This is a genomic window from Ferrovibrio sp. GW821-FHT12D07 (genome assembly GCF_058807275.1).
On the sequence record NZ_JBXAQN010000002.1, the window covers coordinates 1177475 to 1232514 of the forward strand.

The window sequence follows — 55040 nt, forward strand, 5'->3', positions numbered from 1 at the left end:
ACCGGCATCGTGCTGACCCGCGTCGACGGCGATGGCCGCGGCGGTGCGGCGCTGTCGATGCGTGCCGTCACCGGCAAGCCGATCAAGCTGATCGGCGTCGGCGAAAAGGTCGATGCCATCGAGCCTTTCCATCCGCAGCGCATCGCGCAGCGCATCCTCGGCATGGGCGACATCGTGTCGCTGGTCGAGAAGGCCGCCGAGACGATCGAGAAGGAAGAGGCCGAGCGCCTGGCTGCCCGCGTGCAGAAAGGCCAGTTCGACCTGAACGACATGGCCTCGCAGCTCAAGCAGCTGCGCAAGATGGGCGGCATGTCGGGCGTGATGAACCTGCTGCCCGGCGTGGGCAAGATCAAGCAGCAGATGGCCAATGCCAATGTTGATGAAAGCGTGCTGAAGCGTCAGGAAGCCATCATCGGCTCGATGACCAAGGACGAGCGCGCCAACCCGAAGGTGATCCACGCCTCACGCAAGAAGCGCATCGCGACGGGTTCGGGCACCTCGGTGCAGGATGTGAACAAGCTGCTGAAGCAGCATCTCCAGATGGCCGACATGATGAAGCGCATGTCGAAGCTGGGGCAGAAGGGTTTCATGCGCAGCATGGGCGGGATGATGGGCGGAATGCCTGGCATGCCAAAGTTGTAAGCCTGAGCTGTGATGAGGGTTTTGAGTTTTACGAGTTTCAACGTTTAGTCTGAAAGGAAAACCATGTCCGTCAAGATCCGTATGACCCGTGGCGGCGCCAAGAAGCGCCCCTACTACCGTATCGTTGTCGCCGACTCGCGCAGCCCGCGCGATGGCCGCTTCATCGAGAAGATCGGTTCCTATGATCCGATGCTGCCGAAGGACCGCGAGCGCGTGACGCTCGACGTCGAGCGTTGCAAGTACTGGCTGAGCCAGGGTGCGACCCCGTCCGACCGCGTGGCCCGCTTCTTCGACAAGGCTGGCCTGGTCAAGTGGACCCACGGCAACAACCCCGACAAGGGCAAGCCGAAGGCGAAGGCCCAGGAGCGCATCAAGGCTGCTGAGGAAGCCGCCAAGGCCGCTGCCGAGAAGGCCGCTGCGCCTGCCGCGCCGGCCGGCGAAGAAGCCGCCGCTTCCTAAGGCATGAACGGCACGCTTCTGCTGGGCGTCGTGATCGGCGCGCAGGGCATCCGGGGCGAGGTGAAGGTGAAGACCTTCACCGCAGACCCGGAATCGCTGGGGGACTATGGCCCTCTGCAGGATGCCGGCGCGACGAAGGTGTATCCGCTGAAGGTGCTGCGCCTGTCGAAAGGTGACGTGGTGATTGCGCGTATCAAGGGCGTCGAGGACCGCACAGCGGCCGAGGCGATGAAGGGGACGGAGCTCTACATTCAGCGCTCCGCCCTGCCAAAGGCTGGTGAAGGCGAGTTCTACTTCGCCGACCTGGTGGGCCTGACGGCGATGATGTCGGGCCGGGTTCTGGGCCGCGTGAGCGCGGTTCACAACTACGGCGCCGGCGACATGCTGGAGGTGAAAACCGACAGCGGCCGTTCGGCAATGGTGCCCTTTACCGACGACGCGGTGCCCGATGTGGACCTCGCCGGCGGTACGGTGACGGTGGAACCGGCCTTCTGGCTGGGTGCGCCGGAAACCGAAGAGGACCGCAAGGCAGAAGCAGCCGAGCGGGCGGCCGAACAGGCCGGAGAGTGATGAGTACCGTCCCGGCTTCGCCGTGGAACGCGCGGATACTGACGCTGTATCCCGCGATGTTCCCCGGTCCGCTGGGACAAAGTCTGGCCGGCCGCGCCCTTTCGGAAGCGCGGTGGTCGCTGACGGTGACGGATATTCGCGACTTCGCGCGCGACAAACACCGCACCGTCGACGACACGCCCTTTGGCGGCGGGCCGGGCATGGTGATGCGGCCGGATGTACTGGCGGCGGCGCTCGATGCGACGCTTGCCGGTGCGGATGGCGGAGGCCAGAAAGATATCGGTGGGCAGCCGCTGATCTATTTCTCGCCGCGTGGCCGGCGCCTGGATCAGGCGCTGGTGCATGAGGTTAAGGCGGCAGGTGGAGCAACGCTGCTCTGCGGTCGCTTCGAGGGGGTGGACGAGCGCCTGCTGCAGGCGCGCCCCGTTGTCGAGGTCAGCCTCGGCGACTTCGTCCTGTCGGGTGGCGAGATTGCCGCATATGCGCTGCTGGATGCAGTCGTGCGGTTGCTACCCGGGGTGATGGGTGCCGAAGAGTCCGGCACCGAAGAGAGTTTCGCGGACGGCTTGCTGGAGTATCCCCAGTATACCCGGCCGCAGGAGTGGGAAGGCCTGGCAGTGCCCGATGTGCTGCTGTCCGGCCACCACGAGAAGATCGCAGCCTGGCGGCGCGAGATGGCGGAAAAGATCACCGCCGAACGTCGCCCGGACCTGTGGGAGAGTTACCGTCGGCGCAAGCCGGCGGGGAAGAATTGAAACGTGTTTGAACTTTGAAAGAAGAAAGGCAGAGTGCCATGAACCTGATGCAGCAGATCGAGAAAGAGCAGTCCGATGCTCTCGTCGCCGCCCGCGCGGTGCCGGATTTCGCCCCCGGCGATACCCTGACCGTCAATGTGAAGGTCATCGAAGGCGGCCGCGAGCGCGTGCAGGCCTATGAAGGCGTGTGCATCGCCCGCTCGAACCGCGGCGTGAACTCCTCCTTCACCGTGCGCAAGATTTCGTACGGCGAAGGCGTCGAGCGTATCTTCCCGCTCTACAGCCCGCGCATCGAGTCGATCGTGGTGGTCCGTCGCGGCGACGTGCGTCGCGCCAAGCTGTACTACCTGCGTGGTCGTACCGGTAAGGCCGCCCGCATCACCGAGAAGCGCGACGTCCAGCCCAAGGCCTAATTCAGGTCTTCCGGCCGGCATTCGCCGGCCGACGGGTTACAAGCATTGAAGCCGCCTGCCGGAAAAGTTCCGGCGGGCGGCTTCTGTTTTTTCAATCGAACCCATTTGAAAGCAGTGGCGGCGCACATCTGAATACGGTCTAGTACCGCTTGGCAGGCATCGGGGCACCGGAGTTTACGGGCCGTGAACGATGTGAAGATGAAAGCCGCGCCAGCCGCCGATGACACCCGGGGGCTGGAGTTTCTCGCCGGGGGCGGCGAGATGGGCGCGGCGATGCGATCCTATGACTGGGCGGCCTCGCCGCTCGGGCCGGCGCATCTGTGGCCACAGAGCCTGCAGACCACCATCCGCATCCTGCTGTCCTCGCGCTACGCGATGTGGATGGCCTGGGGTCCGGAACTCACCTTCTTCTGCAACGATGCCTACAAACCGACGCTGGGCGTGAAGGCCGACTGGGCCCTGGGCCAGCGTTCGGATCAGGTCTGGGCCGAGATCTGGTCCGATATCGGCCCACGCATCGACACCGTGCTGCACACCGGCACCGCCACTTGGGACGAAAACCTGCTACTGTTCCTGGAGCGCAGCGGATTCCCCGAGGAGACCTATCACACCTTCTCCTACAGCCCGCTGGCCAATGACGGCGGCACCATCGTCGGCATGCTGTGCGTGGTGACCGAAACCACCGAGCGCGTCATCGCCGAACGGCGCATGATGCTGCTGCGCGACCTGGCCGCCGAATTCACGCTGGCGCGCAGTCTGGAGGAAGTCTGCCCGGCGCTGACCGAAATCCTGGGCGAACGGCCCGACGTGCCGCTGCTGTCGCTCTATCTCTTCGATGACGATGCCGGCAGCCAGGCCGCGCGCGTCTGCTTCGTCGGCCCGCAGGCAGATCGCGCCTGCTTCCCGCTGCTGGTGCGCCCCGAGGATGCGGCGCCGCTGCCGGTCGCCGATATCCTGCGCGGCCGCGGCCCCGTGGTGATCGATACCCTGGCAACGCGCTTTGGCAGTCCGTTAAGCGCCGACCGGCGCGGCGCGGCGATCCAGCAGGTGGTGCTGGTGCCGCTGATGCGCGGCCTGGGCCAGATCAACGGCTTCCTCGCCATCGGCCTCAATCCCTATCGCCGCTACGACCCTGGATATGCCGGCTTCATCAACCTGCTGTCGGGCCAGATCGAGGCCAACCTGGTCAGCGTGCGCCTGTTCGAGGAAGAGCGCGAACGCGCCGAGGCACTGGCCGAGATCGACCGCGCCAAGACCGCCTTCTTCTCCAATGTCAGCCACGAATTCCGCACGCCGCTGACCCTGATGCTGGGTCCGCTGGAGGAAATCCTCAACCAGCCTGCATCGCAGACCATACCGTTAGTCGAGACCGCCCATCGCAACGGCCTGCGGCTGCTCAAGCTGGTCAACACGCTGCTGGATTTCTCGCGGCTGGAAGCCGGCCGCGCGCAGATCCAGTACAGCCCGGTCGACCTTGCCGCCTTCACCACCGAGTTGGCCGCCAGCTTTGAATCGACGATCACGCGCGCCGGCCTGACCTATCGCACGGACTGCATGCCCCTGCCCGGGCCGGTCTACGTCGATACCGGCATGTGGGAAAAGATCGTCCTCAACCTGCTGTCCAACGCCTTCAAGTTCACGCTGTCGGGCGAGATCGTCGTCTCGCTGAAAGCCTCGTCCGATGGCCACAGCGCCATCCTGATCGTCACCGATACCGGCACCGGCATCACGCCCGAAGCGCTGCCGCATCTGTTCGAACGCTTCTATCGTGTGGCCGGCGCCAAGGGCCGCAGCTTCGAGGGCAGCGGCATCGGCCTGGCCCTGGTGCAGGAACTGGTGCGGCTGCATGGCGGCGCCATCGCGGTGGAAAGCGAACCCGGTCGCGGCAGCAGCTTCATCGTCACCCTGCCAGTGGGCACAGCGCATCTGCCCGCAGACAGCATCATCTCGGCCGAACAGGTCACGCCGGCCGGCATCCAGTCCGGCAGCTTCGTGGCCGAGGCACTGCGCTGGCTGCCCGAGGCCGGCGCCAATGCCGCCATCGATGAAAGCCTGCCGGCTTCCACGGTCGATACCGACCTGCCGCCGCCACCCCTGGGCAATGGCCAGCATATCCTGCTGGCCGACGACAACGCCGACATGCGCGACTATATCCGCCGCCTGCTGGGCACCGAGGACTACAGCATCGAAGCGGTGGCGGATGGTGAGGCGGCGCTGGCGGCGGCACGACGGCGCATGCCCGACCTGATCCTGTCCGACATCATGATGCCGGGCATGGATGGCCTGAACCTGCTGAAGACGCTGCGCGGCGATGCCCTGCTGCGCCATACGCCGGTGATCTTCCTCTCGGCCCGCGCCGGCGAGGAAGCCCGCGTCGAAGGCCTGGATGCCGGCGCCGACGATTATCTGGTGAAGCCATTCTCGGCGCGCGAGCTGCTGTCGCGGGTGGCGCGCAACCTGCAGATGGCGCGCTTCCGCCGCGAGACGGAAAAGGCGCTGATGGAAGAAGCCGCCACGCTGGAAATCCTCGGCCGCGTCGGCGCCATGGTCTCGGCCGAACTGAATCTGGATGCCGTGGTGCAGGCGGTGACCGATGCGGCGACGCGGCTCACCGGCGCAGCCTTCGGCGCCTTCTTCTACAACGTGCAGGATAATGCCGGCGGCAGTTACATGCTGTACACGCTGTCGGGCGTGCCGCGCGAGGCCTTCTCGAAATTCCCGATGCCGCGCAACACCGACATCTTCGCGCCGACCTTCGGCGGCGAGGGCATCGTGCGCTCGGCCGATATCACCAAGGACCCGCGCTACGGCCGCAATGCCCCCAACAAAGGCATGCCCGAGGGCCATTTGCCGGTGCGCAGCTACCTGGCCAGCTCGGTGATCTCGCGCAACGGCGAGGTGCTGGGCGGACTGTTCTTCGGCCATCCCGATGCGGGCGTGTTCGACGAACGCAGCGAACGCCTGCTGTCGGGCATCGCGGCCCAGGCCGCCATCGCCATCGACAATGCCCAGCTCTACAAGGCGGCGCAGACCGAGATCGCCGAACGCCAGAAGACAGAGGCCGCCCTGCGCGAAAGCGAGGCGCGCTTCCGCACCATGGCCGATACCGCACCGGTGATCATCTGGGTCACCGACACCGAAGGCCAGCTCACCTACATCAACCCACGCTGGACCGAAATGACCGGCCAGAGCATGGAAGACAGCCTGGGCACCGGCGGTCTGGAGGTCATGCATCCCGAGGATCGCGACGCCACCTTCGCCGCCTTTATGGCCGCCAACCAGAAGCGGGAGAACTTCCAGGTGGAATACCGCCTGCGTCGCAGCGACGGGCAGTATCGCTGGATGCATGGCGCCGCCGCCCCGCGCTTCGACAGCCAGGGCAGCTTCCTGGGCTATATCGGCTCGGTGATCGACTTGACCGACCGCAAGAACATGGAAGACCAGCAGGAGCTGCTGCTGGCGGTGGCGCGCGATGTGAACGCCACGCTGGAGCGCAAGGTCAACGAGCGCACGCGCGAACTCACCGCGACCAACGAGCGCCTGCGCAACGAGATCAACGAACGCGCCCGCGCCGAGGAAGCGCTGGGTCATGCCCAGAAGATGGAGGCCATCGGCCAGCTCACCGGCGGCGTGGCCCATGACTTCAACAACCTGCTGACCGTGATCATGGGCAATATCGAAACCCTGCAGCGGCAACTGAAACGCGATACACCCGATACTCCGCGCATGCTGCGCGCCATCGACAGCGCCGCCCGCGGCGCCGAACGCGCCGCCTCGCTGACCCAGCGCCTGCTGGCCTTTTCGCGCCGCGCGCCGCTCGAACCCCGGGCGGTGGATGTGAATGTGCTGGTCAGCGGCATGTCGGACCTGCTGCGCCGCACGCTGGGCGAACAGGTGACGGTGGACGCGCAGCCGGGCCGGAGCCTGTGGCCGGTGCATGTCGATCCCAATCAGCTTGAGAATGTGCTGCTGAATCTGGCGGTGAATGCGCGCGACGCCATGCCGGGCGGCGGACGGCTCGAGATCATCACGGCCAATGCGACCATGGCGGCCCAGGACGAGATGGCCCGGGACATGACAGCGGGTGATTACGTGCAGATCACGGTGAGCGACAGCGGCATCGGCATGGCGCCCGAGGTGATGGAGCAGGCGTTCGAGCCCTTCTTCACCACCAAGGATGTCGGCCATGGCACCGGCCTCGGCCTCAGCCAGGTCTATGGCTTCGTCAAGCAGAGCGGCGGCCATGTGCAGCTGGACAGCACGCCCGGCCAGGGCACCACGGTGACGATCTACCTGCCGCGCTTGCAGTCTGCGTCAACCATCGCGGATGACGCGGCACTGCGTCGCGAAGCCGAGCCGCCGCGCCAAGGCAGTGAAACCGTGCTGGTGGTGGAGGATGATCCCGATGTGCGTGCCCATTCGCGCGATATCCTGGGCGATCTGGGCTACCGCATCCTGGAAGCCGGCACCGGGCATGACGCCCTGAACATCCTGGCCGAGCGCAACGACATCGCACTGATGTTCACCGATATCGGTCTGCCCGGCGGCATGAACGGCCGTGAACTGGCCGATGCAGCGCAGGCGCGCTATCCGGCGCTGAAAATCCTGTTCACCAGCGGCTATGCCCAGACCGCCGTGGTGCATCACGGCCGGCTGGATGAAGGCGTGCAGCTCATCACCAAGCCCTTCACCTATGCGGCGCTGGCCACCAAGGTACGCGACATCCTCGATGCACCGCAGCTGGCCGCAACAACGCCTAACCTGCTGTTCGTCGAGGATGATGCGCTGATGCAATCCGTCATGACCGACGGATTGATGGATATGGGCTATCGCGTCGAGGCCGTCACCACGGGTCAGGCCGCCATTGCCATCCTGCGCGGCAATCCCGCCGCCATCGATGCGGCCGTGATCGATATCGGCCTGCCCGACATGCGCGGTGAACAGTTGCTGCTGGAACTGCGCAAAATCCGCGCCGACCTGCCGGTGGTGATCGCCAGCGGCTATGGCGAGGCGGTATTGAAGCAGCGCTTCCCCGATGCGCGGCAGCTGTCCTTCATCGACAAGCCCTATATCGCATCGGAACTGGCGGTCGTGCTGGCCAGGGCCGGCATCGCGGCGACGGCAACGACGCCCTTTTCCTGAGACAGCCTAGTCGGCCGCATCCGCGACGGGCGCGGTTTCGTTCGGCCCGGGCTTGCGCTGCTGCGCCATGCGCGGACCATTCTTGGCCGCCCAGCGGCCGAGTTCATTCATCACCGGCCGCAGCGAATGACCCATGTCGGTAAGCCAGTATTCCACTTTGGGCGGCACGGCCGCATGCACGCGGCGGCCGACCAGGCCGGCGGTTTCCAGCGCACGCAGCTGCTTGGTCAGTTCCTTCTGCGTGATCAGCGGAATGGCGCGCGCCATCTCGGAAAAGCGCAGCGGCCGCTCGCCGGCTCGCGACAATGTGAGGATGATCGGCACCGCCCATTTGTTGGCGATGAGGTCGAGCGTCGCGCAGATCATGCGGGCGCAGAGCGGCTGGCCGTCGACGGTGAGCGCATGTCGGAAATCGAGGTCTTTTTCAGTAGCCATTTGGTAAGTATAGGGGGTTTGGGTGCCTGCTTGCAAATTGATACTGGGCTGCGCTATGGCTCTGATCCCCGCGCATATCCGTTCCATGCGCATGAGGGAAACGTAACCGGAGGGACCCGTTACCATGGCCAAACTCGACTTCTACTTCTCGCCCGGCGCCTGCTCGCTGGCGACCCATATCTGCCTCGAAGAAGCCGGTGCCGCCTTCACGCCGAAGGTCACCTACACCCGCAAGGGCCAGACCCGCACGCCGGAATATCTGGCGCTGAATCCCAAGGGCAAGGTTCCGATGCTCGGCGTCGACGGCACCATGCTGACCGAGAACACCGCGATCATGACCTATCTCAATCGCAGCTTCCCCAATGCGAAGCTGCTGCCGACCGGCGACGCGCTGAAGGAAGCCGAAGCGCTGTCCTTCATCGCCTGGTGTGCATCGGGCATCCATCCGGTGATGGGCCGCTTCTTCGGTCCGCAGAACTTCTCGGATCTGCCGGATAGCGCCGACAACATCAAGGCACTCGCCGCCAAGGCCACTGCCGCCAACTTCGCCATCGTGGAAAAGGCCCTCGCCGGCAAGGATTGGGTCTTCGGCGACTGGTCGGCCGCCGATGCCTATCTCTTCGTCTTCTACAACTGGGCCTCCAAGCTCGGTCTCGATCTCGCGCCCTATCCGAACTACGCCAAGCATTTCGAGCGCATGAAGCAGCGCCCGGCCGTGCAGCGTGCATCGGCCCGCGAAGCCGAGGCCCTGGCCGCCATGGACAAGGCCGCCTGATCTCATTGTTTTGACGACAAGACCAAGTTTGTTTTGACGACAAGACCCGGGGCGGCGCGCTAAACTCGCGTCGCCCTTTTCACGAATCATAACAACCATCAAGAAAAGAAGGACCCATTCCCATGGCATTGCTCGACAAGTTCGGCCCGCTGCTCGGCCGCATCCTCATCGCCGCACTGTTCATTCCCTTCGGCATCGGCAAGATCGGCAACTTCGAAGGCACGGTCGGCTATATCGCCTCCAAGGGCCTGCCGCTGCCGCAGGTGGCTGCTGCCGGCACCATCTTCGTCGAAGTGGTGGTTGCCGCCGCCCTGCTGGTCGGTTTCCAGACCCGCTATGCCGCCCTGATCCTGGCCGTCTTCACCGCCGCCGCCGCAATCCTCTTCCACAATTACTGGGCCGTGCCGGACGCCCAGGTGATGCTGCAGAAGACCAACTTCTTCAAGAATATGGCGATCACCGGCGGCCTGCTGGCCTTCGCCAGCTTCGGCGCGGGTCCGCTCAGCGTCGACCGTCGCGGTTGATCACTGCCAGTTGGTCACTGATCGGCGCGGATCGCTGACGCGATCTCACGCAGGGCGCGCGACAGCAGCGGATCGCTGACGCGCGACAGCATAAGAATGGCGGTTGCCGGCAACACCGGCAGCCGCTGTTTTTTTGTCAGCTCCACCATGCCCGGCAGGCGCGCGCGATGCCCCAGCACGGCGACGCCCAGGCCTGCCGACAGCGCGGCAGCCAGCGCGCCCACACCGCCGCCAGTAAAGGCCTCGGTCCATTTCACGCCTGCCTTGTCGAGCGCGCGGATCGCCGCTGCCCGCACCGAGCAGGGCGCAGCCAGCGCCACCAGCGGCAGCGGCTCGCCTGCCTTCAGGTCGAAATCCGGCGCGGCGAACCAACCCAGCCGATCCTTCAGCAGCAGTTCGGTGCCACGCGGCGGCCTGGTGTCGCCCACCTGATGCAAGATGGCAGCATCGAGCTTGCCGCTTTCATACAGTTCACTCAGGTCGCGCGACAGTCCGATGCGCACCTCCAGCTTCAGGCCCGGCAGCCGCGACCGCACGCGCGCCAGCAGGCCCGACAGCTGCGCGCCGACAGCCTGGTCGCTGATGCCCAGCACCAGCGGACGCTTCGGCTGTTCACTGAGCGCCGCCAGCGCCGCATCATGAGCGGCCAGCACATGGCGCGATTCCGTCACCAGCGTCTCGCCATCGGGGGTGAGCCGCACCAGACGCGGCGTGCGTTCCAGCAGGCGGCGGTCGAGCCGGGTCTCCAGCCGCTTCAGCCGCAAGCTGATGGCGGCCTGGCTGGTGGAGAGCGCCTCAGCCGCGCGGGTGAAGCTGCGGTAATCCGCCACCAGCACCAGAGCACGCAGGGCATCAATGTCCAGAGCCGATTCCATGATATCATTCCGTTATGTCTGAAATGAACTTTCATCCAGTTCAGTTATGATAGGCCCAGACCTATTCTCCTGTCCACGGGCAAAGCCAGACCAGCAGACAGGAGCCACCCCATGCCGATCATTCAGGTCAAATATTCCACCCCCAGCGAAAAGCCCGGCCTTGTAAAGGACATTGCTGCCATGGCGGCTCGCTTCACCGATGAGATCCTGCACAAAGACCGCAAGCTGATCTCGATCGCTATCGAAACCGTGCCGGCCGAGAACTGGTTCATCAGCGGCACCTCGCTGACAGAGCAAAAGTTGGCCAGTTTCTTCCTCGATATCAAGGTAACCGAAGGCACCAACACCAAGGACGAGAAGGCGGCCTTCATTGCCGCCGTGTTCAAGACCATGGGCGATCTGCTCGGCCCGCTGCACAACGAGACCTATGTTTATGTGCATGACGTGCGCGGCGACGCCTATGGTTTCGGTGGCTTGACCCAGGACAAGCGTTATATCGCCGGCAAGCTGGGCGTGCCGGCGGCCTGAGGCCTCGTTCCTTCGGGCAATGGACGGCGCAGCGGGCGAAAGCCATGCTGCGCCGATGTCCGTCCATCCCGCCATCGTGGCGTCAACGCCAGATCCCGACTTTGTCGCCAGCCTGCCCGGCTGCGATTTCGCCGATGCCTTCACCCTGACGGCGCCGCATGGCGATCTCGATGCGCGCGAAGTGGCGGCGCTGTGCTTCAGCAAGCTGCCCGACTGGGCCGGCTGGCTGCTGCGCCTGCGCAATGCGGTGATGCGGCCCTTCGGCATCAAGACCGACGAAATGGTGCAGAGTCTGCCGGTGCTGCACGAGGATGCGGATGAGGTGGTGGTCGGCCTGAATGACGATCATCTGGATTTCCGTACCCAGTTCCGCGTCGACACCATCCGGCTCGGCCCGGCGGGACCCGATCTCGGCCTGATCACGCTCACCACCATCGTGCGCACCCATAACCGGCTGGGACGCGTCTATCTGATGCTGGTCATGCCCATCCACAAACGGGTGGTGCGCAGCCTGCTGACCCGCGTCGCTGCCAAACTCGGCGAGCCTGTGACCTGATCGGCCTGCGACATAATCAACCTGCGACATCCTGAAGCGGGACAGACCATCGCGCCGGGCGCATAGTCCGCGCATGAGCACGCCTGTTGTGACGTCCCCGCCTGCCGATCCGGCATTCGCCGCCAGCCTGCCTGGCTGTGATTTCGCCGATGCCTTCAGCGTCGTCGTGGCGCGCCGCAACCTCGATGCACGCAGCGTCTCGGCCGATTTCTTCAGCACCCCGCCCGTCTGGGCCAGTGTGCTGCTGGATATCCGTAACAAAGTGATGGGACGCCTCGGTTACAAGGCGCCACCGATCCGCAAGGGGTTTCCGGTGCTGCGCGAGTCAGAGACCGAAGTCGTCTCAGGGCTTGATGACGGCCATCTGGATTTCCGCGCGCTGATGCGCATCGAGCCCGATGCAGCCGGCAGCCGCATCACCCTGACCACGGCGGTCGCGACCCACAACCGCATGGGCCGCGTCTATCTGGCGGTGATCATGCCGTTCCACAAGCTGATCGTGCGCAGCATGGTGCGGCAGCTGGCGATGCGCTTAGGGGCCGAATAAGGCGTCTTTTGCCTGCGGCGCATCGAACATGCGCCGGCTGCTATGGCCGACCTTGGGTACTTCCACCAGCCGCCAGTTCAGCGGCCAGCCCCTCTCCTGCGCCAGCGTCTGCCCGGCCTTGAAGAAATGCAGGCCGCGCTCATAGCGCGTCGCACCCTGTTCGGTAGCATCCTCGCTGTCGTCGCGGTTCCGGTCGCCGGTGTCATTGGTGCCGAGATAGACCGTGATTGGCGCAGCTAGATACCGCTTGAGAAAATCTTCGTTCACCAGCGCGACCGTGGCGCCACCCAGCCCGAAGGGAAAGGCTTCCTTCACGGTCGGAAACACCCAGGAGGACGGATTGGCCACCACGATGCGTTTGGCCGCATGGGGCACGAACGGCGCCAGCCGCGCCAGGAACTGGCCGCCGGCGGAATGGCCGATCAGGTAATAGTCGAGCCGCGGCCGGTTTTCGTCCTTGCGCAACTGGTCGACCAGCGCGATCGCCGTGGTGCCAATCCACTTATCCTGCGGCAACAGACTCTTCTGGTTGGCGATGCCACCACGCTGGTACAGCGCACTGGGGAAACGGGTCTTGTCGAACAGCGGCGCAGCGACCACCATACCGAAACGGTCGGCCATGGTCTTCGCATTGTCGCGATAGGCATCGGCATCACGCTCGATGCCATGGAAAACCATCAGCAGCGGGCCATCGGTATAGCCGGCCGGCTTGTAGGTGAAGACTTCAAGATTGTACTCGCCGACCTTCACCACCTGATAGCCATCGCCAGCAGGGATAGGCGCGGCCTGTGCGGTGATTGCCGTAAAACACAGGATCGCGGCAAGGCAGCGGATCATGCCGGCTGTTTCACTTCTTCTTCCAGCCAGTCGCGCATCGCCTTGATGCGCGGCGCATCGGCCATGTGCTCGAGGCAGACGAACCAGTAGGCATTGGTCAGCGGCAGCGAAACATCGAACAGCTGCACCAGCCGGCCGGCCGTCACCTCTTCGGCCACCATCGCCGGGTCCATCACGGCGATGCCCATACCCTGAACAGCGGCCTGGATCGCGTAACTGCGCGTCTCGAACATCTGGCCGATCACCGGATCGATATCGGTCTGGCCCGAGGCCTTCAGCCAGACGCGCCAGTCCTCGCGGCGGTTCTGCGAATGCAGCAGCTTCTGCGTCTTCAGATCGGATGGCTTCTTGATCTGGTCCTTGAACTTGGGGTGCGCCACCGGCACCAGCGCCTCGGCAAACAGCCGCGTCGACTTCAGCCCCGGCCAGTCGCCGTCGCCATAACGGATGGCACAATCGATGCCCTCGCGCTCCAAGTCGGCAGGTTTCAGCGAGGTGGTGATGCGCACCTCGATATCGGGATAGGCTTCCTGGAAGCGGGGCAGGCGCGGGATGAACCAGCGCATGGCAAACGTCGACAGCATGCTGAGCGTCAGCGTGCCCTCGCCGCGCCGGGCCTCCAGCTTGCTGAGCGCACTGGCCAGGTAGTCGAAACCCCGCTGCACGTCCGGAAGAATGAGCTGGCCTTCCGTGGACAGCACCAGGCCCTTGCGGGTGCGGTGGAACAGCGGCACGCCCAGCAGCTCTTCCAGCTGGCGAATCTGGTGGGAAATAGCCGACAGCGTCACCGAGAGTTCCTCGGCGGCAGCGGTGAAATTGAGGTGGCGGCCGGCAGCTTCAAAGGCCTTCAGGGCATTGAGGGGCAGCAGGCGGCGGCTGGGCAGGTGGGCCATGGGAATTTCTTTTAAGCCGGAGGGGAATTTAAATCCAGCTATCCCCACTGGACGGGGAGGCCCCGCTGGGCTTGAATCCGGCCTCCGTAACGCCCCTGAACACCTTAATAAATCGGACCAGCAACCATGACCGCGCCCCGCACCCTGTACGACAAGATCTGGGACAGCCACCTCGTCGATATCGACGGCGACGGCAACGGCCTGCTCTACATCGACCTGCATCTGGTCCATGAGGTCACCTCGCCCCAGGCCTTCGCCGGCCTGAAGGCCGCCGGCCGCAAGGTGCGCCGCCCCGACCGCACCGTAGCCGTGCCCGACCACAACGTGCCGACCACTCCGGACCGCGCGCAGTTCGTGTTCGAGGACGAGGAGGCCCGCATCCAGGTCGAGACGCTGGACCGCAACGCCAAGGAATACGGCGTCAACTATTACCCGATGAACGACGTCAACCAGGGCATCGTGCATATCGTGGGTCCGGAGCAGGGCTACACCCAGCCCGGCATGACGATCGTGTGCGGCGACAGCCACACCTCGACCCATGGCGCCTTCGGCAGCCTGGCGTTTGGCATCGGCACCTCGGAGGTCGAGCATGTGCTCGCCACCCAGACCCTGCCGCAACGCAAGGCCAAGAACATGAAGATCAACATCGACGGCCAGCTCGGCCCCGGTGTGACCGCCAAGGACATCATCCTCGCCATCATCGGCAAGATCGGCACCGCCGGCGGCACCGGCTATGTGATGGAATATACCGGCAGCGCCATCCGCGCCCTGTCGATGGAAGGCCGCATGACGGTCTGCAACATGTCGATCGAGGCTGGTGCGCGCGCCGGCCTGATCGCGCCCGACGAGAAGACCTTCGAGTATGTGAAGGGCAAGCCGCATGCCCCCAAGGGCGCGGCCTTCGAGCAGGCGCTGGCCTGGTGGAAGACACTGCCCTCGGACGACGGCGCGCATTACGATACGATTGTTGAACTGAAGGCGTCCGAGATCGCACCCCACATCACCTGGGGCACCAGCCCGCAGGACGTGGCCCCGATCACCGGCATCGTGCCCAACCCGGCTGATGTGCAGGACGAGCAGAAGCGCGCCGCCCTTGAGCGCGCGCTAAACTACATGGGGCTGAAGGCCGGCGAGAAGCTGGATACCGTGCCGGTGCAGCGCGTCTTCATCGGCTCTTGCACCAACGGCCGCATCGAGGACCTGCGCGCCGCCGCCGTGGTGGCCAAGGGCCGCAAGGTGGCCGCCGGCGTGCATGCCATGGTGGTGCCCGGCTCTGGTCTGGTGAAAAACCAGGCCGAGGAAGAGGGTCTGGACAAGATCTTCGTCGAGGCCGGATTCGAATGGCGTGAACCCGGCTGCTCGATGTGCCTGGCGATGAATGCCGACAAGCTGAAGCCGGAAGAGCGCTGCGCCAGCACGTCGAACCGCAACTTTGAAGGCCGCCAGGGCGCACGCGGCCGCACCCATCTGATGAGCCCGGCGATGGCCGCTGCTGCTGCGATTGCCGGCACGCTGACCGACGTGCGCAAGATCGCCTGAGCGAAGGAAAAGAAGATCATGGACAAGTTCACCACACTGACCGCCGTCGCCGCCCCGCTGCCGATGATCAATGTCGATACCGACATGATCATCCCCAAGCAGTTCCTCAAGACTGTGGAGCGCACGGGCCTGGCCAAAGGCCTGTTCTTCGAGCTGCGCGAGACCCCGGACGGCAAGCCGGTGCCGGAGTTCTTCATGAACCAGCCACAGTACAAGGGCGCGCAGATTCTGGTCGCCGGCGACAATTTCGGCTGCGGCTCGTCGCGTGAGCATGCGCCCTGGGCGCTGCTGGACTACGGCATCCGCTGCGTGATCTCGACCAGCTACGCCGACATCTTCTACAACAACTGCTTCCAGAACGGCATCCTGCCGATCACGCTGCCGAAGGCCGATGTCGACAAGCTGATGGACGCCGCCAAGCGCGGCCACAATGCCCGCATCACCGTCGACCTGCAGAAGCAGGAAGTCACCGGCCCCGATGGCGGCGTGATCAAGTTCGAGATCGACGCGCACAAGAAGCATTGCCTGCTCAACGGCCTGGACAATATCGGGCTGACGCTGGAGAAGAAGTCGAAGATCGACAGCTTCGAGGGCAAGCAGCATAGCACCCAGCCCTGGCTCTACGCCCAGGCCGGCCGCTGATCGTTACAGTTACAACAAGGAACACACGAGAATGGCTTCCAATCGTACGATGCTGATGCTGCCCGGCGACGGGATCGGTCCCGAGGTGATGGGCGAGGTCCGCCGCGTCATCGACTGGATGGACAAGCGCCGGCATGTCTCCTTCGACGTGAAGGAAGACCTGGTCGGCGGCTCGGCCTTCGACAAGCACGGCACGCCGCTGGCCGACAAGACCATGGAAGCCGCGCTGGATTGCGGCGTGGTGCTGCTCGGCGCCGTCGGTGGCCCCAAGTGGGACAACCTGCCGTTTGACCAGAAGCCCGAGCGCGGCCTGTTGCGCCTGCGCAAGGAAATGGACCTGTTCGCCAACCTGCGCCCGGCCAAGTGCTTTGATGCCCTGGTGGATGCCAGCAGCCTGAAGCCCGAGATCGTGCGCGGCCTCGACATCATGATCGTGCGCGAACTGACCGGCGGCGTGTATTTCGGCCAGCCGCGCGGCATCAGCGACATCGGCAACGGCGAACGCCGTGGCATCAACACGCAAGTGTATACCACCAGTGAAATCCGCCGCGTGGCCGCCGTCGCCTTCGAGCTGGCGGAGAAGCGCGGCAACAAGGTGACCTCGCTGGAAAAGGCCAATGTGATGGAATCCGGCGTACTGTGGCGCGAAGAAGTCACCAAGCTGCACCAGGAAAAATTCAAGGACGTGCAGCTCGAGCACATGTATGCCGATAACGGCGCCATGCAGCTGGTGCGCGCGCCCAAGCAGTTCGACGTCATGGTGACCGACAACCTGTTCGGCGACATTCTCTCGGACGCCGCCGCCATGCTGACCGGTTCGCTCGGCATGCTGCCGTCGGCATCGCTGGGTGCGGCTGACCCCGCGACCGGCCGCCGCATGGCGCTGTTCGAGCCGGTGCATGGTTCGGCCCCGGATATTTCGGGCAAGGGCATCGCCAATCCGCTCGCCACCATCCAGAGCTTCTCGATGGCGCTGCGCTACGCCTACGATCTCGGCGCCGACGCCGACCTGATCGACCAGGCGGCCGAGAATGTGCTGAAGAGCGGCGTGCGCACCGCCGATCTGGGCGGCGGCAGCAACAAGGTCGGCACCACCGGCATGGGCGACGCGCTGCTCAAGGAACTCGACAAGCTGGCTGCGTAAGCCGTCTGTTACAACAGAAACACCAAGGCCGGGGGCTTCGCGCTCCCGGCCTTTTTCTTTGCTTGCATGACAGCACGCATTTCGGCGAGTGTTGGAAAACCGCCAGGAGGGCGAGCATGCTGAAACTGATCGGCCGCAACCTGTCGCCCTATTCCCGCCGCGTCGCTGTGGCGATGACCCTGCTCGACATTCCCCATACCCGCGAATATCTCTCGGTCACCGCCGATCCCGAGCGCGGCCTGGAACTCAACCCGGTCGGCCGCGTGCCGGTTCTTGAACTGGACGGCGGTGAACGGCTGATCGAATCTGCCGCGATCCTCGACTATGTGATGGAACTGGTCGGCCCGGCGAAAAGCCTGATCCCGCCGCATGGCCGCACGCGACGCGACTGCATCCAGCTGATGTCGATCGGCAGCGGTGTCATGGATAAGGCCGTGAACGCCATCTACGAGGTCAAACGCCGCCCCGCCGACAAGGTGCACGAACCCTGGCGGCAACATCTGCTGCGGCAGGCCAGCGGCGGCCTGCAGGCGCTGGACGCGCACAAGATGGGGCCATGGCTGCTGGGCGAGCAACTCAGCATGGCCGATATTACCGCCGCCGTGCTGGTCAGCTTCCTGCGCGCGTTGATCCCCGAACTGGCGCCGGCCGGCCTGTATCCCAATCTCTATGCGCTGACCGAACGTGCGGAAAAATTGCCCTGCTTCCAGGCGCACAAGCTGGAGACGACCTAGCCGTTCAGTGCGTGCGTGGCGAGCACGCGGATCGCGCCATGCTCGATCTTCAGCAGGTCCAGCGCTGCGATGCGTCCCAAAACCGGTTTCTGCAGCGGCCCCATCTGGCGCTCCAGCGCCTTGGCCGAGAAGACCGCGCCAAAGCGGGTCAGCGTCAGATGCGGCGCATACTCTCCCCGTCCGCCGAGATCGCGATAAAGCGCGCCGAGCGGCACAACGCTGGCCGCATCCGCCATCAGCACATTCAGGAACCTGTATTTCGGCTGGTGCGGATCCTCCATCCGGTCGATGCGGTCGAAGGCGACCGCGAATGGCGCAGTCACCGCCGCCACCGCCATCATCTGGCCGGCGAACCAAGATTCGTCCTCGGCGTCATGCGGGAAGCGAAGCGTGACATGGGCGGCGACGCGCTCGTAGTGCGCATCATGGGCGCGCCGGATCGCATCGATCCAGGCCGCATCGGCCGCTGAGAATTCCGGAACCGCGATCACGGCGAACATAGCGCCAGCTTAGCGCTTCTCAAGCCGACGCGCGATCCGCTAGGCTGAAGCCATGACCTTCTCGCTCTACCTTGCCGCCGCACTGGCGGCCGCCGCCACCACGCTGACGCCCGGGCCCGCCTTTCTCTGCGTCCTCGGCATCGGCGCCGGACAGGGTCGGCGCGCCGGCCTCAACTTCCTGCTCGGGCATTTCGCCGGCGACATCGTCTGGGCCACGCTGGCGCTGGTCGCCATCATCGGCTCGGCCAGCCTGGGCAGCCTGGCGTTCGATCTGCTCGGTTTGATATGCGGCACATATCTGCTCTGGCTTGGCTGGCGCGCCGCCACCGCAAAGCGCAGCGCCGACGGCAGCGTGACTAACACGCATGTCGAACGCCCGCTGCTACGCGGCCTTGCCTTCGGCCTGACCAATCCCAAGGGTTATCCGGTGGCGGTGGCGATGTTCACCGCGCTGCTGGCGGCGCAGGCCGCCGAGCTGGGCTGGTCGGTGCTACCGGGCCTGCTGGCCGGGGCAGCCATCGGCTTCCTGCTCGGCGATGTCATTCTGGTCTGGGTGATCGGCGCGCCGCTGGTGCGACGGACCTACCGTCGCCATGAACTCTGGATCACCCGCCTCAGCGGCCTGATCTTCATCGGCTTCGGCCTGCAGGCGCTGGCCCATTCGGCCACAGGGCTGATCAGGCGCGCCTGATCAGTTTCTCTGGAGCGCCTCGCGCACCAGCGGCAGGCGGTCGTTGCCGAAGAACATCTGACCATCGACGAAGATCGTCGGCGAGCCGAAGCCGCCACGCGCGATCACTTCATCCGTGTTGGCCTTGAGCTGCGCCTTGATCGCCGGATCGTTGATCGCCTCTGCGAGCGAGACCGGATCAAGAGACACACGACACGCAGCCTCGGCCACCGTATCATCCTGGCTGATGTCGCGGTTCTCGGCCCAGTACATCTCGAAGAAGGCCTTCGACAGCGCGACATCCTTGCCAAAGTCCCTGGCCCAGAGGATGCCGCGCAGCGCCTTCACGCTGTTCACCGGAAACACCGCCGGCGGAAACCTGATGGTGATGCCGGCCAGTTTCGCCCAGGCCTGCATGTCCTGATGCATCCAGGCCTCGCGCGCCGGCACCGGATTCTCACGCATGTGATACATGGTCGGGTTGATGGCGTTGAACACGCCGCCGACCAGGAACGGCCGCCACGCAATCGTCGCGCCGAACTCGGCCGCCAGCGGCTGGATGTTGGTGAAGGCCAGATAGGTCCAGGGCGAAGAGACGTCGTAGAAAAATTCTATCGTCTTGCCCATCCGATCACACCTTTGCCGGCACCAGGATGAAGCCGGCGCGCGGGAAATGCACATGCACCATGCCGGCTTCCTCCGTCTCGCGCCGGATGGTGACGCTCTGCGCCGTCAGGCCGACCAGCGCGCCCACCGTGGCATCGCGGCCGGTATCATCGGGCGTGACGCTGACCATCGCGCCGGCCGAGAGCCCCAGCGGATTGGGTGCGACGCCGTCTTTCACCGGCATCGGTTCAGCCGCCTTGGCGATCTTCACGGCCTCACCCGACTCCAGTTCGGTCTTGCTGCCATGACCGAAGGCCTTCATGCGATCGGCCCAGACATTCAGCGCGGTGTAATCCGAGATATCGGTCGCGCCTGAACGTTCGCGCACGAACCAGACGCAGTGATAGACGGCAAGGTCGGCCAGGCTCGGCGCATCGCCGAACAGGAACTTGCGGCCATCATGCAGCGCATCCTCGATCCAGCCCAGATGCGCGCGCAGCGGGCCATTCATCACCGCGCCCTGCATCTTCAGCTTGCTGCGATCAATCGTGCGTCCGGAGAATTTCGAGCGATCTTCCAGCAGCGCATCGGGCAGCTGGTCGCCGACATTGCCGAAAGCAACGGCAACCGAAGCCGAGAAGAGCTGGTGATCGGCCCAGAAGGCCACACCCTCGGCTAGGCCCTTGGCTGACCCGGGATAGAAGGTGGGCGCGGGATGATGGCGATCGATCTCGCGCAGGATGATCTGGGTATCGCAATAGATGTCGGCGCCGATCTGCATCACCGGCGTCTTGCGATAAGCGCCGGTCAGTGTGGTGAGATCGGGCTTGGGCATCACGGTGGGAATTTTCACCGAGCGCCAGGCCGCCTGCTTGATCCCGAAGGCGATGCGCACCTTCTCGGAAAACGGCGACGTGCCATAGTGGTGCAGGATCAGCTCGGTCATTCTCGGTCCCTCTCCGATTATTATCTTTGAGGGAAGATTAAGTCCGCTGCCCTTACGTCAGTCAATTCAATGTGGCGTCAGGCAAGGGCAGAGAGAAGCTGCGCCTGCAATTGTGAGAGTTGCCGCGAGAAAACCGCCGGATCGTCCAGCGCACGGCTGAGCACCAGCGCGCCCTGAATGCCGGAGACCGCAGTTTCCGCGAGGATACGGGCATCCCCTGCGCCACCGCGCAACAATGCCTGGGTCAGGGCCAGAATCCACTGCGCGAAATAGGCCTGCACGGCCGAAGCAAAGCGGTCTCGCGTGGCATCCAGCGCAAAAGCGCCGACCAGGCAGATGCGGCGTCCACTGCGGAAATAGGCATCGGTGGCGGCAAACATCGCCGCGACCGTTGCGCGCGGATCGTCGGTTGCGCGCAAAGGCGCGAACACTTCCATCTCGAACCAGCGGTCGACATGATTGAGCACTTCCGCACCCATCTCGTCCTTGCCGCCGGGGAAGTGGTTATACAGACTGCCCTTGCCCAGGCCCGAGGCTTCGGTGATGGCGCTCAGACTCGCACCCTCGAAGCCCTGCTCGCGGAACACTTCCGCGATGCGCGCAATCGCTTCCTCGCGGGTGATCAGGGCGGCCGGCATTCAGAGGCCCAGGTCCGTCAGACCCGGATGGTCGTCAGGCCGGCGGCCGAGCGGCCACTTGAACTTGCGGTCGCTCTCCGCGATGCGCACGTCGTTGATGCTGGCCTCGCGGCGCTCCATCAGGCCGTTTTCATCGAACTGCCACTGCTCGTTGCCATGGCTGCGATACCACTGGCCATTGTCGTCGCGCCATTCATAGGCAAAACGGGCGGCGATGCGGTTGCCGGTGAAGGCCCAGACCTCCTTGATCAGGCGGTAGTCCAGCTCGCGCTGCCATTTGCGGGTCAGGAATTCCTCGATCTGCGCCCGGCCCTGGATGAACTCGGCCCGGTTGCGCCACACGCTCTGCTCGGTATAGGCCAGCGCCACCTTGGCCGGGTCGCGGTTGTTCCAGGCATCCTCGGCCATGCGGGCCTTCTGGGCGGCGGTCTCGGCGGTGAAGGGCGGCAGGGGCGGACGGGACATGGCGGCAGGCTCCGATTTATATTGTACCTTTTGGTACAATTTTGGCCCTGGAGAGTCAATCCGGGTAATTTCCCGCTTGATAAGCGGGGTTTGGCGGCCTAATTTCCGCCTCGCCTGCCGGGCGCGGCCTGCCGGGCACCAACATTGTCTCGTGTTCCTATAGTCCGCCGGGTGTCGACCTGCCGGACGCAGCGAAAGAAGGCCAGATATGACCTATAAGGTCGCCGTTGTCGGCGCCACCGGTGTGGTGGGCCGTGAAATGCTCAACATTCTCCACGAACGCAGGTTTCCGGTTTCGGAAATCGTTGCCCTCGCGTCGCGCCGCTCGGTCGGCCGCGACGTCATGTTCGGCGACAAGCACATCAAGGTGAAGGCGCTGGAAGACTTCGACTTCCGCGGCACCGACATCGCGATGTTCTCGGCCGGCGGCGCCACCTCGAAGGAATGGGCACCGCGCGTGGCCGCCCAGGGCGCCATCGTGATCGACAATTCCAGCCAGTGGCGCATGGACCCGGACGTTCCGCTGATCGTGCCGGAAGTGAATGCCGACGCCATCGGCGGCTATACCAGGAAGGGCATCATCGCCAATCCGAACTGCTCGACCGCGCAGCTGGTGGTCGCGCTGAAGCCGCTGCATGACCGCGCCACCATCAAGCGCGTCGTCGTCGCCACCTATCAGTCCGTCTCGGGTGCCGGCAACGAGGGCGTCACCGAGCTGGAGCGCCAGACCAAGCAGATCCTGGTCAACGATCCGGTGGTGCGCGAGAAGTTCACCAAGCAGATCGCCTTCAACGTCATTCCTCATATCGACGTCTTCATGGACGACGGTTACACCAAGGAGGAATGGAAGATGGTGGCCGAGACCAAGAAGATTCTCGACCCCAAGATCAAGCTGACTGCCACCTGCGTGCGCGTGCCGGTGTTCATCGGCCATTCCGAAGCCGTGAATATCGAATTCGAGCAGGCGATCTCGGCCGAGGAAGCCACCGAAATCCTCTCCACCGCCCCGGGCGTGCAGGTGCTGGATCGTCGCGAGGACGCCGGCTACATCACGCCGCTGGATTGTGCTGGCGACTACAACACCTTCGTGTCGCGCATCCGCGAGGACTTCACCGTCGAGAACGGCCTGGCGATGTGGGTAGTGTCTGACAACCTGCGCAAGGGCGCGGCACTGAACGCCGTGCAGATCGCGGAAGTCCTGGCCGCCAAGCATCTGAAGAAGCAGGCGGCGTAAACGTTTCAGTACAGAAGCAAGAGTTCCGACTTTACGGGCCGCCAGCGCAAGCTGAGCGGCCCGTTTTCTTTTACCAGCGCAACACCCGGCGGCCGATCAGGGCGCCCAGCGCGACCAGCATGGCGATGCTGATGGAATACCAGGTGACGACGAACAGCGGGCTGTCGTCGGGGCAGTGCGACGCATAGAGCGCGGCAGACAGGCCGCCGGCGATCAGTCCGGCCACGCCGCCGGCCAGCGCCGGATTACCCGGCGCGCCGCGCCGCAATGCGAGCAAAAGCAGGCCGAGCGGCGCCAGCCCCATCAGCGGAATATACGTCATGCAGGTGCGGGAGTTGCGCCCCACCAGCGCGGTCATCCACTCCGATGGCGCCAGCAGCGCAAGCTCCAGCCCGACGCCGAGCAGCAGAAGCCCCGGTGCGAGAAAGACTGCGATGCGCCACAGACCGAGCGGCATGCCCGGCCGGATCAGGCGCAGCACCAGGCCGGTGGCGGCGACCGCCAGACCGAGCGTGACCGCGAATTTCAGCAGGAAGCGCAGGCTGTCCAGCGACTGCAGCGCATTGGCGCGCGGCCCCAGCAGCCAGAGGAACAGCACCAGCGCCGCAATCAGCCCTACAGACATGGCATAAGCCATGCGCCTGTGCAGGCCGAGACCGCGCACCGGTGCATCGGCGGCCAGTGCGCGGATCAGATCATCGGTCTTCATCCCTCGGCTCCTCTCAGGCGCCCTCTACTCTTAAGCGTTGGGCCAGCACCGCCAGTCCGCGATGCAGTGCGACGCGCACCGCACCCTCACTCATGCCCAGCCGGCCGGCCGTGTCGCGGATCGACACGCCCTCGACCGCAATGGCCCGCACGACATTGCGCTGGCCCGGCGCGAGCGCATCCAGATGGCGCGCCACATCCTGCCGCACGCCGGTCTCTTCAGGCGCTGGCGCGGCCAACACCTCGCTCATCGCATCGACATCCAGCTCGATGCCGCGCCGGCCACGCCGGCGCAGGGCGTCGATCAGCTTGTTGCGGGCGATGGCACGGATCCACGGGCCGATCGGCAGATCGGTCTGCCAGGTCTGCCGCTTCAGGTGGATGGCCAGCAATGTCTCCTGCACCACATCCTCCGCATCCGCCGCCGTCAGCCCAACCCGCAGGCAGCCGCGCCGCGCGGTGGCGCGCAGCACCGGCGCCAGTGCCGCGAGCAGGGCCTGATAGGCAACGCCATCCCCGTTGAGCGCAGCCTTCATCAGGTCTGCCCATTCGGTTTCGGTCCGGTCTATTGCCGGCGCGTCCCTCATTCCATCCAGTCCATTCGCCGGCATATAGCCCGATGTTACGGCGGAATGGCAAAAAAGATTTTTCAACACGAAGCCGTGAGCGGTGTAACGCAGGCCCGGCTGGCCGCGAATGATCTGCAGGTGCGGGCGATATCAGGCCGCGATCGCCGCGCCGCCCACCAACCCTGCGGTTTGCGAAGGAAATGCCATGTTCACCAAGACACACCTGATCGCCGCCGTGCTGGCCAGCGCCCTCTCCGTGGCTGCCGGTCAGGCCATGGCCCAGGCCCCGATGAAAGATGCCATGCCGATGAAGGATTCGGCCGGCACGATGAAGTCGGACGGCATGAAGGCTGATTCCATGAAGTCCGACACCATGATGAAGGACTCCATGAAGAAGGACGACATGAAGGCCGACGGCATGAAGTCGGACAGCATGATGAAGGATTCAATGAAGAAGTAAGACGACGCTGACCCGGGTGCCGCATCGCCGGCACCCGGTTTTGCCCTGCTGTCTCCTGGCCGCCCTGAACGGGTAGCTCCGCCCTCTCCTGCTCGCAATCGGATCAGTCGGCTGCGAACCGGGGCGGTTTGACAGAATTGGTGCGTTGCGCAAGCTGCCAAGCTTCGCTGTAATGCGGTCATCAATGACCGCTTTCTCCCTCCCCGACGATGCCAACCCCCTGGTGCGACGCGCCTGGCAATACTGGCAGCAGATCGCGCCCGCACCCGGACGCCTGCCGGGGCGACAGCATTTCGATCCGCTCGACATCCCGTCCCTGCTGCCGCATGTCTGGCTGGTCGACGTCGCCGACGGCACGCCGCCCACCTTCCGCTATCGCATGGTCGGCACGGCGGTGGATCGCGCCATGGGCCGCACCCATACCGGCCAGCGCATGGACGAGGTGATGCCGGACTTCTTCCTCAAGCCCGAGGTCTGCGGTCCTTATATCGCCATGCTGCAGACCCCCCAGCCGAGCTATCGCAAGGGCGCGCCGCTCTTTGCCCATAACCGGCTGTATCACGCCCTGGAACGCATCCTGCTGCCGATGGCGCGCGACGGCGCGACGGTCGACATGCTGTTCTGCCTCACGCTGTTCTACATGCCCGACGGCATGATCATCGGACCCTATCCATGAGCGGCACTATCTCCCTGCCCGCCGGCGCGCATGCGCTGATGCATGAAGGCCTGGCCTGGTGGCATTCGCTGGTGCCGGCGAAAGATCATCTGCCGAGATGCCTGCCCGGCCGGCAGCATATCCAGCCGACAATCATCCCGCGGCTGCTGCCGCATCTGTGGCTGCTGGACGTGCACCGCACGCCGCAGAACGATCTGCGCCTGCGCTACCGGCTGGTCGGCAGCCATGTCGATCTGGGATTCGGATCGTCAAAGACCGGCCGCTGGTTCGACGAGGCGGAGCCGGCCTTCGCCACCGATCCAGTGATGCAGGCGCCGTATATCGCCGCCGTGGAACGCCATGAAGGCAGCTATCGTCAGGGCCGGCCGCGGTTCGGCTTCAACAGCAGCGCCGCTGCGCTGGAGCGCCTGCTGCTGCCGCTGGCCGGTGACGGTACGACCGTCGACATGCTGCTCGGCTTCACCATCTTCTACGACGGTGATGGCGCGATCATCCGCGCCGCCTTATAGGTATCATCAGCGCACGCGCTGGATATCCGGCTCGACCTGCGGCTTCAGCAATGCATCCTGCAGCAGTTCCAGCCGCATCTCCGGCATGCGATATTCCTGCGCGTCGCGCAGCAGCGTAAAGGTGCCGGCCATCGCCTGCAGCAGCGCCTTCTTGGCGTTGCGGCCTTTCAGGGTGTTGGCCAGGAACAGCGAGGCGAACAGATCGCCCGCGCCCTTGGGCAGGCCGTCGCCCAGATTGGGCACGGCGGCCAGCCAGGCGCCATCACTATTCACCAGCAGGGCTTCCAGCTTGCCCTGGCCGCCGTCGTCCCGGTGCAGCGTGGTGGCGATCACCGTCGGTGGGCCTTTCAGGCGCAGCGCATCGCAAGCCGCCAGCGCGGACGGCAGGGTGCGCACCGGACCGCCGGTGAGGAAATCGAGTTCGAAGCCGTTCGGCGTGATGATGTCGGCGGCGGGAAACAGATGGTCGCGGATATAGGCCGGCAGGCTGGCATCCACATAAAGTCCGCTGTCGGTATCGCCCATCACCGGATCGCAGAGGAAGATCGCATCCGGGTTGGCGGCCTTCACCGCCAGCGCGGCGCGGCCCGCCGCCTCGGCGGTGCGCGGGTTGCCGAGCCAGCCGAGCAGCACGGCATCGATCTGCGCCCACTCGGGCCGGGTCTGCAGCGCGGCGATCCAGCCATCCATTTCCTCGGGCGCCGTGGGGCGATGCGCCGGTGGACCGTAGGAGGGATTGAAAGCCAGCAGACCGGTGGGAATGGCCCAGACCTCGATGCCATGGCGCTGCAGCGGAAACACGCCGGCATTGTTGCCGACATGGCCGTAGATGACCTGACTCTGGATGCTGAGCACGCGCATGGCAGGGGTCCCAAGGTCGTAACTACACGGACGATTGCTGTCGTGACGGAAACTTGCCACGACCCTGACCCCGATTATAGTGGCGGGGCCTTTCGCATTGCAGCATAGCCAAAGAGACAGCCGCATGACCGTTACCGTTCGTCCCCGCCGCAGCGTGCTTTACATGCCGGGCTCCAATGCCCGGGCGCTGGAAAAGGCCAAGACTCTGCCGGCCGACGCCCTGATCCTCGACCTGGAGGATGCCGTCTCCCCGGACCAGAAGACGCTGGCCCGCGAGCAGGTGCAGATGGCGGTGGCCGATGGCGGCTATGGCGGCCGCGAACTGATCATCCGGGTGAACGGCCTGGACACGCCCTGGGGCATCCATGACGTGATCGCTGCGGCGCAATGCGGCCCCGATGCGGTGCTGCTGCCCAAAGTGGAATCCGCCGAACAGGTCCAGCAATTGGAAAAACTGCTGGAGCAGCACGGTGCGCTTCGCCGCACCCAGATCTGGTGCATGATGGAAACGCCCAAGGGCATCCTGCATGCCGAGGCCATCGCCTCTTCCTCCAAGCGTCTCGGCGCGCTCGTGATGGGCACATCCGATCTGGTGAAGGACCTGAATGCCCATCACACACCGATGCGCCTGCCGGTGATCACCGCGCTGGGCCTGTGCATGCTGGCGGCGCGCGCTTACGGTTTGACGATCCTCGATGGCGTGCATCTCGATCTCGATGACGATGCCGGCTTCGAGGCGGCCTGCCGCCAGGGCCTGGAGATGGGCTTCGATGGCAAGACGCTGATTCACCCCAAGACCATAGCCATCGCCAACCACGTCTTCGCACCGAGTGCGGCGCAGGTGGCGCATGCCCACAAGATCATCGCCGCCTTCGAGGCCGCCACCAAGGAAGGCAAGGCCGTGGTGCTGGTGGATGGCAAGCTGGTCGAGAACCTGCATGTCGAGCAGGCAAAGAAGCTGGCTGCGCTGGCCGACGCCATCACCAGGCTGCAGGCGGCCTGACATGGCAACCAAGACCAATCCGGGCAACTATTTCGAGGACTTCCGGCTCGGGCAGGAACTGCGCCATGCGACGCCGCGCACGGTGACGCAGGGCGATGTGACGCTGTATACGGCGCTCTACGGCCCGCGTTTCGCCGTGCAGTCGGCGGATACTTTCGCGCAATCGATCGGCCTGAAGGGCGCGCCCATCGACGACCTTCTGGCCTTCCATGTCCTCTTCGGCAAGACCGTGCCCGATGTGTCGCTGAACGCGGTGGCCAATCTGGGCTATGCGCAATGCCGCTGGCTGAAGCCGGTGTTTGCCGGCGACACGCTGCACACGGTGTCGACTGTGATCGGCCTGAAAGAGAATTCCAACAAGAAGACCGGCGTGGTCTATGTGCGCAGCATCGGCTATCGCGGCAAAGAGGCCGTGCTGGATTACGTGCGCTGGGTGATGGTGCGCAAGCGCGACGAAAACGCCGTCATCGCGGAAGAGAAAGTGCCGCAGCTTGCCGAGCGTGTCGCGCCGGAAGAGCTGCAAGTGCCGGCCGGACTCGATTGCAAATCCTACGACTGGACTCTCGCCGGCAGCGATCAGGCTTTCGATGACTATGCCGTGGGCGAGAAGATCGACCATGTCGACGGCATGACCATCGAGGAAGCCGAACACATGCTGGCGACACGGCTGTACCAGAACACAGCCAAGGTGCATTTCGACCAGTTCAGGCAGGGCCAGGACAAGCTCGGCCGCCGCCTGATCTATGGCGGCCATGTCATCAGCCTGGTGCGCGCGCTCAGCTTCAACGGGCTGGCCAACGCGATCTTCGTCGCCGCCATCAATGGCGGCCGCCATGTGAACCCGACCCTGGCCGGCCATACGGTCTATGCTTGGTCGGAGGTGCTGGAGAAAGCCGAGCTGCTCGGCCGGCACGATATCGGCGCGCTGCGCATCCGCACTGTTGGCCTGAAGGACCAGCCGGGGACGGGCTTCCCGGACAAGGACGCCGCCGGCAAATACCCCGACAGCGTGGTGCTGGACCTGGATTACTGGGTACTGATGCCGCGTCGGGCCTGATCGCCCGGAATTGATTATAATTTAGGCAAAAGCACAGCCTTTCGGCACAAATTTGCCGAATTTGACGGCAACCACCATGGTGCGGCCGCGTACCCATCTGTTTTCCAGCATTTCCCGTGCCGCTCTGGTGGCATGCCTCGTGCTTGTGCAGCCTGCCCATTTTGCCGGCGTTTCGCCCGCTGGCAAAGGACGGCCGAACCGTTTCGCCAAACGATAAAAACAGGGTGGGGATTACCCAATGATCGTCTCTTCGCTGCGCCGCCTGGCGGCGCTCGCTCTCGTATTGTCTCTCGCATCCCTTCCAGCCTTCGCCGCCGAGGAGAAGCCGCTGGATGCCGCCAACACCGCCTGGCTGCTGACCGCCACGGCGCTGGTGCTGTTTATGACCCTGCCGGGTCTGGCGCTGTTCTATGCCGGCCTGGTCCGCGCGCGGAACGCGCTCAGTGTCGTCATGCATTGCGTGTTGATCGCCGTGCTGGTCTCGCTGCTCTGGCTGATCGCCGGCTACAGCCTCGCCTTCACCGATGGTGGCAACCTGCAGGGCTGGATCGGCGGCTTTGACCGCGCCTTCATGGCCGGCGTCACCGTCGACACGCTGCGTGATGGCCTGCCCGAAACGCTGTTCTTCATGTTCCAGATGACCTTTGCCATCATCACCCCGGCGCTGATCGTCGGCGCCTGGCCCGAGCGCATCCGCTTCTCGGCCGTGGTGCTGTTCACGATCTTCTGGCTGTTCCTGGTCTATGTGCCGGTCTGTCACTGGATCTGGGGCAACGGCTGGCTGGCCGAGCGCGGCGTGATCGATTTCGCCGGCGGTCTGGTGGTGCATGTCACCGCCGGTATGGCCGCGATTGTTGCCGCCGTGATGGTGGGCCGACGTCGCGATTTCCCGCATGAACCGCTGCTTCCGCACAATCCGGGCATGACCGCCACCGGTGCCGGCATGCTGTGGGTCGGCTGGTACGGTTTCAATGCCGGATCGGCTCTGGCTGCTGGCGGTGGCGCCGGCATGGCGATGCTGGTGACGCATATCTCGGCCGCCACCGGTGCGCTGACCTGGATGGCCATCGAATGGATGCGTCACGGCCGGCCGTCGCTGATCGGCACGGTCACCGGACTGGTCGCGGGTCTTGCCACCATCACGCCGGCTGCCGGCGTCGCAGGTCCGATGGGCGCGGTGCTGATCGGCTTCTGCGGCGGTCTGGTCTGCTTCACCATCACCAACCTGCTCAAGCAAAAGTTCAAGCTGGATGACTCGCTCGACGTCTTCGCCGTGCATGGCGTCGGCGGTGCGCTGGGCACCCTGCTGGTCGCTGTCGTCGGCCAGCCTGGCTTTGGCGGCACCGGTTTCGCCGAAGGCGTCGATGCAATGACGCAGTTCGGCAACCAGTTGCTCGGCCTTGGCGTCACGGCGGCCTGGGCCGGCGTGGTCTCCTGGGTGATCTTCGTCGGCCTGCGCGCCACCACCGGCCTGCGGGTGACCGAAGAAGACGAGTTCGACGGCCTCGACATCACCACTCATGGCGAACGGGCCTACGATCTCCATTAAGATGGGCGATCTGTACTGAAACTTGCGTCTCGGCGGGGCCTTGAGAAAGGCTCCGCCGACTTGCGAATCCTTCGCAGGTTTTTAGCGCCATGCGCGCCCCACGTTACCGGTAATTTCCCTTGCCGGTGGTGGGTTTAGGCCATTAAAAACAGAGTCACCCGATGATTGACTAAGCAGGGTCCGGGGCTAGTATCCGCCCTGCATTTCGGGCGCCGACTCGGCCGCGTTTCCCCTGCTGTCGCCGGCGCACGCCCCATCCGCGAATGCCCATTCGGGCGAAGGCGCAAAAAATGGCGAACGTCGAGCGACCGCTCTCCCCTCACCTGCAAATCTATCGCTGGCCCGTCACCATGGCGACGTCGATCCTGCATCGCGCCACCGGCTGCGGTCTGGCCGCCGGCACGCTGCTGCTGGCCGCATGGCTCTGCGCCGCTGCCGCCGGTCCGGACTATTACGCGATGATGCAGGCCTGCCTCGGCTCGTGGATCGGCAAGCTCATCCTGCTCGGCTTCAGCTGGGCGCTGTTCTACCACCTGCTGAACGGCATCCGTCATCTCTTCTGGGACAGCGGCTACGGCTACACCATCCCGGTCGCCAACAAGTCGGGCTGGGCGGTGATCGGCGGTTCGGTCGTGCTGACCGTGCTGGCCTGGATTCTCGCCTACATGTGGAAGTGAGGAGCGCATCATGAGCAAGACCACAAACACGATGCGCACCCCGCTGAAGAAAGTGCGCGGCCTCGGTGCCGCCAAGGAAGGCGTGCAGCACTGGTGGATCCAGCGCGTCACCGCCGTCGCGATGATCCCGCTGCTGCTGATCATGGTGGTGACCGTGCTGAAGCTGTCGAGCGGCGACCATGCCGCCGTCGTCGCCGCCTTCAAGCATCCGCTGCTCGCCGTCGTGGCGCTGCTCAGCATTCTGGCCGTCTTCTGGCACATGAAGCTCGGCCTGCAGGTGGTGATCGAGGATTACGTGCATGGTGAAGGCTTGAAGCTGGTCTCGCTGCTCGCCATCACCTTCGCCACCTTCGTCGTGGGCGGCATTGCCGCCCTGTCGGTGCTCAAGCTGTTTTTCGGAGCCTAACGCCATGCCCGCCAGCTATCAGGTCCAGGACCACTTCTACGATGTCGTCGTCGTCGGCGCCGGCGGCGCGGGTCTGCGCGCCACCATGGGTCTCGCCGCGGCCGGTCTGAAGACCGCCTGCATCTCCAAGGTCTTCCCCACCCGCAGCCACACGGTCGCGGCGCAGGGCGGCATCTCGGCTGCCCTTGGCAACATGGGCGAAGATAACTGGCGCTGGCACATGTACGACACCGTCAAGGGTTCGGACTGGCTCGGCGACCAGGACGCCATCGAATACATGTGCCGCGAAGCCGTGCCGGCCGTGATCGAGCTCGAGCATTTCGGCGTGCCGTTCAGCCGTACTGAAGAGGGCAAGATCTACCAGCGCGCCTTCGGCGGCATGACCAAGAATTACGGTGAGAGCCCGGCCCAGCGCACCTGCGCCGCCGCCGACCGCACCGGCCATGCGATCCTGCACACGCTGTACCAGCAGTCGCTGAAGCACGACACCGAGTTCTTCATCGAATACTTCGCCCTCGACCTGATCATGGACGAGGAAGGCGCCTGCTGCGGCGTGATGGCCTGGAATCTGGCCGACGGCACGATGCATCGCTTCCGCGCCAAGATGGTGGTGCTGGCGACCGGCGGCTACGGCCGCGCCTACTTCTCCTGCACCTCGGCCCATACCTGCACGGGCGACGGCGGCGGCATGGTGCTGCGCGCCGGCCTGCCGCTGCAGGACATGGAATTCGTGCAGTTCCATCCGACCGGCATCTACGGGTCGGGCTGCCTGATCACCGAAGGTGCGCGCGGCGAAGGCGGCTATGTCGTCAACTCCGAAGGCGAGCGCTTCATGGAGCGTTACGCGCCCTCGGCCAAGGACTTGGCCTCGCGCGACGTCGTCAGCCGCGCCATGACCATGGAAATCCGCGAAGGCCGCGGCGTGGGCAAGAACAAGGACCACATCTACCTGCATCTGGATCATCTCGATCCGAAGACCCTGCACGAGCGCCTGCCCGGCATCTCGGAAAGCGCCAAGATCTTCGCTGGCGTCGATGTGACCAAGCAGCCGATCCCGGTGCTGCCGACCGTGCATTACAACATGGGCGGCATCCCGACGAACTATCACGGCGAAGTGCTGACCCTGAAGGACGGCAATCCCGACAGCGTGGTGCCCGGCCTGATGGCAATCGGTGAAGCCGCCTGCGTGTCGGTGCATGGCGCCAACCGCCTGGGCTCGAACTCGCTGATCGATCTGGTCGTCTTCGGCCGCGCCGCCGCCATCCGTGCGGCCCAGGTGGTCGACAAGGGCTCCAAGCATCGCGACATCAAGGGCGCTGGCGACAACGCGCTGGCCCGCCTCGACAAATTCCGCAATGCCAAGGGCGGCCATACCACGGCGCAGATTCGCGACAAGATGCAGCGCACCATGCAGAACAACTGCGCGGTGTACCGCACCGGCGAGGTGCTGAAGGAAGGCGTCGGCCTGATCGACGAGGTCAACAAGCTGATGCCCGATGTCGGAGTCACCGATCGCACGCTGGTCTGGAATTCCGATCTGGTGGAGACGCTGGAACTGGACAACCTGATCGGCCAGGCCGTGGTCACCATGCATTCGGCCGAGAACCGCAAGGAAAGCCGCGGCGCGCATGCGCGCGAGGATTACTCGGATCGCGACGACAAGGAGTGGATGAAGCACACCCTGTCGTGGTTCGGCGACAAGGGCAATGTCACCATCGACTACCGTCCGGTGCACACCTACACGCTGAGCAACGAGATTTCGTATATCGAGCCGAAGAAGCGCGTGTACTAAGCGCGACCATCGAAGACACAAGGACACCTCCCCATGGCCGAGTTCGCGCTTCCGAAGAATTCCAAGATCACCGAGGGCAAGACCTGGTCGCTCCCGCCCGCCAAGGCCGGCGAGGAGCGCAAGATCAAGAAGTTCCGCGTCTATCGCTGGAACCAGGATGACGGCAAGACCCCGCAGGTCGATACCTACGAAGTCGACATGAACGACTGCGGACCGATGGTTCTGGACGCCCTCATCAAGATCAAGAACGAGATCGACCCGACGCTGACTTTCCGCCGCTCCTGCCGCGAAGGTGTGTGCGGTTCCTGCGCCATGAATATCGATGGCGGCAACACGCTGGCCTGCACCAAGGCCTGCGAGGATATCGGCGGCGACGTGAAGATTTATCCGCTGCCGCATATGCCGGTGGTGAAGGACCTGGTCCCGGACCTGACCAACTTCTATGCCCAGTACGCCTCGATCGAGCCCTGGATGAAGACCCAGAGCCCGGCGCCGACTCGCGAGCGCCTGCAATCGGCGGAGGAGCGCAAGAAGCTGGATGGCCTCTATGAGTGCATTCTGTGCGCCTGCTGCTCCACCTCCTGCCCCAGTTATTGGTGGAATTCCGACCGTTATCTGGGTCCGGCCGTGCTGCTGCAGGCCTATCGTTGGATCGCCGACAGCCGTGATGAGATGACGGGCGACCGTCTCGACAACCTGGAAGATCCCTTCCGTCTCTATCGTTGTCACACCATCATGAATTGCGCCCAGACCTGCCCCAAGGGGCTAAATCCGGCGCAGGCAATCGGCGAAATTAAGAAGCTGATGGTGGAACGACGCGGCTGATCTGGTAGATTGCGCCCAAAGTCGAGGGGGAGACGGCTGGATTGGCTTAGCCGATTCGCGCTAAATTTGCGGTCGAATCTTCTGTTCACGCGTTCCAGGTAAGGCCGCACAGCGTTATGGGCGATTTCACCCGCGGAGCTCCTCCGCATCTGACAAAAGTTGGCGCAGAAAAACTGCGCGACGTGTTGCGTGAGCATGAAGCCCATCTGGCCGGCAAGCCCGGCGCGCAGCCGGCCATGTTGGCCTTTACCGATCTTTCCGACGCCGACCTGACCGGTGCCAATCTCACCCTGGCCGACCTGACCGGCGCGCGCCTGCATCGCGCCCGCCTCGATGGCGCCCGCCTCTCGATGTCCAAATGCGGCGGCTCGGATTTCCGCAACGCCACGCTCGACAGCGCCGACCTGCGTTGGGCCGATCTGCGCGGCGCCTGCCTGCGCGCTGCCGGCCTGAACGACGCCAACATGGCGGAGTCGAATGGCGCCGAAGCACTGGCTCCCATCTATGACGCCGAGGGCCGCATCAGCGACAGCGGCCCGTCCAAGCGCGCCATCGACCTTTCGGGCGCCTCGGCCCAGCGCGCCGACCTCTCGGGCGCGCAGCTGCCCAAGGCTTTCGCCCTGCATGCCGATTTCGCTGATGCCAACCTGGACGACAGCAACCTGCGCGGCGCTGACTTGCGCAAGGCGCAGCTGATGTCAGCCCGCCTGGAAGGCGCCGACCTGCAGCAATCCGATTTCTCCGGCGCCAATCTCTCGGGCGCCAGCCTGTCGGGGGCCCAGATCGGCGGCGCGAATTTCGCCAATGCCGACCTGCGCGGCGCCATCGTCGATGCCGCGCTGCGCAGCTCGCCTGAACTGGCCGCTGCGATCTTCGCCGCCGCTTCGCGCCACACCATCGAGGACCTGAGCGAGGTGCTGCGGCATCACGAACTCTGGGTGCATTCCGAAGGCCGTCAGGGCCTGCGCGCCGACCTGAGCGATTTCGATTTCTCCGATCGCGACCTGCGTGGCATCAACCTGATGGGCGCGCTGCTGGAACGCGCCTGCTTCACCAACGCGGTGCTGACCAATGCCAACCTGGCGCTGGCCCGCCTGAACTTCGCCGATCTGCGCAACGCCAACCTTGCCCGCGCCAACATGCGCGGCGCCAGCCTGAGCCGCGCCAATCTGGACGGCGCCGACCTGAGCGGCGCCAATCTGGCCGCGATCAAGGACGAGGCGCCGAATGCGCGCGCCGCCCGCACCAATCTGGGCGCTGCCAAGCTGAAGAAGGTCCTGCTGATCAACGCCAATCTGTCGGGTGCCAGCCTGGTGGCCGCGGACCTGCGCGACGCCAACCTGACTGGCGCCGATCTCACCGGCGCGGACCTGACCGATGGCCGCTTCTCCGGCGCCAATCTCGCCGGTGCCCAGCTCGACAACGCCCGCCTCGACCGCGCGCGCGACCTGCTGCTGCCGAACTAGGCTTTCCGCTTATTCAGAAATGTGCGGCAGGGCGCGGTAATCCTCGCTCTGCATCTCGTTCAGCCGCGACACGCAGCGCTGGAACTCGAAGGCACCCTCACCATCGGGATAGAGCGTTTCCGGCGGCGCATCCGCCGTCGCCGCCAGCTTGGTGCGCGCCTCATACAGCGCATCGATCAGCGTCACAAAACGCTTGGCCTCATTGCGCTTGGCCGGACTCAAGGTGGGGATATTGTCGATCATCACCGTGTGGAAGCTCTTGGCGATGGCGAGGAAATCCGCCGGACCCAGCGGCTGCTCGCAGAGGTCGCCAAAGGTGAAGCGCGCCACGCCACGGGCCTGACAGGGCACCTTCAGCTTGCGCCCCAGCAACTCGATCTCCAGCGCCTCACCTTCGGCATCGTCGGTCTGCAGGTTCCAGATGCGATCCAGTGCGATGGTCGACTTGGCGCTCATCGGGCTGAACCAGACCGGGGACTTCTGCAGGCGCTGCAGGCGGTAGTCGCGGCTGGCAGCCAGATGCAGCACATCCAGCCGGTCCTTGAACAGCGCGATGAAGGGCATGAACAGCCCGCGATTGATGCCGTTCTTGTACAGGTCATCGGGATGGCGGTTCGACGTCGCCACGACCACGACGCCACGATCGAACAGTTTTTCGAACAACCGGCCCAGGATCATCGCATCGGCGACATCGCTGACCTGCAGCTCGTCGAAGCAGAGCAGCCAGGTGGTCCTGGCGATCTTCTTGGCCAGCGGCTTGATCGGATCGTCGCCGCCCGCCTTCTTCTCGGCATCGTCTTCAGGGAGCTTGCGATAGCGGAAGATTTCCGCATGCACCTCCTGCATGAAGGCGTGGAAATGCACGCGGCGCTTTTTCTCGACCGTAGCTTCCTTGAAGAACAGGTCCATCAGCATCGACTTGCCGCGTCCGACATCGCCGTAGATGTAGAGGCCCTGCGGTGCCGGTTCGCGCTTGCGGCCGAATGACAGCTTCTGCAGCCAGCCGTCCTCGCCCCAGGTAGCTTTATTGGGCTGGTAATGCTTCAGCCGCTGGCTCAGCAGTTCCAGCTTCTCGGCCGCCAGCGCCTGGGCCGGATCTTCCGCCAGTTCGCCGGACTGCAGCTTGCCGCGATAGGTTTCGAGGATGGACATGAGACCTGTTTAAAACAGCCAGACCCTTAAAAACAAGACGGGCGGCAGTGTCACCTGCCGCCCGCGTCTGATGGGACTGAACCCGGCTTACTTCATCGTCGGGATGTTGAACTCGGCACCCGAACGGATGCCGGTCGGCCAGCGCGCCGTCACCGTCTTGATCTTGGTGTAGAACTTCACGCCTTCCGGGCCATGCTGGTTGGTATCGCCGAAGGCCGACTTCTTCCAGCCACCGAAGGTGTGGAAGGCCAGCGGCACCGGGATCGGCACGTTGATGCCGACCATGCCGACCTGCACCTTGGCGGCGAAGTCACGGGCGGCATCGCCGTCACGGGTGAAGATTGCCACGCCGTTGCCAAATTCATGCTCGGTCGGCAGTTTCGCGGCTTCCTCGAAAGTCTCGGTGCGCACCACGCCCAGAACCGGGCCGAAAATCTCTTCCTTGTAGATGCGCATGTCGGGCGTGACGTTGTCGAACAGACAGCCGCCCATGAAGTGGCCCTTCTCATAGCCCTGCAGCTTCAGGCCGCGGCCATCCACCACCAGCTTGGCGCCTTCCTTGACGCCGGTATCGACATAGTCCTTCACCTTGGCCAGATGCTCCGCCGTCACCAGCGGACCCATCTCGGAATCCTTGTCGGTGCTGGGGCCGATCTTGAGTGCGCGGACACGCGGCGCCAGCGCTTCCACCAGCCGGTCAGCCGTACCCTTGCCCACCGGCACGGCGACAGAAACGGCCATGCAGCGTTCGCCGGCCGAGCCGTAGGCGGCGCCGATCAGTGCATCCACGGCCTGGTCCATATCGGCATCAGGCATGACGATCATGTGGTTCTTGGCGCCGCCCATGGCCTGCACGCGCTTACCATGCGCCGCCGCCGTGGCGTAGACATACTGCGCGATCGGCGTTGAGCCGACGAAGCTGATGGCCTGGATGCGCGGATCGGTGAGCAGCGTGTCGACCGATTCCTTGTCGCCGATCACGCAGTTCAGCACGCCCGGAGGCGCGCCGGCTTCCAGCATCAGTTCGGCCAGCTTCAGCGGGCAGGACGGGTCCTTCTCACTGGGCTTGAGGATGAAGGTGTTGCCCGCCGCGATGGCGACGCCGAACATCCACATCGGCACCATGGCCGGGAAGTTGAACGGCGTGATGCCGGCCACGACGCCGAGCGGCTGGCGCATCGAATAGACGTCGATACCACGCGCCACGTTGTCGGAATACTCGCCCTTCAGCAGATGCGGGATGCCGCAGGCGAATTCCACGACTTCCAGGCCGCGCTGCAACGAGCCCTTGGCATCGGAAATCACCTTGCCATGCTCGTTGGAAATCAGCCTGGCGATTTCATCGGCGTTCTTCTCGCAAAGCTCCTTGAACTTGAACATGACGCGGGCGCGCGTCAGCGGCGAGGTCATGCTCCATTCGGCAAAGGCCTTCTGGCTGTCGGCAATCGCGCCTTCCACCTCGGCCTTGGTGGCCAGCGGCGCCTTGGCGGCGACTTCGCCGGTGGTCGGATTGTAGACATCGAGGAAACGGCCGGACTTGCCCGCCACCTTCTTGCCGCCGATGAAATGCTGAAGCTCGTTCGCCATGATTCACTCCCAAGAGCAGGCCCCGGATCGATCTGGGGGCCCTGACCATAAAGACCGGGCGACTCTAAAGCCCGCCCCGGCGATGACAAGGGCCGGACCGGATTTCGCAGTTGCACAGGCTGGATTTGATCAGTCTGCCAGGTTCAGTCGGGCCGGGTCGCCTGCATCGAGGGCCGCAGTGCCGCCGCATCATACCAGGCAGCCAATGCCGGATAGCGGCTGCGCCAGGGAATATCGGTCAGGCGGAAATCCAGATAACCGAGCGCCGCTGCCAGCGCGATATCGCCCAGATCGAAACGCTGCGGGCTGAGGCTGAAACCATTGGCATGAACCAATGCCCGCTCCACGGCGGCACGCTGGCGCTGCACCCAGTCCGCCCACTGGCCGGCAGTGGGACGGCGTCCTTCGATCACCGAGATGAAGCTGGCATCAATCAGACCCTGGCAGAGACCCGCGCGGGCCAGCGTGTCGATGCGCGCCGTTGGCTCGGCTGGCAGCAAGGGCGGGCTGCCACCCAGCAGATCAAGCACCTGGATGATGCTGTCGCTTTCCGTCACCACCCGGCCGTCATCGGTCACCAGCGCCGGCACTTTCGACAGCGGCGTGACAGCAAGCAGCTCGGCCGGGCTGGCCCAAGGATCGGTTTCGACGAACTCTACGCGGCCCGCCAGATTCTTTTCCAGCACAGCGATGCGGACTTTCCGCGCATAGGGTGAGGTCTTGTTGAAGAACAGTTTCATGGCGTTTCTTTCTTACGAAGCGAGCTGGCCGGAGAGGCGCGTCAGCACATCCTCGGCCTGTTTCACCATGGTTTCCACCACCATCTGCGCCGACACCACCTCGGAAATCGTATCGGTGGCCTCGCCGGCGATCACGGCGGCGATGTCGAAATTGCCCGCCGCACGCGCCTCGCGATAGCGCGGCGCTTCCTCGCGGATGTTGCGCATCAGCTCCACCTCGCGACCGAGCCAGCGTTCAGCATGCTTGTTGACGACACAGCGGCCGTTGAACGGCGCAGGCCAGACATTCTCGCGCGAGATGTCGAAGACGATGCTGCGCACGGTATCATCGCCCGAGGCCGCGCAAATGCGCGCCTTGGCCTCGTCCATGCCGGCTGCCTCATGCGTCGCATAGAATCGCGTGCCGACCAGCACGCCGGCCGCACCCAGGCTGAGCGCCGCCGCAAGACCACGACCATCGCCGATGCCGCCGGCCGCCACCACGGGAATGGCGGATGGCACCGCATCGACCACGGCAGGCACCAGGCCCAGCGTGCCACGCGACACGCCATGGCCGCCGGCCTCACCGCCCTGCGCCACGATGATATCGGCGCCCTCGGCCGCCGCCTGCCTGGCCATTGCCACCGTCTGCACCTGGCAGATTACCTGCACGCCAGCTTTCTTGATTTTGGGGATGAATGGCGACGGATCGCCGAAGGACAGCATCACCACGGTGGGATAGGAGCCGAGCGCGATATCCAGCAGCTGCGGCTGTTTGGCCAGACTCCAGGTGATGAATCCGACGCCATGCCGGCGTCGGGCCGGCATCGCCTGCAATGCTGCGATCTCGCCGCGCAGCCAGATCTCGTCACCATAGCCGCCGCCCAGCAGCCCCAAGCCACCGGCCGCCGTGACCGCGTTGCAGAGCGTGGCATCGGCGACCAGATCCATCGGCGCCAGCAGCACGGGATGGCGGATATCGAGACGGCGGGTCAGGGCGGTGGACAGGGTCATAACGGGCTCCTTGCAGAAAGCCCTGTCATTCTAGCGACATCATGGTATTCTATATAACGATTATAAGTGATTTCTTCGATCTGTTTTACAGATAGGTGAAACATGGAGCTTTCCGACCTCGCCTTTTTCTCAGCCGTCGCGCGCTGCGGCAGCATCAGCAAGGCCGCCCAGCAGCTCAACACCGTGCAGTCCAACGTGACCATGCGGATCAAGCTGCTGGAAGAGAAGATCGGCCTGCCACTGTTCAGCCGCCACAGTCGCGGCATGATCGTCACCAGCGCGGGCCAGCGCCTGCTGCCCTATGCCGAACAGGTGGCTGCGCTCGTGGGCGAGGCCAAGCGGGCGGCGCGTGATGACGGCACGGCGAAAGGCCCGCTGATGATCGGCGCGATGGAAACCACGGCGGCGATCCGCCTGCCGCCGATCCTGGCCGGCTATCATCTCGGCAACCCCGAGGTCGATCTCGACATCACCACCGGGCCGACCGCCACGTTGCTGGAAAAGGTGCTGGATCACACGCTGGAAGGCGCCTTTGTCGCAGCCCCGGTAGATCACCCCGAACTCACCGCCACGCCCATTTTCCGCGAGGAACTGGTGCTGGCGATGGCGAAAAGCTGGCGCGACATCGACGACTATCGCAAAGCCAACCGCACCATCACCGCCATCGTCTTCCGCAGCGGCTGTTCCTATCGCCAGCGGCTGGAGCAGCATATCGCCATGCAGGGCTGGCTGCCGGTGCGGCGGCTGGAATTCGGCACGCTGGAAGGCATCCTGGGCTGCGTCGCCGCTGATGTCGGCATCACGCTGCTGCCGCGCGCTGCGGTGGAGCGCCATGCCATCAGTGACAGCATCCGCATCCAGCCGATCGGCAAGCTGGAGGCGCAGGTCGACACCCTGTTCGTGCAGCGGTGCGATTCTTACGCCAGCGCCGCCATGCGCAGCTTCATCGCCGCCTGCACATCCGAGGGCAAGGCCGCCGTACCTCCGGCCCGGAAAAGGGCCTGATACGGGCCTTTGGGCCAGATTAGAATATTTTTCTAGAATTTTATTCTAGGCCGGGCTATAACCCGTCCATGTCCAAAGCCGTCAACAAATCCGACGCCGCTTTCTCCGATCTCGCCAACCGGGCCATGGGCACGCGTGAGCGCGCGCTGATGGCGGCGCTTGATCTGTTCGATGCCCAGGGCGTGGATGCCACCACCATCGAGCAGGTCCGCGAGGCCGCCGGCATTTCCATCGGCAGCCTGTATCACCATTTCAGCAACCGCGAGGGTCTGGTCGCCGCGCTTTATGATGATCTGCTGGCGCGCTACCGCGCCGTGATCGCCGCCGATTTTGCCCGGCATGACACGGCGCGCGCCCTGCTCGACAGCTATGTCACCATGCATATCACCTGGTCGATGCAGAATCCGGCGGCCGCGCGCTTCCTGTCGGAATACCGCCGCCATCGCGCGGTGAGTGCCGGTGACGAGAAGATCAACAGCGGTACCGCCGATTTCATCCGCCCCCTGCTCGACCGCCTCAAGCCGGCCATCACGGCAGGCATCCTCAAACCGCTGCCGGCCGAACTGATGCTGAGCATGGTGATGGGCCCGGTGCATACCTGGCTGCGCCTGCAGCGTGCCGGCAGCGCGAAAGTGAAATGGGCGCCGGCAGCCAAGCTGCTGGCTGACCTGATCTGGGACTCCATCGCGATCCCGCCTGCCAAAAGGAAACTGAAATGACTGATGCGACTTTCGCCCCCGCCGCGGTGGCCGGCACGCCGATGGTGCTGAAGCAGTGGCGCGGCATCGGCCGCCTGCCCCTCGGCCGCCGGCTGTTCAGCTTCCTGATCGGCTTCACCGTGCCTTATGCCGGCAGCATCAGCCCCGACGTCGAGACATTGTCGCCCGGCCTGGCGCGCGCCCGCATGGCCGACCGTCGCCGGCTGCGCAACCATCTGCGTTCACTGCATGCGGTGGCGCTGACCAACCTGGCCGAGATGACCGGCAATCTGGCCTTGATGAGCCGTCAGCCGCCGAAAGGGGCGCGCTGGATCATCACTGGCTTTGACAGCGAGTATCTGAAAAAGGCTCGTGGCACCATCACCGCGCAATGCGAGGTCAGCGATCTCGACTGGAACCGCGCGCAAAGCCTGGAAGGCCGCGTGGAACTGCGCGACGAAGCTGGCGATCTGGTGATGATCGCCCGGCCGCGCTGGAAGATCGGACCAGCCTGATCTAATGCCGGCTTAAGCCCCCGCCATCTTACTGGGCTGTGCCGGCATTCTCGCCGGGCCGGCGCTGAATCTGCATCTCGGGCAGCGCCGCATTGCCGCTCAGGCTGGCACTGCCGGGACCGACTCCGGTGACTGCGCCACCGCCCACACCGGCGGCGCCACCGCCGCCGACCTGAACGCTGCTGCCGCTGACGGCATTGCCTTGCAGGCTATTGCCCGCGGACGACTGCACGGTCGTGCTTTGATTCATGCTCGCGCGATTGTCGTCCGGATTTTCGGTCGGCGGGGTAGGCGGCTGAGTTTGCGCCTGGCTATTGCCGATCACCACGCCGGTATTGCCACCGGGCAGGATATTCATCGGCGCGCCCATCTGTGAACCGGCCTGCACATTGCCCTGCGTGCCCGCATTCCAGCCTGAACCATAGGTCACGCTGCTATTGGCATTCGCACCGGCGTTGGTATTGGCGCCCGCAGCCGCAGCACCAGCCCCGACGCTGGTGCTGGTGCTGCCACCGGCCGTCTGCGCTGCCAGCGGCATCGCCACCAGCATCATGGCTGCCAGATAGGCAGACCCTGTCATCAACCGTGCCATCGTTGCCTCCATCAAGGCTGTACATTCAATCGCTGCAGGGATAACCGCAGCGCGCCGATGCCGTTCCGTGACAAAAATCCGAATTTTCAGATGCGGCGACAAACGAAACGGGCGACGGATTGCTCCGTCGCCCGCTCCCACTCTGTGTCGCTTCCGCAGTAAAGCGCGGAATCGACCCTCCTGCCTGCTTACCTATTACTGCGTGGCGGTCACAGCCGCACCGGCCGCACCATTAGTGGCGAGACCCGCACTGGCACCGCCCTGATTGCTGCTGACAGCACCACCGGTTTTGTTGGCGCCGGCCGCACCCAATGCGGCGCCGGCCGGCGTTACCGCCAGACCGGCCTTGCCCGCACCTTCACTGCCGACGGCCAGGGACTTGTCAGCCGAGGCCGCACCGGCACCGAGCGCACCGGCGGCACCACCCGTGCCGACGCCAACGCCGTTCTTCGAGGCGGCGACATCAAGCGCACCCAGCCCCTGCGCACCGGCAGCGACAGCCTTGTCGCCCGACCCGCCATTCACGTCCAGCGCGCCGGCACCGGCCGAATTCACGCCAAGGCCGTTCGGACCGGCAGCCGCATTCAGGCCGCCGACGCCCTGCGTCGCTGCACCCAGGCTATGACCGCCCGAGGCCGCGCCGACGCCGAGTGCGCCGGTGCCGGCAGTCTGCGCCGCCAGGCCAGACGAACTCAGACCGGCAGTGGCGCCGGTGATGCCGGAGGTCGCGGCGCTCACACCACTGGTCGCGGCACCTAGGCTGCTGGTGGTCGCCGCCAGCTGTGCGCCGACAGCGGCGCTGACGCCAGCGGAAATACCGGCAGCCGTATTTGCGGTCTGTGCGGCCAGCGGCCCTGCAACAACAATGGCGCCAAGCGCCATGCACGGAGTCAATACGCGCGTGATCCTGTTCATTATGGCGTCTCCTTCATCTGGGAATGTTTTGGAAGGTTTGTCCTTTGACACATGGACAATCCGCAGATGGGTATTGATGTTCCGCCATGTAACCCATCGCCTTCTACGGCCACGCTGTGATTGCCGGTTTCCAGGGATGCGTGGTGGCACGGGTCACACGATAGTCACCCACATAGACGGCATTTACATCTGTGACGAATGCGCCCGCATAACGTCACAGAATGGCCTTGGCGTTTCACTGGTATCGGTGTGATCAGTCCTTATATGGAGTAACCCGACAGGAAAATCTTTCTTGGAAAACCTGTCTTCGAAACGTGTGGAGGTAACAATGAGACAGCATCTTTCTCTCGCCCTGCTTGGCGCGACCGCTCTGGCCGCCGCCGCTGTGGCTGCGACTCCGCTGGCGCAGGCCCAGACCTCGACCCAGCAGCAGAACCAGCAGTACAAGGCACCGGCGCAGACGCCGAATAACAGTCCGTCGAACCAGCGCACACCGAACACGACGATGAAGAGCGACAAGAGTTCGGTGGCTCGCCCGATCACGGCCGGCAACTATGTGCTCTATGCACAGACCGCCGACCTGTTTGAAACGGAAGCGGCGAAAATCGCGGTGCAGCGCGCCCAAAACAAGGATGTGCGCGAATATGCCAAGGGCATCGTGAACGACAACCTGACCACCACCAGTAAGGTCAGCGCGGCCGCCAAGCAGGCCGGCGTCGCGCCAGTGACGGCAACCCTGACCGCCAAGCAGGTGACCAAGCTGAACGATCTGCGCAATGCCTCGGATGCGGCCTTCGACCGTATGTATATCAACGCGCAGCTGGAGGCGCAGGAACGCGAACTGCGCCTGCACAACACCTATGCCAAGAATGGCGAACAGCCGACGCTGCGTACCACCTCGAGCGAACTGGCCCCGGTGACGCGTAAGCATATCGCCGACGCCAAGGCCATCTCGGGCCAGCTCGGCAACGAGAGCTAACGTTTAAAAGAGAAGACGTCCGAGAGAAGAAGCGCCCCGCCCTCGCCGGCGGGGCGTTTTTTTATTGCTGCGCGGCTGCGTAGAGCGCCTTCAGGCGCGTCAGCACGCTGCGCGCGCCATTCAGCGGCAGGCAGCTCGGCCCGTCGCATTTGGCCTTGTCCGGATCGGGATGGAATTCCAGGAACACGCCATCGGCACCGGCCGCCACAGCGGCAGCGGCGATGACGGCAACGCCCTCGCGACGGCCGCCGGCCGCGACGCCACCACCCTCGACCGCGCGCGCACCAGGCAGCTGCACGGCATGGGTGGCGTCGATGGTGACCGGCACGCCGAATTTCTGCATTTCCGGAATCGCCAGCATGTCGACGATCAAGTTGTTGTAGCCGAAGGCGGCGCCGCGCTCGCACAGGATGGTCATGCCCGGCTTCGCCGCCTGCTCGATCTTATGCAGGATGCTCTTGCAATCATTGGGCGCAAGGAACTGCGCCTTTTTCACATGCAGCAGGCCACCGGCCTTCTGCGTCGCCTGCGCGGCCGCCACGATCAGATCGGTCTGCCGCACCAAGAAGGCCGGGATCTGCACCAGGTCGGCAACAGCCGCCACCGCCTCGGCCTGCCCCGGCTCATGCAGGTCGGTGGCGATCGGCACGTTCAGCTTCTCTTTGACGGCGGCGAGAATTTTCAGGCCCTCGGTGAGCCCGGGCCCGCGATAGCTGTTGATCGAGGAACGGTTGGCCTTGTCGAAGCTGGCCTTGAACACGAAGGGCAGCTTGAGATCGGCGGCGATCTGCTTCAGTTCGGTCGCCGTGTGCATGGCGAGATCCATGTCCTCGATCACGTTCAGCCCGAGGATGGCGAACAGCGCCTTGCCATCGCCGATCGTGAGATTCCATTTCGGCAGGGTGAGTGCGGCCATGAGTCCGGTCCTTCAAGAATGACAGGCCCGATTGTGCCGCATTGTCCCCGGTACGGGCAATGCGTTCAGCCCGCCAGACTACGCAGCAGCTGTTCGGTCGCCTCGTCGGCCGGCAGGAAACTCTCGATCCGCAGGTCCTGCAGGGTCACATCCTGCGGGGTGCCGAAGGTGGCGATCATGGTCAGCAGGTTGAGACTGAGGCCATCCTTCTCGACGCAGAACTGCAGCAACGGCTGCGGTTCGGCTTCCCAGTCAACATTGCGCCACAGCGCGTCTACATCGGGATAGCCGCGCACCTCGGCCAGCACGGCTGCGGCGGCCGGGTTATCCATGGCTTCTCGCTGCAGCCGGTGCAGCAACGATCCGGCGATCTCGTGCCAGTTGACGATATACGGCCGCGCGCCCTGGGGATGCAGCGGCAGCTTCATGAAATTGACCGGAACGGTTGGGTCGAAGCGTTCGCCCAGCAGGAAGCCCAGCATGCGCAGCGCGGCCTGGTTGGCCAGTTGCACCGTCCAGGCCGCATCGACCACGACGGCGGGGAATGGTTCGGCCTGCTTCAGCAGCAGGTCGAGCGCGCGTCGCGCCGCCTGCAACTGCGGCTCGTCCAGCCGGCTTTCGCGATAGGCGGCGGCGAAACCTGCTGCATGCAGCAGGCGGTTCCGCTCGCGCAGCGGCAGATCCATCATCTCGCCCAGATGCAGCACCATCTGGCGGCTAGGCCGTGCGCGACCGGATTCCAGAAAGCTGACATGGCGCTGCGATACGCCGCCGGTTTCGGCCAGCTCCATCTGGCTCAGGCCCCGCCGGCGGCGCCATTGCCGCATCAGGGTGCCGAAGCCGGCTTGCGCGGTGTTGCGCGGGGAGAATTGCAGCGCGGCTTCGCTCATGGGTCTCGCTCCGAAATTTTCAGGCAGTCTGGATGGGAAAACCGACAGGCGTCCAGTGCAGACGCCTGTCGGCCATATCAGACGGTAGCAACGAGGGGAGCAGCGCTGCGCCGCAGGGCCCGCAGCTTCCACAAACCCATCAGGCCGGTATCCAGCGCCACCACCGCCAGGGCCACGCTGCCCCACAGGCTGAAGGCGCTGCCGAAGCTGAGCAGCAGCGCCACCGTCCCCAGCACCCAGCCGGCATCGGCAATGGCGGTGACCGTGACGATGGCGCGCGGAATGGCGCGGCGTGTGGACACCGCCAGCAGCAGCGCAGCGTAGACGGCCAGCAGGATGCCGAGCTCCAGCATCACCGTCGGCGTCCCCAGGCCGAACAGGGCTGGCTGCTGGGGCAGGAGGAAGCCGGCCAGCCAGTCCGGCGCCAGCAGCCCCGGCAGGCCGCAAGCCAGGCAGAGGACGGAATCGGCACGCAGGATCAGGGGGAAATGGGGGTGTGAGGTCATAATGGGCTCCTTTCCGGGAGTGGATACGGAGTAATAATTATTTTTTGTCAGTGAGTTATCAATTACCAAGGAGGTAATAAGACCCGGGTGGCAGTGCTGCCAATTACACTTATTTATTTTGTTAAATAAAATAAACTCTCATAACTTTGCGTGTTAATATATTGACTCTGCATATCGACTGTTAAATATAAGCCCCTACACAATGAGTGTGGCGTGGGACTCATGCAGACTTTTCCGGGATTTCTGATCCTGCAGGACCGCCCGGTCCTCGTCGTTGGTGGCGGTGAAAACGCTGCCCGCAAGATTCGTCTGCTGCGCAAGGCCGGCGCGGAAGTCACCGTTGTCGCGCCCACGCTCAATCCCGAACTCGCCGAACTCGCTGCGGCCAAGCTGATCCGCCATCGCACCGAAGATTTCGCCCCCGCGCATCTCGATGGCATGCGCCTCGTGGTCAGCACACTGGCGAACGACGGCGATGATGCCGTGGTGATGGCAGCACATGCGCGCAACCTGCTGGTCAATGTGGTCGACCGCCCGGACCTGTCCGATTTCATCGTGCCCGCCATCGTCGAGCGCGGCGACATCACCATCGGCATTTCCTCCAATGGCACGGCGCCACTGCTGCTTGGCCGCATCCGCGCGCAGATCGAGGCGCTGCTGCCGGCCCGTCTGGGCGATCTTGCCACGCTGGCCGGCGACTTCCGCAGCACGGTGGCGCGCGTCATCACCGACGGCACCGCGCGCAAGCGCTTCTGGGAACGCGTCTTCGACGGCACGGTGGCCACCCGCCTGCTGGGCGGCGATATCGCCGGCGCGCGCAGCGCACTGCTGGCAGACCTGAACGGCGCACAGACCACCGCCGACGGCAGCGTGTATCTGGTCGGCGCCGGCCCCGGCGATCCCGACCTGCTGACCCTGGCCGCCCAGCGCGTGCTGATGGATGCCGATGTGGTGCTGTATGACGACCTGGTGGCGCCTGCCATCATGGATCGCGTGCGCCGCGACGCCGAACGCATTCCCGTGGGCAAGCGCAAGGGCGCACATCGCATCAGCCAGGACGGCATCAACGCCTTGCTGGCCGAGCATGCCTCCCTGGGCAAACGCGTCGTGCGGCTCAAGGCCGGCGATCCCTTCATCTTCGGTCGCGGCGGCGAGGAAATGGATTATCTGGACGCCCGCGGCATCGCCGTGCAGATGATCCCCGGCATCACCGCAGCGCTCGGCTGCGCCGCCGCTGCCGGCATTCCGCTGACCCATCGCGAACTCAGCCATGGCATCACGCTCGTCAGCGGCCATCTGAAGGATGCCAAAGAGGATGAAGACCGGGACGCCTTCCAGTGGGCCGAACGCGCCCGCGACGAGACCGTCGTCGTCTATATGGGCGTCAGTCAGGCCGGCGCGATCCGTGATCGCCTGCTGGAGGCCGGCGTGGCGCCGTCGCTGCCCGTCGCCCTGATCGAGAACGGCACGCGCCCTGACCAGATCGTATCCGCCGGTTCGCTCTACACCCTGCCGGCGCTTGCCGCGCAACATGGTGACGGACCTGTTTTGTTGATCATCGGCAAGGTGGCTGCCTATGCGCAGACCGCCGCTGATACCCAGCGCCAGCAACGCCGGGCCTGAGGAGAGATTCATGGCCAAAGCCCCCAAACTCGCCAACCAGCCGCAGGTCGTCACCGCCAATGATCTGAAAAGCGGCGATGTGGTCTACCTGACGCAGTCTGCCAGCTGGAGCCGCAAGATCGGCGAGGCTTCCGTCGTCGCCAATGCCGATGCCGGTGCCGCCCTGCTGGCCGTGGCCGAAGCGCAGGCCAAGATGAACATCGTCGTCGCGCCGTATCTGATCCCCGTGGATGCCAGCGTGACGCCGCCAAAGCCGATCCAGTATCGCGAAGTCATCCGGGCCGATGGTCCGACCACCGAAGCCAGGCCAGCAGCCTGAACAGGAATGCCCCATGTACCAGTATGATGAGATAGACCAGACACTGGTCGATGAACGGGTCGCCCAGTTCCGCGACCAGGTTGCCCGGCGTTTGTCAGGCGAGATCAGCGAAGACGAGTTCAAGCCGCTACGCCTGCAGAACGGCCTGTACCTGCAGCTGCATGCCTACATGCTGCGCATCGCCATTCCCTATGGCACGCTGTCCTCGCGCCAGCTGCGCGGCCTGGCCCAGATCGGCTGCAAGTACGATCGCGGCTGGGGCCATTTCACCACGCGCCAGAACCTGCAGTACAACTGGATCAAGCTGGAAGACACGGCCGACGCCCTGGCCGATCTGGCCAAGATCCAGATGCACGCCATCCAGACCAGCGGCAACTGCATCCGCAACACCACGACGGACCAGTTCGCCGGCGCCGCCCATGACGAGATCGAAGATCCGCGCGTCTGGTGCGAGATCATCCGCCAGTGGTCAACTTTCCATCCGGAATTCAGCTTCCTGCCGCGCAAGTTCAAGATCGCTGTCACCGGCTCGCCGAACGACCGCGCCGCCGTGCGCGTGCACGATATCGGCCTGCGCATGCACAAGAATGCTGCCGGCGACGTGGGCTTCGAGGTGATCGTGGGCGGCGGTCTCGGCCGTACGCCCTTCATCGGCAAGACCATCCGCGACTTCCTGCCCAAGCAGGACCTGCTGAGCTACCTGGAAGCCATCCTGCGCGTCTACAACCAGTTCGGCCGCCGCGACAACCTGTACAAGGCGCGCATCAAGATTCTGGTGCACGAACTCGGCATCGAAAAGGTGCGCGAGAAGGTCGAGGCCGAATGGCAGGCCACCAAGGACGGCGCACTGAAGCTGCCGCAGGAGGCCATCGACCAGATCGCCGCGCAGTTCGCTCCGCCGGCCTTCGAGACGCTGCCGGGCGGCGTGGCATCGGATTACGCCAATGCCTTCCGCACCGATTTCGAATTCGGCCTCTGGGCGCGCCGCAATACCTTCAAGCACAAGCAGCCCGGCTACAGCATCGTTACCGTTTCACTCAAGAAAGAGGGCGAAGCGCCCGGTGACGCCAAGGCCGAGCAGATGAATGCCGTCGCCGATATCGCCGACCGCTATTCCTTTGGCGAAATCCGCGTGACGCATGAACAGAACCTTGTGCTCCCCCATGTGAAGCAGTCCGACCTGCCGGCCGTGTTCAAGGCGCTGCAGGCCTATGACCTGGCCACACCGAATGTCGGCCTGGCTTCGGACATCATCGCCTGCCCCGGCCTGGATTACTGTGCGCTGGCCAATGCCCGCTCGATCCCGATCGCCCAGCAGATCGCGCTGCGCTTCAAAAACTGGGAACGCGCCCACAGCATCGGCGAGCTGAAGATCAAGATCTCGGGTTGCATCAATGCCTGCGGCCATCACCACGTGGGCCATATCGGCATTCTCGGTGTCGACAAGAATGGCGAGGAATTCTACCAGCTCACGCTCGGCGGCGCGGCCGACGAGCAGGCCGCCATCGGCGACCTGATTGGTCCTTCGCTGAACACCACCCAGGCCGTGGACGCCATCGACACGATCGTCGAGACCTATCTGCGCCTGCGTAACTCCAGTGACGAACGCTTCCTCGACACCTATCGCCGCGTCGGTCTGGCGCCGTTCAAGGAGGCCGTCTATGTCGCTGCTTAAGAACGGCCATCTGGTCGGCGAAGACGCTTTCGTACCGGTCGGCGACGAGGACGCCCTGCCCGACAACAAGCCGGTGCTGATTTCCTATGCGCGCTGGCAGGCCGAGAAGGACCAGATCGGTGGCCGCAACACGCCGCTGGGCATCGCGCTGCCGAATAACCTCGACATACTGGAGTTCGGTGCGGAAGCCGAGCGCTTCGACCTGATCGTGCTGAACTTCCCCAAGTTCAGCGACGGCCGTGCCTACAGCCAGGCCAGCCTGCTGCGCAGCCGTTTCGCCTACAAGGGTGAGCTGCGTGCCACCGGCCATGTGCTGCAGGACCAGCTCTGGCACATGCAGCGCAGCGGCTTCGATGCCTTTGAGATCGCGCGTGACGATGCCGCCGAGGCCTTCGCCAAGGCCATGCAGAGCTTCAGCGCCGTCTACCAGCCGACCGTCGACGGCCGGCCGACGGCCCTGCGCCAGCGTCTGGCTGCCGCACATAAGAAGGATACCGCCGCATGAGCGCCCTGGCCTTCTCGACGCTTGATCTGGGCGAATATGCCGCCGGGCTGAATGACCGCCTGCGTGGACAGACGGCCGAAGACATTCTGCAGATGGCCATCCGCGACCTGTTCCCCGGCGAGATCGCGCTGGTGTCTTCCTTTGGCGCGGAATCCGCCGTGCTTCTGCATATGGTGGCGCAAGTCGACACGGCGACGCCGGTGCTGTCCCTCAATACCGGCAAGCTGTTCGATGAGACCCTGGCCTATCGCACCACACTGACCAACCGTCTGGGCCTTACCGATGTGCGTATCCTGACGCCCGATCCCAAGGCGCTGGCAGCGGGTGACAATAGCGGCACATTGTGGTTCCGCGATGCCGATGCCTGCTGCCGTATTCGCAAGGTCGAGCCGCTGGAGCGCGGACTGAAGCCGTTTGCCGCCTCGATCAGTGGCCGCAAGCGCTTCCAGGCCAAGACCCGCCAGAATATCCAGGTGGTCGAGGCTGATGGCGCACGGCTGAAATTCAATCCGCTGGCGAACTGGACACCGGCGGATATCGAGGCCTATTTCACCCGTCACGACCTGCCCCGCCACCCGCTGGTGGCCCAGGGCTACCCTTCGATCGGCTGCGCCCCCTGCACCCAGCCGGTGGCCGAGGGCGAGGATGCCCGGACCGGCCGGTGGCACGGCAGTGAAAAAACCGAATGCGGCATCCACAGCCGCATTTGACTTCACACGCCTTTTCCATTCTCCTCGCCGTTGAGCGGTATCCACCCCGCGGCCAAGACCAGAAACGAATTGCGTTATGACTGACGATCTCGACTGGCTCGAAGCCCAAAGCATTTACATCCTGCGTGAGGCCTACAGTCGCATCAAGCCGATGGCGATGCTGTGGTCGCTGGGCAAGGATTCGAATGTGATGATCTGGCTGGCCAAGAAAGCCTTTCTTGGCCGTGTGCCGTTCCCGGTTGCCCATCTGGATACCGGCCTGGAATTCCCCGAGACCTACGCGTTCCGCGACCGCTTTGCCGCGGAATGGGGCCTTGACCTGATCAAGGATGCCTGTCCGCCGATCGAGGCGACCGATCCGACCCTGCCGCACAATTCGCGCATCGCCGCGCGCAAGACGCTGGGCCTGAAAGAGGCGATTGCAAAATACCAGTGGAAGGGCGTGATCGCCGGCATCCGCCGCGACGAACAGGCGACGCGCGCCAAGGAACGCTATTTCAGCCCGCGCGGCGATGATGGCGCCTGGGACTTCCGCGACCAGCCGCCGGAGCTGTGGGACCACTTCGCCTCCACGCTGCCGGCCGGTGTGCATATGCGCGTGCATCCGCTGCTGCACTGGACTGAGATCGATATCTGGCGCTACATCCAGCGCGAGGCCATTCCGGTCGTGCCGTTGTATTTCGCCGACAAGGCCAACAAGCGTTTCCGCTCGCTGGGCGAGATTGGCATCACTTTCCCGATCGACAGCCCCGCGAAAACCATCGAAGAGATCATCGCCGAACTGGAAATCACCCGCGAGCCGGAGCGCGCGGGCCGCGCCATGGACCACGACAGCGAAGATGCCTTCGAGCGTCTGCGCGTTGCCGGCTATATGTGAGCGGAGTGGCCGCCATGAGCGTCGTCGATATCGCCGTCCACCCGAAAGCCGCCGCCCGCGTGCCGGGCGCACGGGCGCGCGCTTTCCCCATTGTCATCGTCGGTCATGTTGATCACGGCAAATCGACGCTGGTCGGCCGCCTGCTGCATGACACGGACAGCCTGCCCGCCGGCAAGCTGGAGCAGTTGAAAAGCGTATCCGAGAAGCGTGGCCTGGAATTCGAGTGGTCCTTCCTGCTCGATGCACTGCAGGTCGAACGCGACCAGGGCATCACGGTCGACACCACGCAGATCTGGTTCGCGACGCCACAACGACGTTACGTCATCATCGACGCGCCGGGGCATAAAGAGTTTCTGAAGAATATGGTAACCGGTGCGGCGCAGGCAGAAGCCGCCATCCTGGTGGTGGATGCAGCGCAGGGCCTGGCCGAACAGACCCGGCGACACGCCTATCTGTTGCACCTGCTGGGTGTGCACAAGGTTGCCGTCGCCGTCAACAAGATCGACCTGATCGGCTTCGACCAGGTGCGTTTCGATGAAACAGCCGAGGCCGTGCGCTCTTATCTGGCCAATATCGGCATCGAGGCCGCGGCGCTTGTGCCGGTCTCGGCGCGCCAGGGCGACAATATCGCCATGCGTTCGGACAAGACGCCCTGGTACAAGGGCCCGACCCTGATCGGCGCACTGGACGGTTTCCCGCCGCGCAGCCAGCCGACCGAACAGCCGCTGCGCCTACCGGTACAGGACCTCTATCGCTTCGACGATCGCCGCATCGTCGTCGGCCGTATCGAAAGCGGCACGCTGAAGGTCGGCGACCGCGTCCATTTCGCCCCGCTCGGCCGCGAGGCCACGGTGGCGACGATGGAGACCTGGAACAGCACGACCGGGCTGCAGGATGCTGCACGCACTCAGGCCTTTGCCGGCGAGAGCGTCGCTTTCACGCTGGACGACGACGCCTTCGTCGAACGTGGTGTGATGGCCTCATCGACCGAGCAGAAGCCGCAGGAGGCCAACCGCCTCACCGTGCGGCTGTTCTGGCTCGACAAAACGCCGCTGCACAGGGGCGACCGCCTGACGCTCAAGCTCGGCACCGCGGAGCGCGAAGTCGAGATCGAATCAATTCTCGAGGCACTGGATGTCGAAACCCTGGACAGCACCAGCACCACGCTGATCGATCGCAATGCCGTGGCGCGCGTCGTGCTGCGCTGCCGCCGTCCGCTGGCCGTCGATCTCTATGACATACTGCCGCGCACCGGCCGCGGCGTGCTGATCCGGGGACCGCAGATCGCCGGTGGCCTGGTGGTGGAAAATGCCGCCCCGCTCACCGTCTCGACCGACATCACGGCCGTCGATTCCAGCGTCACGGTGCAGGAACGCGTGCAGATGAACGGCCATCGCGGCGGCGTGCTGTGGATGACCGGCCTGTCGGGCGCGGGCAAGACCACGCTGGCCATGGCGACGCAGCGCATCCTGTTCTCGCGCGGCCGTCATGTCTCCGTGCTGGATGGCGACAACCTGCGTTATGGACTCAACCGCGACCTGGGCTTCAGTCTCGCCGACCGCGCCGAGAATCTGCGCCGCATGGCCGAGGTGGCAAAGTTGATGGCTGAAAACGGCAGCATCGTGCTGGTCTCGGCCATCTCGCCGCTGCAGGAACACCGCGACCAGGCCCGCGCCATCGTCGGCGCCGATTTCCGTGAAATCCATGTGGCGGCCGATCTGGCCACCTGCGAGGCGCGCGACCCCAAGGGTCTGTATAAACGCGCCCGGGCCGGAGAAATTCCGCAGTTTACCGGCATTTCTGCGCCTTATGAAATCCCGGCAAAGCCCGACCTGACGCTGGATACACGCCAGCCCCTGCCGCGCAGCGCCGCCACTCTGGTAGAATACGCCGAGGAAATTTTCGGCGACCTGCCATGGCATCCTGACATCTGACTGATCGTTACCCTATCCCCAGAACGACAGGAGAGACGACATGCGACGCCTCACCGCCCTTCTTGCGGCTGCCACCCTTGCCATCGCGGTCCCGACCGCCATGGCGCAGAGCAGCGTGACCCTGCTCAACGTGTCCTACGATCCGACACGCGAGCTGTACCAGGATGTGAATGCCGTCTTCGCCAAGCAGTGGGAAGGGGACAACAAGCAGAAGCTGGCGGTCCGCGTCAGCCATGGCGGCTCGGGCAAGCAGGCGCGCTCGGTGATCGACGGCCTGGAAGC

At 64.6% G+C, this 55040-nt stretch carries 60 protein-coding genes and 1 pseudogene (1 of these 61 cut by a window edge); 40 read left to right on the forward strand and 21 right to left on the reverse strand.

Annotated features, from left to right (window positions below):
- The 6 genes from ffh to AC1RRE_RS17555 form a co-directional block, all read left to right on the forward strand.
- Positions 1-642, forward strand: the 3' portion of a protein-coding gene (ffh, locus tag AC1RRE_RS17530; RefSeq protein WP_492982809.1) for a signal recognition particle protein. 744 nt of this gene lie to the left of the window's left edge; the window shows 642 of its 1386 coding nt (coding positions 745-1386); its start codon lies off the left edge, out of view; its stop codon occupies positions 640-642.
- Positions 643-705: 63 nt separating this feature from the next.
- Positions 706-1101: a 30S ribosomal protein S16 gene (rpsP, locus tag AC1RRE_RS17535; protein WP_492982811.1), complete on the forward strand. Its 396-nt coding sequence runs from the start codon at positions 706-708 to the stop codon at positions 1099-1101.
- Between the two features lie 3 nt (positions 1102-1104).
- Positions 1105-1671, forward strand: a complete 567-nt coding sequence (gene rimM / locus AC1RRE_RS17540) for a ribosome maturation factor RimM (protein ID WP_492982813.1) — start codon at positions 1105-1107, stop codon at positions 1669-1671.
- Positions 1671-2426: a tRNA (guanosine(37)-N1)-methyltransferase TrmD gene (gene trmD / locus AC1RRE_RS17545; protein WP_492982815.1), complete on the forward strand. Its 756-nt coding sequence runs from the start codon at positions 1671-1673 to the stop codon at positions 2424-2426. Before rimM ends, trmD begins: the two co-directional genes overlap by 1 nt.
- Before the next feature lie 38 nt (positions 2427-2464).
- Entirely contained in the window at positions 2465-2839 is a 375-nt protein-coding gene (gene rplS, locus AC1RRE_RS17550; protein ID WP_492982817.1) for a 50S ribosomal protein L19, read from the forward strand.
- Between the two features lie 183 nt (positions 2840-3022).
- Complete coding sequence (locus tag AC1RRE_RS17555; protein WP_492982819.1) at positions 3023-7981, forward strand: response regulator; 4959 nt, start codon at positions 3023-3025, stop codon at positions 7979-7981.
- A gap of 6 nt (positions 7982-7987) precedes the next feature.
- Here AC1RRE_RS17555 and AC1RRE_RS17560 read toward each other — a convergent pair whose 3' ends face one another.
- The gene (locus AC1RRE_RS17560) at positions 7988-8416 is read right to left on the reverse strand and encodes a winged helix-turn-helix transcriptional regulator (RefSeq protein WP_492982820.1); all 429 of its coding nucleotides are present in this window, start codon (positions 8414-8416) and stop codon (positions 7988-7990) included.
- Positions 8417-8540: 124 nt separating this feature from the next.
- On the opposite strand from AC1RRE_RS17560, the gene AC1RRE_RS17565 reads away from it, so the two are divergent.
- Complete coding sequence (locus tag AC1RRE_RS17565) at positions 8541-9191, forward strand: glutathione S-transferase family protein (RefSeq protein WP_492982822.1); 651 nt, start codon at positions 8541-8543, stop codon at positions 9189-9191.
- Between the two features lie 122 nt (positions 9192-9313).
- The gene (locus AC1RRE_RS17570) at positions 9314-9715 is read left to right on the forward strand and encodes a DoxX family protein (protein ID WP_492982824.1); all 402 of its coding nucleotides are present in this window, start codon (positions 9314-9316) and stop codon (positions 9713-9715) included.
- 14 nt (positions 9716-9729) lie between these two features.
- Here AC1RRE_RS17570 and AC1RRE_RS17575 read toward each other — a convergent pair whose 3' ends face one another.
- Positions 9730-10590: a LysR family transcriptional regulator gene (locus tag AC1RRE_RS17575; RefSeq protein WP_492982826.1), complete on the reverse strand. Its 861-nt coding sequence runs from the start codon at positions 10588-10590 to the stop codon at positions 9730-9732.
- A 111-nt stretch (positions 10591-10701) separates the two neighbouring features.
- Here AC1RRE_RS17575 and AC1RRE_RS17580 point away from each other — a divergent pair, with 111 nt between their 5' ends.
- The 3 genes from AC1RRE_RS17580 (at position 10702) to AC1RRE_RS17590 (ending at position 12221) form a co-directional block, all read left to right on the forward strand.
- Positions 10702-11118, forward strand: coding sequence for a tautomerase family protein (locus tag AC1RRE_RS17580; RefSeq protein ID WP_492982828.1), 417 nt, complete (start codon positions 10702-10704; stop codon positions 11116-11118).
- Positions 11119-11173: 55 nt separating this feature from the next.
- Complete coding sequence (locus tag AC1RRE_RS17585) at positions 11174-11674, forward strand: DUF2867 domain-containing protein (protein WP_492982830.1); 501 nt, start codon at positions 11174-11176, stop codon at positions 11672-11674.
- Positions 11675-11747: 73 nt separating this feature from the next.
- Complete coding sequence (locus tag AC1RRE_RS17590; protein WP_492982832.1) at positions 11748-12221, forward strand: DUF2867 domain-containing protein; 474 nt, start codon at positions 11748-11750, stop codon at positions 12219-12221.
- On the opposite strand, the gene AC1RRE_RS17595 is transcribed toward AC1RRE_RS17590, so the two are convergent.
- Positions 12207-13058 (reverse strand): alpha/beta hydrolase, encoded by an 852-nt coding sequence (locus tag AC1RRE_RS17595; protein ID WP_492982834.1) that lies wholly within the window; start codon positions 13056-13058, stop codon positions 12207-12209. The genes AC1RRE_RS17590 and AC1RRE_RS17595 overlap by 15 nt on opposite strands.
- Positions 13055-13951, reverse strand: a complete 897-nt coding sequence (gene gcvA / locus AC1RRE_RS17600) for a transcriptional regulator GcvA (RefSeq protein WP_492982836.1) — start codon at positions 13949-13951, stop codon at positions 13055-13057. Before gcvA ends, AC1RRE_RS17595 begins: the two co-directional genes overlap by 4 nt.
- A gap of 126 nt (positions 13952-14077) precedes the next feature.
- Between gcvA and leuC the strand changes: the two genes are divergently transcribed.
- From leuC to AC1RRE_RS17620, 4 genes are all read left to right on the forward strand, one after another.
- Positions 14078-15490, forward strand: a complete 1413-nt coding sequence (leuC, locus tag AC1RRE_RS17605) for a 3-isopropylmalate dehydratase large subunit (RefSeq protein WP_492982838.1) — start codon at positions 14078-14080, stop codon at positions 15488-15490.
- Between the two features lie 18 nt (positions 15491-15508).
- Positions 15509-16132, forward strand: coding sequence for a 3-isopropylmalate dehydratase small subunit (gene leuD, locus AC1RRE_RS17610; RefSeq protein ID WP_492982840.1), 624 nt, complete (start codon positions 15509-15511; stop codon positions 16130-16132).
- Positions 16133-16163: 31 nt separating this feature from the next.
- A complete protein-coding gene (gene leuB / locus AC1RRE_RS17615; protein WP_492982842.1) occupies positions 16164-17276 on the forward strand; it encodes a 3-isopropylmalate dehydrogenase in 1113 nt (370 codons plus the stop codon).
- A 116-nt stretch (positions 17277-17392) separates the two neighbouring features.
- Positions 17393-18010, forward strand: coding sequence for a glutathione S-transferase family protein (locus AC1RRE_RS17620; RefSeq protein WP_492982844.1), 618 nt, complete (start codon positions 17393-17395; stop codon positions 18008-18010).
- Here AC1RRE_RS17620 and AC1RRE_RS17625 read toward each other — a convergent pair.
- A complete protein-coding gene (locus AC1RRE_RS17625; protein WP_492982846.1) occupies positions 18007-18510 on the reverse strand; it encodes a 2'-5' RNA ligase family protein in 504 nt (167 codons plus the stop codon). The two genes, AC1RRE_RS17620 and AC1RRE_RS17625, sit on opposite strands and share 4 nt — an antisense overlap.
- A 52-nt stretch (positions 18511-18562) precedes the next feature.
- Between AC1RRE_RS17625 and AC1RRE_RS17630 the strand changes: the two genes are divergently transcribed.
- On the forward strand, positions 18563-19201 hold the full coding sequence (locus AC1RRE_RS17630; protein WP_492982848.1) for a LysE family translocator: 639 nt from the start codon (positions 18563-18565) through the stop codon (positions 19199-19201).
- On the opposite strand, the gene AC1RRE_RS17635 is transcribed toward AC1RRE_RS17630, so the two are convergent.
- The 4 genes from AC1RRE_RS17635 to AC1RRE_RS17650 all read right to left on the reverse strand — a co-directional run bounded on the left by AC1RRE_RS17635 (position 19202) and on the right by AC1RRE_RS17650 (position 21835).
- Entirely contained in the window at positions 19202-19807 is a 606-nt protein-coding gene (locus AC1RRE_RS17635) for a 2-hydroxychromene-2-carboxylate isomerase (RefSeq protein ID WP_492982850.1), read from the reverse strand.
- A 4-nt stretch (positions 19808-19811) separates the two neighbouring features.
- Positions 19812-20732: a glutathione S-transferase family protein gene (locus AC1RRE_RS17640; protein WP_492982852.1), complete on the reverse strand. Its 921-nt coding sequence runs from the start codon at positions 20730-20732 to the stop codon at positions 19812-19814.
- A 77-nt stretch (positions 20733-20809) separates the two neighbouring features.
- Positions 20810-21370, reverse strand: coding sequence for a TetR/AcrR family transcriptional regulator (locus AC1RRE_RS17645; protein WP_492982854.1), 561 nt, complete (start codon positions 21368-21370; stop codon positions 20810-20812).
- Entirely contained in the window at positions 21371-21835 is a 465-nt protein-coding gene (locus AC1RRE_RS17650; protein ID WP_492982856.1) for a nuclear transport factor 2 family protein, read from the reverse strand.
- Between the two features lie 208 nt (positions 21836-22043).
- Here AC1RRE_RS17650 and AC1RRE_RS17655 point away from each other — a divergent pair, with 208 nt between their 5' ends.
- On the forward strand, positions 22044-23069 hold the full coding sequence (locus AC1RRE_RS17655) for an aspartate-semialdehyde dehydrogenase (protein WP_492982858.1): 1026 nt from the start codon (positions 22044-22046) through the stop codon (positions 23067-23069).
- A 70-nt stretch (positions 23070-23139) separates the two neighbouring features.
- Here AC1RRE_RS17655 and AC1RRE_RS17660 read toward each other — a convergent pair whose 3' ends face one another.
- Complete coding sequence (locus AC1RRE_RS17660; protein ID WP_492982860.1) at positions 23140-23778, reverse strand: NrsF family protein; 639 nt, start codon at positions 23776-23778, stop codon at positions 23140-23142.
- A 13-nt stretch (positions 23779-23791) separates the two neighbouring features.
- On the reverse strand, positions 23792-24388 hold the full coding sequence (locus AC1RRE_RS17665; protein ID WP_492982862.1) for a sigma-70 family RNA polymerase sigma factor: 597 nt from the start codon (positions 24386-24388) through the stop codon (positions 23792-23794).
- 163 nt (positions 24389-24551) lie between these two features.
- Between AC1RRE_RS17665 and AC1RRE_RS17670 the strand changes: the two genes are divergently transcribed.
- The 3 genes from AC1RRE_RS17670 (at position 24552) to AC1RRE_RS17680 (ending at position 25991) form a co-directional block, all read left to right on the forward strand.
- Entirely contained in the window at positions 24552-24806 is a 255-nt protein-coding gene (locus AC1RRE_RS17670; protein ID WP_492982864.1) for a hypothetical protein, read from the forward strand.
- Between the two features lie 184 nt (positions 24807-24990).
- Entirely contained in the window at positions 24991-25482 is a 492-nt protein-coding gene (locus AC1RRE_RS17675) for a PAS domain-containing protein (protein ID WP_492982866.1), read from the forward strand.
- On the forward strand, positions 25479-25991 hold the full coding sequence (locus tag AC1RRE_RS17680; RefSeq protein WP_492982868.1) for a PAS domain-containing protein: 513 nt from the start codon (positions 25479-25481) through the stop codon (positions 25989-25991). Before AC1RRE_RS17675 ends, AC1RRE_RS17680 begins: the two co-directional genes overlap by 4 nt.
- A 6-nt stretch (positions 25992-25997) precedes the next feature.
- On the opposite strand, the gene pdxY is transcribed toward AC1RRE_RS17680, so the two are convergent.
- Positions 25998-26852 carry a pyridoxal kinase gene (pdxY, locus tag AC1RRE_RS17685; RefSeq protein ID WP_492982870.1) on the reverse strand — a complete coding sequence of 285 codons (855 nt, stop codon included), beginning with the start codon at positions 26850-26852 and terminating at the stop codon, positions 25998-26000.
- Positions 26853-26976: 124 nt separating this feature from the next.
- Here pdxY and AC1RRE_RS17690 point away from each other — a divergent pair, with 124 nt between their 5' ends.
- The 8 genes from AC1RRE_RS17690 (at position 26977) to AC1RRE_RS17725 (ending at position 35627) form a co-directional block, all read left to right on the forward strand.
- On the forward strand, positions 26977-27855 hold the full coding sequence (locus tag AC1RRE_RS17690; RefSeq protein WP_492982871.1) for an HpcH/HpaI aldolase/citrate lyase family protein: 879 nt from the start codon (positions 26977-26979) through the stop codon (positions 27853-27855).
- A 1-nt stretch (position 27856) separates the two neighbouring features.
- The gene (locus tag AC1RRE_RS17695) at positions 27857-28912 is read left to right on the forward strand and encodes a MaoC family dehydratase (RefSeq protein WP_492982873.1); all 1056 of its coding nucleotides are present in this window, start codon (positions 27857-27859) and stop codon (positions 28910-28912) included.
- 238 nt (positions 28913-29150) lie between these two features.
- Complete coding sequence (locus AC1RRE_RS17700) at positions 29151-30461, forward strand: ammonium transporter (protein ID WP_492982875.1); 1311 nt, start codon at positions 29151-29153, stop codon at positions 30459-30461.
- Between the two features lie 290 nt (positions 30462-30751).
- Positions 30752-31138: a succinate dehydrogenase, cytochrome b556 subunit gene (gene sdhC, locus AC1RRE_RS17705; protein WP_492982877.1), complete on the forward strand. Its 387-nt coding sequence runs from the start codon at positions 30752-30754 to the stop codon at positions 31136-31138.
- Positions 31139-31148: 10 nt separating this feature from the next.
- On the forward strand, positions 31149-31544 hold the full coding sequence (sdhD, locus tag AC1RRE_RS17710; protein WP_492982879.1) for a succinate dehydrogenase, hydrophobic membrane anchor protein: 396 nt from the start codon (positions 31149-31151) through the stop codon (positions 31542-31544).
- Between the two features lie 4 nt (positions 31545-31548).
- On the forward strand, positions 31549-33336 hold the full coding sequence (sdhA, locus tag AC1RRE_RS17715; protein WP_492982881.1) for a succinate dehydrogenase flavoprotein subunit: 1788 nt from the start codon (positions 31549-31551) through the stop codon (positions 33334-33336).
- A 33-nt stretch (positions 33337-33369) separates the two neighbouring features.
- On the forward strand, positions 33370-34161 hold the full coding sequence (locus AC1RRE_RS17720; protein ID WP_492982883.1) for a succinate dehydrogenase iron-sulfur subunit: 792 nt from the start codon (positions 33370-33372) through the stop codon (positions 34159-34161).
- Positions 34162-34277: 116 nt separating this feature from the next.
- A complete protein-coding gene (locus tag AC1RRE_RS17725; RefSeq protein WP_492982885.1) occupies positions 34278-35627 on the forward strand; it encodes a pentapeptide repeat-containing protein in 1350 nt (449 codons plus the stop codon).
- A gap of 9 nt (positions 35628-35636) precedes the next feature.
- On the opposite strand, the gene zapE is transcribed toward AC1RRE_RS17725, so the two are convergent.
- The 4 genes from zapE to AC1RRE_RS17745 form a co-directional block, all read right to left on the reverse strand.
- The gene (gene zapE, locus AC1RRE_RS17730; RefSeq protein ID WP_492982887.1) at positions 35637-36779 is read right to left on the reverse strand and encodes a cell division protein ZapE; all 1143 of its coding nucleotides are present in this window, start codon (positions 36777-36779) and stop codon (positions 35637-35639) included.
- 87 nt (positions 36780-36866) lie between these two features.
- Complete coding sequence (locus AC1RRE_RS17735) at positions 36867-38366, reverse strand: CoA-acylating methylmalonate-semialdehyde dehydrogenase (protein ID WP_492982889.1); 1500 nt, start codon at positions 38364-38366, stop codon at positions 36867-36869.
- Positions 38367-38509: 143 nt separating this feature from the next.
- Complete coding sequence (locus tag AC1RRE_RS17740; RefSeq protein WP_492982891.1) at positions 38510-39106, reverse strand: glutathione S-transferase N-terminal domain-containing protein; 597 nt, start codon at positions 39104-39106, stop codon at positions 38510-38512.
- A 12-nt stretch (positions 39107-39118) separates the two neighbouring features.
- Positions 39119-40099, reverse strand: coding sequence for an NAD(P)H-dependent flavin oxidoreductase (locus AC1RRE_RS17745; protein WP_492982893.1), 981 nt, complete (start codon positions 40097-40099; stop codon positions 39119-39121).
- A 102-nt stretch (positions 40100-40201) separates the two neighbouring features.
- Between AC1RRE_RS17745 and AC1RRE_RS17750 the strand changes: the two genes are divergently transcribed.
- From AC1RRE_RS17750 to AC1RRE_RS17760, 3 genes are all read left to right on the forward strand, one after another.
- Positions 40202-41104, forward strand: coding sequence for a LysR family transcriptional regulator (locus AC1RRE_RS17750; protein ID WP_492982895.1), 903 nt, complete (start codon positions 40202-40204; stop codon positions 41102-41104).
- Between the two features lie 68 nt (positions 41105-41172).
- Positions 41173-41823 carry a TetR/AcrR family transcriptional regulator gene (locus tag AC1RRE_RS17755; protein WP_492982897.1) on the forward strand — a complete coding sequence of 217 codons (651 nt, stop codon included), beginning with the start codon at positions 41173-41175 and terminating at the stop codon, positions 41821-41823.
- Positions 41820-42317 (forward strand): DUF4442 domain-containing protein, encoded by a 498-nt coding sequence (locus tag AC1RRE_RS17760; protein ID WP_492982899.1) that lies wholly within the window; start codon positions 41820-41822, stop codon positions 42315-42317. Before AC1RRE_RS17755 ends, AC1RRE_RS17760 begins: the two co-directional genes overlap by 4 nt.
- A gap of 28 nt (positions 42318-42345) precedes the next feature.
- Here AC1RRE_RS17760 and AC1RRE_RS17765 read toward each other — a convergent pair whose 3' ends face one another.
- Positions 42346-42909, reverse strand: a complete 564-nt coding sequence (locus AC1RRE_RS17765; RefSeq protein WP_492982901.1) for a hypothetical protein — start codon at positions 42907-42909, stop codon at positions 42346-42348.
- Between the two features lie 195 nt (positions 42910-43104).
- Positions 43105-43824, reverse strand: coding sequence for a hypothetical protein (locus tag AC1RRE_RS17770; protein WP_492982903.1), 720 nt, complete (start codon positions 43822-43824; stop codon positions 43105-43107).
- A 328-nt stretch (positions 43825-44152) separates the two neighbouring features.
- Between AC1RRE_RS17770 and AC1RRE_RS17775 the strand changes: the two genes are divergently transcribed.
- On the forward strand, positions 44153-44803 hold the full coding sequence (locus tag AC1RRE_RS17775; protein ID WP_492982905.1) for a DUF4142 domain-containing protein: 651 nt from the start codon (positions 44153-44155) through the stop codon (positions 44801-44803).
- Positions 44804-44864: 61 nt separating this feature from the next.
- On the opposite strand, the gene kdsA is transcribed toward AC1RRE_RS17775, so the two are convergent.
- The 3 genes from kdsA to AC1RRE_RS17790 form a co-directional block, all read right to left on the reverse strand.
- Positions 44865-45719 (reverse strand): 3-deoxy-8-phosphooctulonate synthase, encoded by an 855-nt coding sequence (kdsA, locus tag AC1RRE_RS17780; RefSeq protein WP_492982907.1) that lies wholly within the window; start codon positions 45717-45719, stop codon positions 44865-44867.
- Between the two features lie 65 nt (positions 45720-45784).
- Positions 45785-46609, reverse strand: a complete 825-nt coding sequence (locus AC1RRE_RS17785) for a helix-turn-helix domain-containing protein (RefSeq protein WP_492982909.1) — start codon at positions 46607-46609, stop codon at positions 45785-45787.
- Between the two features lie 77 nt (positions 46610-46686).
- Positions 46687-47115 carry a hypothetical protein gene (locus tag AC1RRE_RS17790; RefSeq protein WP_492982911.1) on the reverse strand — a complete coding sequence of 143 codons (429 nt, stop codon included), beginning with the start codon at positions 47113-47115 and terminating at the stop codon, positions 46687-46689.
- A 222-nt stretch (positions 47116-47337) separates the two neighbouring features.
- Between AC1RRE_RS17790 and cysG the strand changes: the two genes are divergently transcribed.
- From cysG to AC1RRE_RS17830, 8 genes and pseudogenes are all read left to right on the forward strand, one after another.
- The gene (gene cysG, locus AC1RRE_RS17795; protein ID WP_492982913.1) at positions 47338-48738 is read left to right on the forward strand and encodes a siroheme synthase CysG; all 1401 of its coding nucleotides are present in this window, start codon (positions 47338-47340) and stop codon (positions 48736-48738) included.
- Positions 48739-48748: 10 nt separating this feature from the next.
- On the forward strand, positions 48749-49057 hold the full coding sequence (locus AC1RRE_RS17800; RefSeq protein WP_492982915.1) for a DUF2849 domain-containing protein: 309 nt from the start codon (positions 48749-48751) through the stop codon (positions 49055-49057).
- A gap of 13 nt (positions 49058-49070) precedes the next feature.
- A complete protein-coding gene (locus tag AC1RRE_RS17805; protein WP_492982917.1) occupies positions 49071-50732 on the forward strand; it encodes a nitrite/sulfite reductase in 1662 nt (553 codons plus the stop codon).
- A complete protein-coding gene (locus tag AC1RRE_RS17810; RefSeq protein ID WP_492982919.1) occupies positions 50719-51237 on the forward strand; it encodes a DUF934 domain-containing protein in 519 nt (172 codons plus the stop codon). The genes AC1RRE_RS17805 and AC1RRE_RS17810 overlap by 14 nt, the downstream gene beginning before the upstream one ends.
- Positions 51234-51947, forward strand: a complete 714-nt coding sequence (locus AC1RRE_RS17815) for a phosphoadenylyl-sulfate reductase (protein ID WP_492982921.1) — start codon at positions 51234-51236, stop codon at positions 51945-51947. Before AC1RRE_RS17810 ends, AC1RRE_RS17815 begins: the two co-directional genes overlap by 4 nt.
- Before the next feature lie 76 nt (positions 51948-52023).
- Positions 52024-52824 (forward strand): sulfate adenylyltransferase subunit CysD, encoded by an 801-nt coding sequence (gene cysD, locus AC1RRE_RS17820; protein ID WP_492982923.1) that lies wholly within the window; start codon positions 52024-52026, stop codon positions 52822-52824.
- Positions 52825-52838: 14 nt separating this feature from the next.
- The gene (gene cysC, locus AC1RRE_RS17825) at positions 52839-54758 is read left to right on the forward strand and encodes an adenylyl-sulfate kinase (protein ID WP_492982925.1); all 1920 of its coding nucleotides are present in this window, start codon (positions 52839-52841) and stop codon (positions 54756-54758) included.
- Between the two features lie 40 nt (positions 54759-54798).
- Positions 54799-55040 (forward strand): annotated as a pseudogene (locus AC1RRE_RS17830) (hypothetical protein); the annotation flags it as partial.

Coding starts and splice junctions, on each gene's coding strand:
- rpsP (WP_492982811.1), top strand. CDS start 706: ATGTCCGTCAAGATCCGTATGACCCGTGGCGGCGCCAAGAAGCGCCCC.
- rimM (WP_492982813.1), top strand. CDS start 1,105: ATGAACGGCACGCTTCTGCTGGGCGTCGTGATCGGCGCGCAGGGCATC.
- trmD (WP_492982815.1), top strand. CDS start 1,671: ATGAGTACCGTCCCGGCTTCGCCGTGGAACGCGCGGATACTGACGCTG.
- rplS (WP_492982817.1), top strand. CDS start 2,465: ATGAACCTGATGCAGCAGATCGAGAAAGAGCAGTCCGATGCTCTCGTC.
- AC1RRE_RS17560 (WP_492982820.1), bottom strand. CDS start 8,416: ATGGCTACTGAAAAAGACCTCGATTTCCGACATGCGCTCACCGTCGAC.
- AC1RRE_RS17565 (WP_492982822.1), top strand. CDS start 8,541: ATGGCCAAACTCGACTTCTACTTCTCGCCCGGCGCCTGCTCGCTGGCG.
- AC1RRE_RS17570 (WP_492982824.1), top strand. CDS start 9,314: ATGGCATTGCTCGACAAGTTCGGCCCGCTGCTCGGCCGCATCCTCATC.
- AC1RRE_RS17575 (WP_492982826.1), bottom strand. CDS start 10,590: ATGGAATCGGCTCTGGACATTGATGCCCTGCGTGCTCTGGTGCTGGTG.
- AC1RRE_RS17580 (WP_492982828.1), top strand. CDS start 10,702: ATGCCGATCATTCAGGTCAAATATTCCACCCCCAGCGAAAAGCCCGGC.
- AC1RRE_RS17585 (WP_492982830.1), top strand. CDS start 11,174: ATGTCCGTCCATCCCGCCATCGTGGCGTCAACGCCAGATCCCGACTTT.
- AC1RRE_RS17590 (WP_492982832.1), top strand. CDS start 11,748: ATGAGCACGCCTGTTGTGACGTCCCCGCCTGCCGATCCGGCATTCGCC.
- AC1RRE_RS17595 (WP_492982834.1), bottom strand. CDS start 13,058: ATGATCCGCTGCCTTGCCGCGATCCTGTGTTTTACGGCAATCACCGCA.
- gcvA (WP_492982836.1), bottom strand. CDS start 13,951: ATGGCCCACCTGCCCAGCCGCCGCCTGCTGCCCCTCAATGCCCTGAAG.
- leuC (WP_492982838.1), top strand. CDS start 14,078: ATGACCGCGCCCCGCACCCTGTACGACAAGATCTGGGACAGCCACCTC.
- leuD (WP_492982840.1), top strand. CDS start 15,509: ATGGACAAGTTCACCACACTGACCGCCGTCGCCGCCCCGCTGCCGATG.
- leuB (WP_492982842.1), top strand. CDS start 16,164: ATGGCTTCCAATCGTACGATGCTGATGCTGCCCGGCGACGGGATCGGT.
- AC1RRE_RS17620 (WP_492982844.1), top strand. CDS start 17,393: ATGCTGAAACTGATCGGCCGCAACCTGTCGCCCTATTCCCGCCGCGTC.
- AC1RRE_RS17625 (WP_492982846.1), bottom strand. CDS start 18,510: ATGTTCGCCGTGATCGCGGTTCCGGAATTCTCAGCGGCCGATGCGGCC.
- AC1RRE_RS17630 (WP_492982848.1), top strand. CDS start 18,563: ATGACCTTCTCGCTCTACCTTGCCGCCGCACTGGCGGCCGCCGCCACC.
- AC1RRE_RS17635 (WP_492982850.1), bottom strand. CDS start 19,807: ATGGGCAAGACGATAGAATTTTTCTACGACGTCTCTTCGCCCTGGACC.
- AC1RRE_RS17640 (WP_492982852.1), bottom strand. CDS start 20,732: ATGACCGAGCTGATCCTGCACCACTATGGCACGTCGCCGTTTTCCGAG.
- AC1RRE_RS17645 (WP_492982854.1), bottom strand. CDS start 21,370: ATGCCGGCCGCCCTGATCACCCGCGAGGAAGCGATTGCGCGCATCGCG.
- AC1RRE_RS17650 (WP_492982856.1), bottom strand. CDS start 21,835: ATGTCCCGTCCGCCCCTGCCGCCCTTCACCGCCGAGACCGCCGCCCAG.
- AC1RRE_RS17655 (WP_492982858.1), top strand. CDS start 22,044: ATGACCTATAAGGTCGCCGTTGTCGGCGCCACCGGTGTGGTGGGCCGT.
- AC1RRE_RS17660 (WP_492982860.1), bottom strand. CDS start 23,778: ATGAAGACCGATGATCTGATCCGCGCACTGGCCGCCGATGCACCGGTG.
- AC1RRE_RS17665 (WP_492982862.1), bottom strand. CDS start 24,388: ATGCCGGCGAATGGACTGGATGGAATGAGGGACGCGCCGGCAATAGAC.
- AC1RRE_RS17670 (WP_492982864.1), top strand. CDS start 24,552: ATGTTCACCAAGACACACCTGATCGCCGCCGTGCTGGCCAGCGCCCTC.
- AC1RRE_RS17675 (WP_492982866.1), top strand. CDS start 24,991: ATGACCGCTTTCTCCCTCCCCGACGATGCCAACCCCCTGGTGCGACGC.
- AC1RRE_RS17680 (WP_492982868.1), top strand. CDS start 25,479: ATGAGCGGCACTATCTCCCTGCCCGCCGGCGCGCATGCGCTGATGCAT.
- pdxY (WP_492982870.1), bottom strand. CDS start 26,852: ATGCGCGTGCTCAGCATCCAGAGTCAGGTCATCTACGGCCATGTCGGC.
- AC1RRE_RS17690 (WP_492982871.1), top strand. CDS start 26,977: ATGACCGTTACCGTTCGTCCCCGCCGCAGCGTGCTTTACATGCCGGGC.
- AC1RRE_RS17695 (WP_492982873.1), top strand. CDS start 27,857: ATGGCAACCAAGACCAATCCGGGCAACTATTTCGAGGACTTCCGGCTC.
- AC1RRE_RS17700 (WP_492982875.1), top strand. CDS start 29,151: ATGATCGTCTCTTCGCTGCGCCGCCTGGCGGCGCTCGCTCTCGTATTG.
- sdhC (WP_492982877.1), top strand. CDS start 30,752: ATGGCGAACGTCGAGCGACCGCTCTCCCCTCACCTGCAAATCTATCGC.
- sdhD (WP_492982879.1), top strand. CDS start 31,149: ATGAGCAAGACCACAAACACGATGCGCACCCCGCTGAAGAAAGTGCGC.
- sdhA (WP_492982881.1), top strand. CDS start 31,549: ATGCCCGCCAGCTATCAGGTCCAGGACCACTTCTACGATGTCGTCGTC.
- AC1RRE_RS17720 (WP_492982883.1), top strand. CDS start 33,370: ATGGCCGAGTTCGCGCTTCCGAAGAATTCCAAGATCACCGAGGGCAAG.
- AC1RRE_RS17725 (WP_492982885.1), top strand. CDS start 34,278: ATGGGCGATTTCACCCGCGGAGCTCCTCCGCATCTGACAAAAGTTGGC.
- zapE (WP_492982887.1), bottom strand. CDS start 36,779: ATGTCCATCCTCGAAACCTATCGCGGCAAGCTGCAGTCCGGCGAACTG.
- AC1RRE_RS17735 (WP_492982889.1), bottom strand. CDS start 38,366: ATGGCGAACGAGCTTCAGCATTTCATCGGCGGCAAGAAGGTGGCGGGC.
- AC1RRE_RS17740 (WP_492982891.1), bottom strand. CDS start 39,106: ATGAAACTGTTCTTCAACAAGACCTCACCCTATGCGCGGAAAGTCCGC.
- AC1RRE_RS17745 (WP_492982893.1), bottom strand. CDS start 40,099: ATGACCCTGTCCACCGCCCTGACCCGCCGTCTCGATATCCGCCATCCC.
- AC1RRE_RS17750 (WP_492982895.1), top strand. CDS start 40,202: ATGGAGCTTTCCGACCTCGCCTTTTTCTCAGCCGTCGCGCGCTGCGGC.
- AC1RRE_RS17755 (WP_492982897.1), top strand. CDS start 41,173: ATGTCCAAAGCCGTCAACAAATCCGACGCCGCTTTCTCCGATCTCGCC.
- AC1RRE_RS17760 (WP_492982899.1), top strand. CDS start 41,820: ATGACTGATGCGACTTTCGCCCCCGCCGCGGTGGCCGGCACGCCGATG.
- AC1RRE_RS17765 (WP_492982901.1), bottom strand. CDS start 42,909: ATGGCACGGTTGATGACAGGGTCTGCCTATCTGGCAGCCATGATGCTG.
- AC1RRE_RS17770 (WP_492982903.1), bottom strand. CDS start 43,824: ATGAACAGGATCACGCGCGTATTGACTCCGTGCATGGCGCTTGGCGCC.
- AC1RRE_RS17775 (WP_492982905.1), top strand. CDS start 44,153: ATGAGACAGCATCTTTCTCTCGCCCTGCTTGGCGCGACCGCTCTGGCC.
- kdsA (WP_492982907.1), bottom strand. CDS start 45,719: ATGGCCGCACTCACCCTGCCGAAATGGAATCTCACGATCGGCGATGGC.
- AC1RRE_RS17785 (WP_492982909.1), bottom strand. CDS start 46,609: ATGAGCGAAGCCGCGCTGCAATTCTCCCCGCGCAACACCGCGCAAGCC.
- AC1RRE_RS17790 (WP_492982911.1), bottom strand. CDS start 47,115: ATGACCTCACACCCCCATTTCCCCCTGATCCTGCGTGCCGATTCCGTC.
- cysG (WP_492982913.1), top strand. CDS start 47,338: ATGCAGACTTTTCCGGGATTTCTGATCCTGCAGGACCGCCCGGTCCTC.
- AC1RRE_RS17800 (WP_492982915.1), top strand. CDS start 48,749: ATGGCCAAAGCCCCCAAACTCGCCAACCAGCCGCAGGTCGTCACCGCC.
- AC1RRE_RS17805 (WP_492982917.1), top strand. CDS start 49,071: ATGTACCAGTATGATGAGATAGACCAGACACTGGTCGATGAACGGGTC.
- AC1RRE_RS17810 (WP_492982919.1), top strand. CDS start 50,719: ATGTCGCTGCTTAAGAACGGCCATCTGGTCGGCGAAGACGCTTTCGTA.
- AC1RRE_RS17815 (WP_492982921.1), top strand. CDS start 51,234: ATGAGCGCCCTGGCCTTCTCGACGCTTGATCTGGGCGAATATGCCGCC.
- cysD (WP_492982923.1), top strand. CDS start 52,024: ATGACTGACGATCTCGACTGGCTCGAAGCCCAAAGCATTTACATCCTG.
- cysC (WP_492982925.1), top strand. CDS start 52,839: ATGAGCGTCGTCGATATCGCCGTCCACCCGAAAGCCGCCGCCCGCGTG.